44 protein-coding genes and 1 pseudogene (2 of these 45 running past the window's edge) are annotated in these 57,671 nt (G+C 69.3%); 35 read left to right on the forward strand and 10 right to left on the reverse strand.

Annotation, left to right across the window (positions count from 1 at the left end):
- The 3 genes from C1877_RS06065 to C1877_RS06075 form a co-directional block, all read left to right on the forward strand.
- Positions 1–246 carry the 3' end of a purine-cytosine permease family protein gene (locus C1877_RS06065; protein WP_114568675.1) on the forward strand. Its footprint begins 384 nt before the window's first position, so the window shows 246 of its 630 coding nt (coding positions 385–630); the start codon falls outside the window, past its left edge; the stop codon is at positions 244–246.
- Positions 156–1,088, forward strand: a complete 933-nt coding sequence (locus tag C1877_RS06070) for a purine-cytosine permease family protein (protein WP_147274517.1) — start codon at positions 156–158, stop codon at positions 1,086–1,088. The genes C1877_RS06065 and C1877_RS06070 overlap by 91 nt, the downstream gene beginning before the upstream one ends.
- A 63-nt stretch (positions 1,089–1,151) precedes the next feature.
- On the forward strand, positions 1,152–1,361 hold the full coding sequence (locus C1877_RS06075) for a hypothetical protein (protein WP_147274518.1): 210 nt from the start codon (positions 1,152–1,154) through the stop codon (positions 1,359–1,361).
- Between the two features lie 102 nt (positions 1,362–1,463).
- On the opposite strand, the gene C1877_RS06080 is transcribed toward C1877_RS06075, so the two are convergent.
- Positions 1,464–2,366, reverse strand: a complete 903-nt coding sequence (locus C1877_RS06080) for a cysteine peptidase family C39 domain-containing protein (RefSeq protein WP_114568678.1) — start codon at positions 2,364–2,366, stop codon at positions 1,464–1,466.
- A gap of 368 nt (positions 2,367–2,734) precedes the next feature.
- Here C1877_RS06080 and serC point away from each other — a divergent pair, with 368 nt between their 5' ends.
- From serC to C1877_RS06130, 10 genes are all read left to right on the forward strand, one after another.
- Positions 2,735–3,817, forward strand: coding sequence for a 3-phosphoserine/phosphohydroxythreonine transaminase (gene serC / locus C1877_RS06085; RefSeq protein WP_041238723.1), 1,083 nt, complete (start codon positions 2,735–2,737; stop codon positions 3,815–3,817).
- 899 nt (positions 3,818–4,716) lie between these two features.
- Positions 4,717–6,399 (forward strand): dihydroxy-acid dehydratase, encoded by a 1,683-nt coding sequence (gene ilvD / locus C1877_RS06090; RefSeq protein ID WP_114568679.1) that lies wholly within the window; start codon positions 4,717–4,719, stop codon positions 6,397–6,399.
- Positions 6,396–8,309 (forward strand): biosynthetic-type acetolactate synthase large subunit, encoded by a 1,914-nt coding sequence (ilvB, locus tag C1877_RS06095; protein WP_114568680.1) that lies wholly within the window; start codon positions 6,396–6,398, stop codon positions 8,307–8,309. Before ilvD ends, ilvB begins: the two co-directional genes overlap by 4 nt.
- Positions 8,306–8,791 carry an acetolactate synthase small subunit gene (ilvN, locus tag C1877_RS06100; protein ID WP_015538691.1) on the forward strand — a complete coding sequence of 162 codons (486 nt, stop codon included), beginning with the start codon at positions 8,306–8,308 and terminating at the stop codon, positions 8,789–8,791. The genes ilvB and ilvN overlap by 4 nt, the downstream gene beginning before the upstream one ends.
- Before the next feature lie 29 nt (positions 8,792–8,820).
- Complete coding sequence (gene ilvC / locus C1877_RS06105; protein WP_114568681.1) at positions 8,821–9,816, forward strand: ketol-acid reductoisomerase; 996 nt, start codon at positions 8,821–8,823, stop codon at positions 9,814–9,816.
- Positions 9,817–10,032: 216 nt separating this feature from the next.
- Positions 10,033–11,613, forward strand: a complete 1,581-nt coding sequence (gene serA / locus C1877_RS06110) for a phosphoglycerate dehydrogenase (RefSeq protein ID WP_114568682.1) — start codon at positions 10,033–10,035, stop codon at positions 11,611–11,613.
- 652 nt (positions 11,614–12,265) lie between these two features.
- On the forward strand, positions 12,266–13,798 hold the full coding sequence (locus tag C1877_RS06115) for a 2-isopropylmalate synthase (RefSeq protein ID WP_114568683.1): 1,533 nt from the start codon (positions 12,266–12,268) through the stop codon (positions 13,796–13,798).
- 306 nt (positions 13,799–14,104) lie between these two features.
- A complete protein-coding gene (locus C1877_RS06120) occupies positions 14,105–15,208 on the forward strand; it encodes a class II glutamine amidotransferase (RefSeq protein ID WP_015538689.1) in 1,104 nt (367 codons plus the stop codon).
- Between the two features lie 3 nt (positions 15,209–15,211).
- The gene (locus C1877_RS06125) at positions 15,212–16,717 is read left to right on the forward strand and encodes a glutamate synthase-related protein (protein ID WP_114568684.1); all 1,506 of its coding nucleotides are present in this window, start codon (positions 15,212–15,214) and stop codon (positions 16,715–16,717) included.
- A gap of 11 nt (positions 16,718–16,728) precedes the next feature.
- Positions 16,729–17,457, forward strand: coding sequence for a GltB/FmdC/FwdC-like GXGXG domain-containing protein (locus tag C1877_RS06130; RefSeq protein WP_173014825.1), 729 nt, complete (start codon positions 16,729–16,731; stop codon positions 17,455–17,457).
- A 461-nt stretch (positions 17,458–17,918) separates the two neighbouring features.
- On the opposite strand, the gene C1877_RS06135 is transcribed toward C1877_RS06130, so the two are convergent.
- Positions 17,919–19,520, reverse strand: coding sequence for a CTP synthase (locus tag C1877_RS06135; protein ID WP_015538687.1), 1,602 nt, complete (start codon positions 19,518–19,520; stop codon positions 17,919–17,921).
- Positions 19,521–19,780: 260 nt separating this feature from the next.
- Here C1877_RS06135 and C1877_RS06140 point away from each other — a divergent pair, with 260 nt between their 5' ends.
- Entirely contained in the window at positions 19,781–21,871 is a 2,091-nt protein-coding gene (locus tag C1877_RS06140; RefSeq protein ID WP_015538686.1) for a glutamine synthetase III family protein, read from the forward strand.
- Between the two features lie 249 nt (positions 21,872–22,120).
- Here C1877_RS06140 and C1877_RS06145 read toward each other — a convergent pair whose 3' ends face one another.
- Entirely contained in the window at positions 22,121–23,281 is a 1,161-nt protein-coding gene (locus tag C1877_RS06145) for an LL-diaminopimelate aminotransferase (protein ID WP_015538685.1), read from the reverse strand.
- Positions 23,282–23,303: 22 nt separating this feature from the next.
- Complete coding sequence (gene dapF / locus C1877_RS06150) at positions 23,304–24,188, reverse strand: diaminopimelate epimerase (RefSeq protein WP_114568685.1); 885 nt, start codon at positions 24,186–24,188, stop codon at positions 23,304–23,306.
- Positions 24,189–24,522: 334 nt separating this feature from the next.
- Here dapF and C1877_RS06155 point away from each other — a divergent pair, with 334 nt between their 5' ends.
- From C1877_RS06155 to C1877_RS06180, 6 genes are all read left to right on the forward strand, one after another.
- Positions 24,523–26,007, forward strand: a complete 1,485-nt coding sequence (locus tag C1877_RS06155; protein WP_015538684.1) for an aldehyde dehydrogenase family protein — start codon at positions 24,523–24,525, stop codon at positions 26,005–26,007.
- A 387-nt stretch (positions 26,008–26,394) separates the two neighbouring features.
- Positions 26,395–28,101 carry a SpaH/EbpB family LPXTG-anchored major pilin gene (locus C1877_RS06160; protein ID WP_114568686.1) on the forward strand — a complete coding sequence of 569 codons (1,707 nt, stop codon included), beginning with the start codon at positions 26,395–26,397 and terminating at the stop codon, positions 28,099–28,101.
- A 19-nt stretch (positions 28,102–28,120) separates the two neighbouring features.
- Positions 28,121–28,984: a hypothetical protein gene (locus C1877_RS06165; protein ID WP_147274519.1), complete on the forward strand. Its 864-nt coding sequence runs from the start codon at positions 28,121–28,123 to the stop codon at positions 28,982–28,984.
- Positions 28,963–31,524: a SpaA isopeptide-forming pilin-related protein gene (locus C1877_RS06170; protein WP_114568688.1), complete on the forward strand. Its 2,562-nt coding sequence runs from the start codon at positions 28,963–28,965 to the stop codon at positions 31,522–31,524. The genes C1877_RS06165 and C1877_RS06170 overlap by 22 nt, the downstream gene beginning before the upstream one ends.
- Positions 31,521–32,435: a class C sortase gene (locus C1877_RS06175; protein ID WP_147274520.1), complete on the forward strand. Its 915-nt coding sequence runs from the start codon at positions 31,521–31,523 to the stop codon at positions 32,433–32,435. Before C1877_RS06170 ends, C1877_RS06175 begins: the two co-directional genes overlap by 4 nt.
- A 154-nt stretch (positions 32,436–32,589) precedes the next feature.
- Positions 32,590–33,078: a DUF1269 domain-containing protein gene (locus C1877_RS06180; RefSeq protein WP_015538683.1), complete on the forward strand. Its 489-nt coding sequence runs from the start codon at positions 32,590–32,592 to the stop codon at positions 33,076–33,078.
- Between the two features lie 165 nt (positions 33,079–33,243).
- Here the strand turns inward: C1877_RS06180 and C1877_RS06190 are convergent, their stop codons facing one another.
- The gene (locus C1877_RS06190) at positions 33,244–34,452 is read right to left on the reverse strand and encodes an MFS transporter (RefSeq protein WP_114568690.1); all 1,209 of its coding nucleotides are present in this window, start codon (positions 34,450–34,452) and stop codon (positions 33,244–33,246) included.
- Positions 34,453–34,846: 394 nt separating this feature from the next.
- On the opposite strand from C1877_RS06190, the gene C1877_RS06195 reads away from it, so the two are divergent.
- Positions 34,847–35,419, forward strand: a complete 573-nt coding sequence (locus C1877_RS06195; RefSeq protein WP_114568691.1) for a helix-turn-helix domain-containing protein — start codon at positions 34,847–34,849, stop codon at positions 35,417–35,419.
- 10 nt (positions 35,420–35,429) lie between these two features.
- Entirely contained in the window at positions 35,430–37,127 is a 1,698-nt protein-coding gene (locus C1877_RS06200) for an AMP-binding protein (protein WP_015538681.1), read from the forward strand.
- A gap of 61 nt (positions 37,128–37,188) precedes the next feature.
- Here the strand turns inward: C1877_RS06200 and C1877_RS06205 are convergent, their stop codons facing one another.
- Positions 37,189–37,596, reverse strand: coding sequence for a pyridoxamine 5'-phosphate oxidase family protein (locus C1877_RS06205; protein WP_041238711.1), 408 nt, complete (start codon positions 37,594–37,596; stop codon positions 37,189–37,191).
- A gap of 73 nt (positions 37,597–37,669) precedes the next feature.
- Positions 37,670–38,110: an OsmC family protein gene (locus C1877_RS06210; RefSeq protein ID WP_114568692.1), complete on the reverse strand. Its 441-nt coding sequence runs from the start codon at positions 38,108–38,110 to the stop codon at positions 37,670–37,672.
- A 224-nt stretch (positions 38,111–38,334) separates the two neighbouring features.
- On the opposite strand from C1877_RS06210, the gene C1877_RS06215 reads away from it, so the two are divergent.
- A complete protein-coding gene (locus C1877_RS06215) occupies positions 38,335–38,718 on the forward strand; it encodes a winged helix-turn-helix transcriptional regulator (RefSeq protein WP_015538679.1) in 384 nt (127 codons plus the stop codon).
- A gap of 40 nt (positions 38,719–38,758) precedes the next feature.
- Here C1877_RS06215 and C1877_RS15900 read toward each other — a convergent pair whose 3' ends face one another.
- Positions 38,759–39,838, reverse strand: coding sequence for a PucR family transcriptional regulator (locus C1877_RS15900; protein WP_206671483.1), 1,080 nt, complete (start codon positions 39,836–39,838; stop codon positions 38,759–38,761).
- 622 nt (positions 39,839–40,460) lie between these two features.
- Between C1877_RS15900 and C1877_RS16010 the strand changes: the two are divergent.
- From C1877_RS16010 to C1877_RS15305, 3 genes and pseudogenes are all read left to right on the forward strand, one after another.
- Positions 40,461–41,021: pseudogene (locus C1877_RS16010) on the forward strand (fibronectin type III domain-containing protein); the annotation flags it as partial.
- A gap of 531 nt (positions 41,022–41,552) precedes the next feature.
- Positions 41,553–44,540 carry a M60 family metallopeptidase gene (locus tag C1877_RS16015; RefSeq protein WP_390624762.1) on the forward strand — a complete coding sequence of 996 codons (2,988 nt, stop codon included), beginning with the start codon at positions 41,553–41,555 and terminating at the stop codon, positions 44,538–44,540.
- A 26-nt stretch (positions 44,541–44,566) separates the two neighbouring features.
- On the forward strand, positions 44,567–45,379 hold the full coding sequence (locus C1877_RS15305) for a hypothetical protein (RefSeq protein WP_181813804.1): 813 nt from the start codon (positions 44,567–44,569) through the stop codon (positions 45,377–45,379).
- Here the strand turns inward: C1877_RS15305 and C1877_RS06235 are convergent.
- Positions 45,376–46,254 (reverse strand): ICP22 family protein, encoded by an 879-nt coding sequence (locus tag C1877_RS06235; protein ID WP_114568696.1) that lies wholly within the window; start codon positions 46,252–46,254, stop codon positions 45,376–45,378. The genes C1877_RS15305 and C1877_RS06235 overlap by 4 nt on opposite strands.
- 257 nt (positions 46,255–46,511) lie before the next feature.
- On the opposite strand from C1877_RS06235, the gene C1877_RS06240 reads away from it, so the two are divergent.
- The 9 genes from C1877_RS06240 (at position 46,512) to ribF (ending at position 57,091) form a co-directional block, all read left to right on the forward strand.
- On the forward strand, positions 46,512–48,524 hold the full coding sequence (locus tag C1877_RS06240; RefSeq protein WP_114568697.1) for a GHKL domain-containing protein: 2,013 nt from the start codon (positions 46,512–46,514) through the stop codon (positions 48,522–48,524).
- 256 nt (positions 48,525–48,780) lie between these two features.
- On the forward strand, positions 48,781–49,251 hold the full coding sequence (locus tag C1877_RS06245; RefSeq protein WP_041238707.1) for a ribosome maturation factor RimP: 471 nt from the start codon (positions 48,781–48,783) through the stop codon (positions 49,249–49,251).
- Between the two features lie 15 nt (positions 49,252–49,266).
- Positions 49,267–50,484, forward strand: a complete 1,218-nt coding sequence (gene nusA / locus C1877_RS06250) for a transcription termination factor NusA (protein WP_041238706.1) — start codon at positions 49,267–49,269, stop codon at positions 50,482–50,484.
- Positions 50,485–50,512: 28 nt separating this feature from the next.
- Positions 50,513–50,791: an RNase P modulator RnpM gene (gene rnpM, locus C1877_RS06255; protein ID WP_015538677.1), complete on the forward strand. Its 279-nt coding sequence runs from the start codon at positions 50,513–50,515 to the stop codon at positions 50,789–50,791.
- A gap of 18 nt (positions 50,792–50,809) precedes the next feature.
- Positions 50,810–53,590 carry a translation initiation factor IF-2 gene (gene infB / locus C1877_RS06260; RefSeq protein WP_114568698.1) on the forward strand — a complete coding sequence of 927 codons (2,781 nt, stop codon included), beginning with the start codon at positions 50,810–50,812 and terminating at the stop codon, positions 53,588–53,590.
- A 109-nt stretch (positions 53,591–53,699) separates the two neighbouring features.
- Positions 53,700–54,152, forward strand: a complete 453-nt coding sequence (gene rbfA / locus C1877_RS06265; RefSeq protein WP_114568699.1) for a 30S ribosome-binding factor RbfA — start codon at positions 53,700–53,702, stop codon at positions 54,150–54,152.
- Positions 54,149–55,174 carry a DHH family phosphoesterase gene (locus tag C1877_RS06270; protein WP_114568700.1) on the forward strand — a complete coding sequence of 342 codons (1,026 nt, stop codon included), beginning with the start codon at positions 54,149–54,151 and terminating at the stop codon, positions 55,172–55,174. The genes rbfA and C1877_RS06270 overlap by 4 nt, the downstream gene beginning before the upstream one ends.
- On the forward strand, positions 55,171–56,184 hold the full coding sequence (gene truB / locus C1877_RS06275; RefSeq protein ID WP_114568701.1) for a tRNA pseudouridine(55) synthase TruB: 1,014 nt from the start codon (positions 55,171–55,173) through the stop codon (positions 56,182–56,184). Before C1877_RS06270 ends, truB begins: the two co-directional genes overlap by 4 nt.
- Complete coding sequence (gene ribF / locus C1877_RS06280) at positions 56,168–57,091, forward strand: riboflavin biosynthesis protein RibF (RefSeq protein WP_114568702.1); 924 nt, start codon at positions 56,168–56,170, stop codon at positions 57,089–57,091. The genes truB and ribF overlap by 17 nt, the downstream gene beginning before the upstream one ends.
- Before the next feature lie 13 nt (positions 57,092–57,104).
- Here ribF and C1877_RS06285 read toward each other — a convergent pair whose 3' ends face one another.
- Positions 57,105–57,671 carry the final stretch of an erythromycin esterase family protein gene (locus C1877_RS06285; RefSeq protein ID WP_114568703.1) on the reverse strand. Its footprint extends 630 nt past the window's final position, so 567 of the gene's 1,197 nt are visible here — the last part of the coding sequence; its start codon lies beyond the right edge, outside the window; its stop codon occupies positions 57,105–57,107.

The following is a 57,671-nucleotide window of genomic DNA, read 5'->3' on the forward strand; positions in this document are numbered from 1 at the left end:
TTCGGCTGGAGCGAGGAGTGGATGCGCTGGGCGCTGTTCGCGGGCATATCGTGCGTGTGGGTGCTCATGGCGCTCTTCGGCACGAAGGCCATCGCGCGCATGAACGCCGTGTTCGTGGTGGCGCTGTTTGCCGTCATGGGCTACGTGGTGTCCTCGTGGCCGCGAACGGCCAGATGGGCGATGCGCTCACGCACGGGGTGCTCATCCCCGGCGTGGAGGTGGGCGAGGGGTTCGCCTACGGGGTGAACTACGCCATCATGACCTCGGGCTTGCTGGCGCTCTTCGCGGCCGACTTCACGCGCTTCGCGCGCCGCGAGCGCGACCTCGTGCCCATCTCGCTGGTGGGCAGCCTCTTCGCCGTGGTCACGTACCTGTTCGGCGCGCTCATCACGTACTTCGGCTTCGAGCAGTCGGTCGCGTACTTCTCCACGATGGGCTACGACGCCGCGGGCGCGGCGCACGCGGCCATCACGAACCCGGGCGTGTCGCTCGTGCTGGCGGCCGGCGGGGTGGGGCTCGCCATCATCTGCCTGTCGCAGATGAAGGTGGAGACGTCGAACTCCATCGGCGGCGCGAACGCGGTGTCGAACCTGTTCGACTCGCTGTTCGGCGTGAAGCTCTCGTGGCCCGCGGCCGTCGTCGTGGCCAACGCCATAGGGCTCCTGTTCATCCTGGGCGGCATCTTGGACCAGGTGAACGCGTTCATGAGCTTCGGCAGCATCCTCACCATCAGCTGGTGCGTGCTGCTCGTCACCGACTACTACCTCGTGCGCGGGCCGCTGCGCATCGGCTCGCGCGGCCTGCTGCTCGACGAGGCGGAGAGCGTGAACTGGCGCGGCGTGGCCACCATCGCCGCGGTGAGCGCGGTGAACGGCGTGCTGTACGCCACCGGCGCGGTGGCGGTGCCGTTCGTGACCACGGCACCCATGACCGCGGCCCTGTACGTGGGCTTGAGCTGGCTCGCGCGCGACCGCGTGCGCGCCCGCGAGGCCGCGCGCCGCGCGGCGGCGGGGGCACGGGACGCGGAAGCGCCGGCTGCGGTCGACGCGGCGCCGTGCGACGAGGATGCCGCCGCGGCACCCGAATGACGTTCCCGGCCGCCATGGCCGTGAGCAAGTGGAGAAACCGACGAGAAAGAAGGAGACAGAACCATGTGCTTCAGACCAGCAGTGAGCGGGATGGGCCCCGTCAAGTGCCCGAAATGCGGCGCGGAGGTCGATCCGAAGCTCGACGAGTGCCCGAGCTGCGGCGCGAAGGCCGCCCCGGCGCCCGGCGTCCCCGCCGCGCCGGCGGCCCCCGGCGCGCCCACGCCGCCTGCGGCCCCGAAGCCGCCGAGCGCCCCGCCGGCCCCGGGGGCGTAGGCGACGCGGCCGCCCCTCGAACGCAGGGCGCCCCCGATGCGGGGGCGCCCTGGCACTTGCGACCCGCCCCCGCATTCCGGGGGCGGGTCGCGCTACGCCTGGCTAGCCTGCCACGCTGTAGGCCCAGAGGCCGGTGCTCGACGGCAGGATCTCGTCGAAGCCCCAGTGCCTGTCCGTGCGGTCGACGCTCGCGGGGTCGTTCACGACGAGCCGTCCGTGCTCGTCGATGTCCGTCAGCACGATGTAGGCGGTGCCGTTGCCGAACGCGCTGGACTGCACGGCGCAGACCACCGGGAAGCCCGAGTTGATCTGCCGCCTGACGGCCGGCTCGCTGGCCTCGACGGGGCGCGCCGTCAGGCCGAGCCCGGCCGCGCCGTCGGTGAGCAGCGCCGTGGCGTCGGCCTGGTCGGCGTAGCCGTCGCGCTGCGCGGCCGAGGCCACCTCCACGGGCCCCACGGAGGCGTCGCCCGTGAGGTCGATGCGCACCATGGCCAGGGCGAGCGGTGCGGCGCCGGACGTGCCGATGGTGCCGGAGCTGTAGGGGCGGTCGGCCCACTGGGGGTCCACCTGGTACAGCTGCGGCACGGTTCCCTGCTGCCACGTCGATGGCGCCGCGCTGAGCGTGGCCTTCGTCGTTGCGGCGGGCTCGTCGGTCAGGATGGCGTTGTCGACGATGCCGGTGAAGCCGTTCGCAACGCCAATCCCCACGAAGGCCGCACCCACGGCGATGACCGCCATGAGCATGACCGCCGCTAGGATGCGCATGGGCTCGATGTCGGTGATCAGGGGTTTTGCATCGACCCGCGCACCATGGGCCTGCGGAGGGCACACGGTCTCGCAGGCGCGGTAGGACACGACGCGCCGCTCGTTCTCGCGTGGCGCCGACGAGTAGCGCACGCCCTGCGCGCAGTCCGGCAGGGTGTGCCGCTCGGATGCGTACGGGTCGACGCGGCCGCCGGTGCTCGCCTGCTCGGCGACGAAGTAGGGCAGTCCACGGTACGGCATGCCGCGCCTCCTTTCAAAGGGTTCTCGGGCTTGCGGGGCCGGCGCGGCTCTCCCGCGCCCGGCACCCGGGGGTTTCTATGGGTGCGAAGAGGGAGTTTAGGCCGTACGTGCGCCTTGCCGTCTATGATCGGGGCATTCGTTTCCCGCGCATGGCCGATCAGTCAGCGAACCGACACGTGGGCGGCGCCTGCGCGCGGCTTTCCCCGCCGCCCGCGCCGTCCGCTGATCTTTTCCCCGCCGCCTGCGCAAACACGTCGCGTGCATAGTACAATGCACCCATGACCAACCACCCGGCCCGCGTGCGCCGCGGCGCGCCCGCCGCCCGCAACGTGCTCGGCCGGGGAACCGAGGAGAGAGAAGGAGCGCGCATGGCCAGGGTGTACAACTTTTCAGCAGGTCCCGCCGTCTTGCCGGAGGAGGTGCTGGCCGAGGCAGCGTCCGAGATGCTCGACTACCGCGGCTCGGGCATGTCCGTCATGGAGATGAGCCATCGCTCCAAGCCGTTCGGCGAGATCATCGAGAACGCCGAGGCCGACCTGCGCGAGCTCGTGGGCATTCCCGACAACTACCGTGTGCTGTTCCTGCAGGGCGGCGCGTCGCAGCAGTTCGCCGCCGTGCCAATGAACCTCATGAAGAACCGCGTGGCCGACTATATCGTCACCGGCGCCTGGGCGAAGAAGGCCTTCAAGGAAGCCAAGATCTTCGGCGACGCCCGCGCCATCGCCAGCAGCGAGGACGAGACGTTCTCCTACATCCCCGACTGCTCCGACCTGGACGTGTCGCCCGATGCCGACTATGTGTACATCTGCGAGAACAACACCATCTACGGCACGAAGTTCCACACGCTGCCGAACACCAAGGGCAAGGACCTCGTGGCCGACGTGTCGTCGTGCTTCCTGTCCGAGCCGGTGGACATCACCCGCTACGGCGTCATGTACGGCGGCGCGCAGAAGAACATCGGCCCGGCCGGCGTGGTCATCTCCATCATCCGCGAGGACCTTATCACGGACGACGTGCTGGAGGGCACGCCCACCATGCTGAAGTGGAAGACGCAGGCCGACGCGAACTCGCTCTACAACACGCCGCCCGCCTACGGCATCTACATCTGCGGCAAGGTGTTCAAGTGGCTGAAAGACCAGGGCGGCCTCGAGGCCATGCAGCAGCGCAACCAGGAGAAGGCCGCGCTGCTCTACGACTTCCTCGATGCGAGCAAGCTCTTCCGCGGCACCGTGCGCAAGGAGGACCGCTCGCTCATGAACGTCCCGTTCGTCGCCGGCGACGCCGACCTCGACGCGGCGTTCGTGGCCGAGGCCAAGGCCGCCGGCCTGGAGAACCTGAAAGGCCACCGCAGCGTCGGCGGCATGCGCGCCAGCATCTACAACGCCATGCCCCGCGCCGGCGTCGAGGCCCTCGTGGCCTTCATGGACAAGTTCGAGCAGGCGCATAAGTAGCACCGCCGACGGGGTGGAGCGCATGCGGATTGATTCCGTGCTCCACCCTCGTTTGCCGGGCCCAGCACGCTGCCGCCTGCCCGCACGCAGCCAGTCTGTAGCACGCCGCCAGCTTGCACGCCGCTTGCTCTCGCGGGCTTGTTTCGTGCACGGGAAAGCGCGTTTTGCGGCAGATTTTGCAAGCTATTCGTCGTTGCGGAGGCGGTCCTGCGCGCTTGCGGGAAGTGTCGAGCGTTTGAACAGGGAAGATGCGTAAAACTGACTCGGATCCGATACGCTGTCGGCAGACGGTCGGGCTTCTGCGACGAATAACTTGCAAAACCTGCCGCAAACGATGGGTTCTGCCGCGCACGAGTCCCCGTGCGCCACGATGCTTGCCGCCTCGGCGACTTCGGCATCGAAAGCGGTGGGTGGGGCCGGTATCGGCAGGCTTCCGATTCCCGACCCCTTTCGTGTGAATTTCCTGCGGGGATCCTTCGAGCGTCAAAGTTTTTCTTGCGCGGCGGGGATCGAGGGGTATACTAACGCCCAACAACCTCATAGATCGAAATGCGATGACGAGGACCAGTAGGGACGAATCCATCTTCAGAGAGCCGGCGGTACGCTGCGAGCCGGCGGTGGACGGTCCGAACGCCCCCTCCGAGCAGTTCGGCATGAACGTTTCGCGCGCGGACGGACGACCTCCGGTTCGGCGCGCGGGGCAAGTAGGGCTGGACCGGCGACAACCGTTACTTGTCTAAGCGTGCAGCGCGGCATCGGGCCGCGGCGCATTCTTTCTCCTAACCGTGGTCCTGGTGCAGCGTCTTGCCTGCAGCGGGATTTTTTTATGGGCAGAGGGCCGCATCCGCGCGCGCCGCAGGCGCGAGGCGGGGACGGCGCGCATGGGAGGAAGGACTGGCATGCAACGAAGAAGCTCGGCCGTCACCGAGGGCGTGGCGCGTGCGCCGCACCGCAGCCTGCTCAAGGCCGACGGCATCACCGACGAGGAGCTTGAGCGGCCGCTCGTCGCCGTCTTCAACTCGCGCAACGACATCATCCCCGGCCACAACAACCTCGACAAGATCGCCGAGGCCGTGAAGGCCGGCATCTACCTGGCCGGCGGCGTGCCGTTCGAGATCGGCACCATCGGCGTGTGCGACGGCATCGCCATGAACCACGACGGCATGCACTACTCGCTCGTGTCGCGCGAGGTCATCGCCGACTCGCTGGAATGCGCGGTGCAGGGCCACGCCTTCGACGCGCTCGTGTGCATCCCGAACTGCGACAAGATCGTGCCGGGCATGCTGCTGGGCGCGCTGCGCGTGAACATCCCCACGGTGTTCGTGTCGGGCGGCCCGATGCTCGCCGGCAAGCAGCCGGGAGGGTGCGGCCCCACCACCGACCTCAACACGCTGTTCGACGGCGCGGCCCAGGTCATGAACGGCACGATGACCGAGGACGAGCTCAAGTACTACGAGGATACGGCGTGCCCCACCTGCGGCAGCTGCTCGGGGATGTTCACGGCGAACTCTATGAACTGCCTGTGCGAGGCGCTCGGCATCGCGCTTCCCGGCAACGGCACGATTCCCGCGGTGTACTCCGAGCGCATCCGCCTGGCGAAGCACGCCGGCATGAAGGTGATGGAGCTTCTGGAGCAGGGCGTCTGCGCGCGCGATATCGTGAGCGCGGCCGCCGTCCATAACGCCATGGAATGCGACATGGCCTTCGGCGGCTCCACGAACACGGTGCTGCACCTCACGGCCATCGCGCGCGAGGCGGGCTGCCCCATCACGATGGACGACTGGGACGCGGCGAGCGCGCGCACGCCGCACCTCGTGAAGCTCGCGCCCTCCGGCCCGCGCCCGCTCTCCGACCTCTACGAGGTGGGCGGCGTGCCCGTGGTCATGGCGGAGCTCGACCGCTTGGGCCTCATCGACCGCGACGCCGTCACCTGCATGGGCCCGATGGGAGAGTACCTCGACTATATGCACGCGGCCTGCACCGGCGCGGACGGCGAGGTGGTGCGCCCGCACGACGACCCGTTCTCGGCGCAGGGCGCGCTCAGGGTGCTGCACGGCAACATCGCGCCCGACGGTGCCATCGTGAAGAAGTCGGCCGTCGACCCGTCCATGCTGACGCACACCGGCCCCGCGCGCGTGTTCGACTCCGAGGAGGCGGCCTGCGCCGCCATCAACGCCGGCGAGATCAGGCCCGGCGACGTGGTGGTCATCCGCTACGAGGGGCCCAAGGGCGGCCCGGGCATGCGCGAGATGCTGACGCCCACGTCCTCCATCGTGGGGATGGGCCTGTCCACCAGCGTCGCGCTCATCACCGACGGGCGCTTCTCGGGCGCGACGAAGGGCCCGGCCGTGGGGCATGTGAGCCCCGAAGCCGCGGCGGGCGGCCCCATCGCGCTCATCGAGGAGGGCGATCCGGTGACGGTGGACATCGAAGGCGGCGCGCTCACGCTGGGCGTGGACGACGCCGAGTTGGAACGCCGTCGCGCCGCCTGGCAGCCGCCGGCGCCGAAACACGACCACGGCGTGCTCGCGAAGTACGCGAAGCTCGTCTCTTCCGCAGACAAGGGGGCGTATGTGTCATGACGAACGCACGCAGGAAACCAGGCTGCGCCGAGGCTGCGGCGCCCGAGGGCCGCGAGCAGCAAGCGCCGCGTCCCGGCGCGACGGCCGCCGCTAAGGGCGCGCCGCGCGGCCTCGGCAGCCGCACGGAGAAGCAGGGCAGCACCATGACGGGCGCGCAGGCGGTTGTCGCCTCGCTCGAGGCCGAGGGCGTGGGCCTCGTGTTCGGCTACCCGGGCGGCCAGGCCATCAAGATTTACGACGCGCTCTTCGACTCCACGCAGATCAAGCACGTGCTCTCGCGCCACGAGCAGGGCGCGGTGCACGAGGCCGACGGCTACGCGCGCGCCACGGGCAACGTGGGCGTGGCCATCGTCACGAGCGGCCCGGGCGCCACGAACACCGTCACCGGCATCGCGACGGCCTACATGGACAGCGTGCCGCTCGTGGTCATCACCGGCCAGGTGCCGCGCGGCGTCATCGGCACCGACTCGTTCCAGGAGTCCGACATCGTGGGCATCACCATGCCGGTGGTGAAACATAGCTACCTGCTGCAATCCACCGACGAGCTTACGGCTACGTTCCGCGAGGCGTTCCACATCGCCAAGACCGGCCGCCCCGGCCCCGTGCTCATCGACGTGCCGAGCGACCTGGCCAGCGAGGAGCTGGTGTTCGAGTACCCCGACGAGGTGAACCTGCCCTCCTACAAGCCCACCTACCGCGGCAACGCCAAGCAGGTGAAGCAGGCGGTGGCCCGCATCCGCCGCGCCGAGCGCCCCGTGCTCTACGTGGGCGGCGGCGTGGTGTCCTCCGGCGCGTCCGACGAGCTGCGCGCGCTGGCCGAGCTCATGCAGATACCGGTGGTCACCACGCTCATGGGCAAGGGCGCTTTCCCCGCGTCGCACGAGCTCAACCTGGGGCCCGTGGGGATGCACGGCTCGAAGTACGCGAACCTCGCCATGACCGAGAGCGACCTCATCATCGCGGCGGGCGCGCGCTTCTCCGACCGCGTCACGGGCCGGCTCGACGAGTTCGCGCCGAAGGCCGAGGTCATCCACATCGACATCGACCCCGCCGAGATCGGCAAGGTGCGCGAGGCGCAGATCCCCATCGTGGGCGACTTGAAGGGCGTGCTCGGAGGTATCGTGGCCCAGCTCTCCAAGGAGGGCGCGAGCCCCGAGACGGCGGCGTGGGTGGCCCAGATCGCCGAGTGGCGCCGCCGCCACCCGTTCTACCACCCGAACGTGGGCGACGCGCCCGGCGAGATCGTGCCCGAGGTGGTCATGGAGAAGCTCTCCGACGCGCTCGACCCCGAGCACAGCATCGTCGTGACCGAGGTGGGGCAGCACCAGATGTGGGCCGCCCAGCACATCGCGCGCGAATGCCCGCGCTCGTTCATCTCGTCGGGCGGCCTCGGCACCATGGGCTTCGGCTTCCCGGCGTCCATCGGGGCGGCCATCGGGTGCCCGGACAAGACGGTGGTGTGCGTGGCCGGCGACGGGTCGTTCCAGATGAACAGCCAGGAGATGGCTACGGCGGGCATCCACCGCGTGCCGGTGAAGGTGCTCGTGATGGACAACCGGTGCCTCGGCATGGTGCACCAGTGGCAGCACCTGTTCTACGGCGAACGGTACTCCTCGACGCTCCTCGACGCCAACCCCGATTTCGTGAAGCTGGCCGACGCGTACGGCTGGCAGGCCGCGCGCGTGGAGAGCCCCGACGCGCTGGACGCCGCGCTGGCCGCCATGCTGGCCGCCGAGGGGCCCTACCTGCTGGACGTGGCCATCTCGCGCGACCAGAACGTGTTCCCCATGGTGGCTCCGGGCCGCGCGCTCGACGACGTGATAGGCGCCATCGACGTGGCCGTGGGGGCCGTGCGCACGGACGTGCCCGAGGCGGAGGCCGCCCCGGGCGGGAAGGGGGGCATCCGATGAGGCACATCCTGTCCGTCCTCGTGGAGAACAAGCCGGGCGTCCTGTCGCGCGTGACGGGGCTCATCTCGCGGCGCGGCTTCAACATCGAGTCGCTGTCGGTGGGCCCCACCGAGGACCCCACCATGTCGCGCGTCACGGCCATCGTGAAGGCCGACGAGGTGGCCTACGAGCAGATCACCAAGCAGCTGCACAAGCTGATCAGCGTGCACAAGATCAACGACCTCACCGACGAGGGCGCCATCGAGCGTGAGCTCGTGCTGTTCAAGGTGAACGCCACGCCCGAGCGCCGAAGCGAGATCATCGAGATTGCGAACGTCTTCCGCGCGAAGATCGTCGACGTGGGGAAGAGCTCGCTCACCATCGAGGCCACCGGCGACGAGAGCAAGCTCAAGGGCATGGAGGACCTCTTCCGCGCCTACGGCATCAAGGAGATCACCCGCACCGGCAAGATAGCGATGTCACGCAACAGCAAAGACGTTTAAAACCAGCCAACAGAAAGGAAACCAACACCATGGCTGTCACGATCTACCACGAGAACGACGCGAACCCCGAGCTCATCCAGGGCAAGAAGGTAGCCATCATCGGCTACGGGAGCCAGGGCCACGCCCATGCGCTCAACCTCAAGGACTCGGGCGCCGACGTGCGCGTGGGCCTGCGCGAGGGCTCGAAGTCGCGCGAGGCCGCCGAGGAGGCCGGCCTCAAGGTCATGGGCGTGGCCGAGGCCGCCGAGGAAGCCGACCTCATCATGATCCTCACGCCCGACGAGACCCAGGCCGCCACCTACGAGGCCGAGATCGCGCCGCATCTCGCGCCCGGCGACACCCTCGCGTTCGCGCACGGCTTCAACATCCACTACGGCTACATCACCCCGCCCGCCGACGTGGACGTGGTCATGATCGCGCCGAAGGGTCCCGGCCACATGGTGCGCCGCGTGTTCACCGAAGGGGCGGGCGTGCCCTGCCTCATCTGCGTGCACCAGGATGCGTCGGGCCAGGCCAAGGACGTGGCGCTGTCCTACGCTTGGGGCATCGGCGGCGCGCGCGCCGGCGTCATCGAGACCACGTTCAAGAACGAGACGGAGACGGACCTCTTCGGCGAGCAGGCCGTGCTCTGCGGCGGCGTGACCGCGCTCATCAACGCCGGCTTCGAGACGCTCGTCGAGGCGGGCTACCCGCCCGAGATGGCCTACTTCGAGTGCTTCCACGAGATGAAGCTCATCGTTGACCTCATGTACGAGGGCGGCATGGCCAAGATGCGCAACTCCATCTCCAACACCGCCGAGTACGGCGACTACTACGCCGGCCCCCAGGTGATCACCGACGAGGCCCGGGCCGCGATGCGCCAGGTGCTCGCGCGCATCCAGGACGGCAGCTTCGCCCGCGAGTTCATGGAGGATTCGGCGAACGGCCAGAAGTGGCTGCTCGAGCAGCGCGCCGAGCACGCCGAGGCCCCCATCGAGCAGGTGGGCGAGGGCATCCGCTCCATGTTCAGCTTCGCTCGCCGCTAGGAAGGCCGCACGGCGCCGCGCAGCTGCCGGGCCGCGCGGCGCCGGCACCCGTGCGCTCCGGACGGCTTTTCGCATTTCGTCGAGAATTTTCCGCCCGAACCGGCGCGGCGGGCGGTTTCGCCTTATCATGGGGCAGCCGCCCGGACGCGTCCCAACAAATTCCCGCGCGGCGCAAGCGAAACATACCAGGAAGACTCTTGCAGAGGTGGTAGTTCTATGACGAAGAAAGTGCTGGTTGCCGAAAGGCTGGCCGACGCCGGCCTCGCGGTGCTCCGCGACAAGGGCTACGAGGTGGATGTCAAGCTGAAGATGCCCCCCGAGGAGCTGATCGCGACCATCCCGGCTTACGATGCCCTCATCGTGCGGTCGGCCACGAAGGTGACGCGCGAGGTCATCGAGGCGGGGAAGAACCTGCGCATCATCGGCCGGGCCGGCGTTGGCGTGGACAACGTGGACGTGGAGGCCGCCACCGAGCGCGGCGTCATCGTGTGCAACGCTCCCACGTCGAACATCGTGAGCGCCGCCGAGCACACCATGGCCCTCATGCTGGCCTGCGCCCGCAACGTCGCCCAGGCCAACGCCTCCATGCACGAGGGCCTGTGGGAGCGGACGAAGTTCACCGGCGTGGAGCTCTACGAGAAGACGCTCGCCATCTTCGGCCTGGGCCGCATCGGCGGCCTCGTGGCCGAGCGCGCCCGCGCCTTCGGCATGAGGCTCGTGGGCTACGACCCGTACTGCAGCCCCGAGCGCGCCGAACAGCTGGGCGTGACGCTCTACGACGACGTGGACGCCATCGTGCCGCTCGCGGACTTCATCACCGTGCACCTGCCGAAGACCAAGCAGACCATCGGCATGTTCGGGCCCGACCAGTACGCGCGCATGAAGGACGGCGTGATCCTGGTGAACGCCGCGCGCGGCGGCATCTACAACGTGGACTCGCTTGCCGACTTCCTGGCTGCCGGCAAGATAGGCGCCGTGGGGCTTGACGTGTGGGAGAACGAGCCGTGCACGGAAAGCCCGCTGCACGAGTTCCCCAACGCCATCCTCACCCCTCACCTGGGCGCGTCCACGAAGGAGGCCCAGCTGCGCGCCGGCGTGCAGACGGCCGAGTACGTGGCCGCGGGTCTGGCGGGCTCCATCGTGCCCACCGCCGTGAACATGGCGCCGGTGCCGCCCGAGGTCATGGACGCGGTGGGGCCGTACGTGCCCGCCTGCCAGATGATGGGCAGCATGCTTGCCCAGATACACGGCGAGGTGCCGCAGTACCTGAAGCTCACGGCGGCCGGCGCGCTCGCCGATGCCGACCCGTCCATCCTCGTGGCCGGCACGGTGAAGGGGCTCCTGTCCTACCAGGGCCGCGCCACGGTCACGCCCGTGAACGCAGATGCGGTGGCCCAGCGCCACGGCATCAAGGTGGAGACGCAGGCGCGCCCGGACGCCGACGGCTACGCCTCCACGGTGGCCGTCATGGCCGACGGCACCGAGGTGGCCTGCACCCGCGGCGACGCCGCGCAGACCGCGCGCCTCGTGTCGCTTCTGGGCTACAAGATAGACATCGCGCCGGGACGCCAGTCGCTCATCTTCGAGTATGTGGACGCCCCGGGCCGCATGGGCACCATCGGCACCATCCTGGGCGAGGCGGGCATCAACATCACCACCATGCAGATCGGCGCGAAGCCGGCCGACCGCTGCGCGCTCGTCTACATGAACGTGGAGGGCGAGGTGGAGGACGCCGTGCTGTCCCGCCTGCGCGCCGAGATCCCCGAGCTGAAGAACCTCTGGTACGTGAAGCTGTAGCGATCCCTCGCCACGGTAGGGGCGAGTGCGGCCCGGCGCTCATGGAGACGGCCCGGCAAGCGACAGTGCTTGCCGGGCCGTCTCGCGTGCAGAGGGCGCAGGGCCGATGATCGTCGCTGCGCATTCCGGCAGCTCGGCGCCGTGCATTCCGGCGATCGCGCGACGACGCCCGCCCGCATCGCCCTGTTTCTTCGGATACGGTAATGGAATCGAAGAAAATTTTCGATATATTACCGTAGCGAACGATGGGGGTTCCGAAATCCCCTTCCAAGGTGAGATAATCGCCCAAATCAGCGCGAAAAGCCGGAAATCGGGCGTCAGACGGGAGGTTTCGGACGCGAAATCCCGAGGTTCGGTAATATATCGGGAAAAATTTCCGAATCCATTACCGTAGCTCGATCTCTTACCCCATCTTGCGGGGCCGTATGCCTGCCAGCAAGGCATTGCCCGAACCTGGACCCGTCGGCAATCGCGCAACGGGAGCTCCCAGGGCCGGCCAACCAGCGCCAGGATGCGCATGTTTTTCGTTGGCGGCGAATCCGGGCGTCCCTTGCCGACGGTTTTGCTATGATTGTCAAATCATTTTTAATTCGCAAGCCGCATCCGCCAACCGGGAGCTGCGGCGCGCATGAGACGGAAAGGACGCACGCACATGACGCGCAAGATCGACATCTTCGACACCACGCTGCGCGACGGCGAGCAATCGCCGGGCGCTTCCATGAACACCGAGGAGAAACTGGTGGTCGCGCGTCAGCTCCTTCGCCTGAACGTGGACGTCATCGAGGCGGGCTTCCCCATCTCGAGCCCCGGCGACTTCGAGAGCGTGCGCCGCATCGCCGAGCTGGCGGGCGACCAGGCGGTCGTCTGCGGCCTCACGCGCGCGGTGGAGAAGGACATCGACGCGGCGGCCGACGCGCTCAAGTACGCCAAGCGCCCCCGCATCCACACGGGCCTCGGCGTGAGCCCGAGCCACCTGCGCGACAAGCTGCGCATCACCGAGGACGAGTGCGTCGAGCGCGCCGTGAAGTGCGTGAAGTACGCCAAGAAGTACGTCGAGGACGTGCAGTTCTACGCCGAGGACGCCGGCAGAAGCGACTACGACTTCCTCGTGCGCGTGATCCAGGCCGCCGTGGATGCGGGCGCCACCGTGGTGAACATCCCCGACACCACGGGCTACTCGCTGCCCGAGGAGTTCGGCCGCCGCATCAAGTACCTGGTGGAGGGCGTGCGCGGCATCGAGAACGTGAAGATCGCCGTGCACTGCCACAACGACCTCGGCATGGCCACGGCGCTTGCCATGGCCGGCGTGAAGAACGGTGCGCGCCAGGTGGAGTGCACCATCAACGGCCTGGGCGAGCGCGCGGGCAACACGGCCATGGAGGAAGTGGTCATGGCCATCCGCATGCACGAGGACGAGCTGGACGCGCACACCGACATCAACACGCGCGAGTTCTGCAAGGCGAGCCGCCTCGTTTCGTCCATCACGGGCATGAACGTGCAGGCCAACAAGGCCATCGTGGGCGCGAACGCCTTCGCGCACTCCTCCGGCATCCACCAGGACGGCGTGCTGAAGAAGCGCGACACCTACGAGATCATCGACCCGGCCGACGTGGGCGCGGGCGCAAGCCAGATCGTGCTCACGGCGCGCAGCGGCCACGCGGCGCTCAAGCACCGCCTGGAGGAGCTCGGCTACGAGCTTGAGGGCGAGGCGCTCGACCAGGTGTACGAGGCCTTCCTCAACCTGGCCGACAAGAAGAAGGAAGTCTACGACGAGGACCTCGAGAGCCTGATCAATGAGCGCGACCGCAACGAGAACGCCCTCTACACGCTGGAGGCGGTGCAGGTGTCCACGGGCTTCCCGCTCACGCCCACGGCCACCCTCACGCTCAAGGACGTCGAGGGCGTCGAGCGCACGGTGTGCGAGTACGGCACGGGCCCGATCGACGCGGTGTACAAGGCCGTGAACAAGATCATCGAGGTGGACAACGACCTCGCTGAGTTCTCGGTGCAGTCCGTCACCCGCGGCATCGACGCGCTCGGCGAGGTCACGGTGCGCGTGACGGCGGAGGACGGCGGCATCTACACCGGCCGCGGCGCCGACGGCGACATCATCGTCTCGTCCACGAAGGCGTACCTGAACGCGCTCAACCGCCTGTTGAGCGACAAGCGGGCAGGGCGCGCGTAGGCGGCCGGGAGGTCGTCGGAAGGGCCGGGCGAACCGGCCGGCGCGTCGGAAAAGCGGCGCATGCAGGGAAGGACGGCAGCGATGCCGTCCTTTCTTATGTCGAAACCCGATCGAAACAGGGGCTCTACACGGCGGAAACATTGGGCGCGTACCCTAGAGGCAGCGCAGAGACGAAGGGCCGGCACTCCCGGGGAAAGGCGCGGCGCTTTCGGCGGACCTCCATTGCCCGCGCCTTTCTCCGGGGATGCAGCCCTCGTCTCGCGTGAAAACCGATAGGACGATCATACGAGAGACGAGGGCCCTTCGATGAGGCAAAAGGCGGCACTGCGCGAGGGCGACGTGCGCATTCCCTCCGGATGCGCCATCGCCGGCATCATGGATAGGAGCGGCGCGCGCCATGACGGAAGCGACATCCTTAAGTCCATCGCGCTCATGCACGACCGCAGCAACGGCCTGGGCGGCGGGTTCGCGGCCTACGGCATCTACCCCGAGTTTGCCGAGCTGTACGCATTCCACATCATGTACGAGGGCAAGGACGCGCGCGACCGCACGGAGGCGTACCTTGACGAGCATTTCGCAAGCGAGAAGCAGGAGCGCATCCCCGTCGAGCCGACGCGGGGCATCCAGGATCCGCCGGACATCTGGCGTTACTTCCTCGCGCCGCATCCGGTGAGGCTCGCCATGAGCGGCCTCGACGAGGCCGAGTACACCATGCAGCACGTCTTCCGCATCAACGCGGACATCCCCGGCGCGTTCGTGGCGTCGTCCGGCAAGAACATGGGTGCGTTCAAGGGCGTCGGCTATCCCGAGGACATCGGCGCGTTCTACCGCATCGAGGACTACCGGGCGTGGCTGTGGACGGCGCACGGGCGCTTTCCTACGAACACGCCCGGATGGTGGGGCGGCGCGCATCCGTTCACGCTGCTGAACTGGTCCATCGTGCACAACGGCGAGATATCCAGCTACGACGCGAACCGCCGCTACGTCGAGCAGTTCGGCTACGAGTGCGCGCTCAAGACCGACACCGAGGTCATCACCTACCTGTTCGACCTGCTGGCGCGCCGCCACGGCCTCTCGCAGCGGATGGCCGCGCACATCATGTGCGCGAGCGCGTGGGACGAGATCGACAAGATGGACCCGGACGAGGCCGCGTTCGAGACGGCGCTGCGCTGCGTGTACGCGAGCGCGCTGGTGAACGGCCCCATGTCGGTGATCCTCGGATCGGACGAGGGGCTGCTCGCGCTCAACGACCGCCTGAAGCTGCGCGCCCTCATGGCCGGCGAGAAGGGCAGCATGGTGTACCTGGCCTCGGAGCAGGCGGCCATCGAGGTGGTGTGCCCCGACGTGGAGAACGTCCGCTCCCTCGAGGGCGGCGAGCCCTTCGTCGTCCGGCTTGAGAAGGAGGCCTGAGGCATGCTCGATTACCTGCTACCCCGCTACAAGGTGCTGCGCGACGCCGAACTGTGCGTCCAGTGCGGCGCGTGCGAGCGCTCGTGCGCCAACGAGGTGCACAAGGTCGACGAGGAGCTCGGCCGCGTCACCGCCGACCACCGCGCGTGCGTGAACTGCCAGCGCTGCGTGATCATGTGCCCTGTCGGCGCGCTGGCCATCGCGCAGTGGCCGCAGGTTGGCAACGGCTCGAACAACTGGACGCTCGCCGCCATGCAGGACGTCGCCAAGCAGGCGCAGACCGGCGCGGTGCTGCTGTCCTCGATGGGCAACCCGCAGCCCTACCCGATCTACTGGGACCGCTTGCTGCTGAACGCGAGCCAGGTGACGAACCCCTCCATCGACCCCTTGCGCGAGCCCATGGAGACGCGCGTGCTGCTGGGCAGCCGGCCCGATGTTCTCGAGGTGGACGAGCGGGCCCGCACGGTGACGACGAAGATGCCGCCGCAGATAAAGCTGGACGTGCCCCTCATGTTCTCGGCCATGAGCTTCGGCTCCATCTCGCTCAACGCTCAGAAGGCGCTCGCCATGGCGGCCGAGGAGCTGGGCACGTGCTTCAACACCGGCGAGGGCGGCCTGCACAAGGACCTCGAGCGCTACGGGGGGCACGCCGTGGTGCAGGTGGCCAGCGGCCGCTTCGGCGTGGACGCGCATTACCTGAACGCCGGCGCCATGATCGAGATCAAGATAGGCCAGGGCGCCAAGCCCGGCATCGGCGGGCACCTGCCTGGCGAGAAGATCGGCGAGGAGGTGTCGCGGACCCGCATGATCCCGCGCGGCACCGACGCCATCTCGCCCGCGCCTCACCACGACATCTACTCCATCGAGGACCTGCGCCAGCTCGTGTTCTCCCTCAAGGAGGCCACGCGCTACGCCAAGCCCGTGGCCGTGAAGATCGCCGCCGTGCACAACGTCGCGGCCATCGCCAGCGGCGCGGCGCGCGCCGGAGCGGACGTCGTCGTGGTCGACGGCTTCCGCGGCGGCACGGGGGCGGCCCCCGCGCGCATCCGCGACAACGTGGGCATTCCCCTCGAGCTCGCGCTGGCCTCCGTGGACAAGCGCCTGCACGACGAGGGCATCCGCTCGAGGGTGAGCCTCGTGGCGGGCGGGTCCGTCCGCAACTCGGCGGACGTGGTGCGCGCGGTGGCGCTGGGGGCCGACGCCGTGTACTGCGCGAGCGCCGCGCTCATCGCGATGGGGTGCCACCAGTGCCAGGACTGCGCGAGCGGACGGTGCAACTGGGGCATCGCCACGCAGCGCCCGGAGCTGACCAAGCGCCTCAACCCCGAGGTGGCGGCCGAGCGCGTGGTCAACCTCGTGCGCGCATGGAACCATGAGATCCAGGAGATGATGGGCGGCATGGGCATCAACGCCATCGACAGCCTGCGGGGCAACCGCCTCATGCTGCGCGGGATCGGGCTCACCGAGAAAGAGCTCGAGATCCTCGGCGTGAAGCACGCGGGAGAGTGAGGGGGACGATGATGGGGAAGAGGGTTTCCGTGACGCTCGGCACCGAGCATTTCACCGAGGCGAACGAGACGGTGCGCGACGCTTTGCTGCGCGCCGACACGGTGGTGGTGCGCGAGGCGTTCGCCCAGCGCTACCTGGGCTGCGCGATGCCGACGGGCAAGACGCTCGAGATCCACGGCGTGCCCGGCAACGACCTGGCGTGCTATTTGGACGGCGGCCGCATCGAGGTGTTCGGCAACGCTCAGGACCAGGTGGGCAACACCATGGACGGCGGCTGCATCGTGGTGCATGGGCGCTGCGGCGACGCGGCGGGCTACGGTATGCGCGGCGGGCAGATCTTCGTGCGCGACGGTTGCGGCTGGCGCGTGGGCATCCATATGAAGCAGTTCGAGGACAAGCGCCCCGCCATCGTCATCGGCGGCGACGCAGGCAGCTTCCTCGGCGAGTACCTGGCGGGCGGCGTCATCGTGCTCTTGGGCAAGCCGGGGCGCCACCTGGCCACCGGCATGCACGGCGGCGTGATCTACCTCAAGCACCGCATCGCCGATGACGAGGTGTCGGAGGGCCTGGTGCAGGAACCGGTGGACGAAGCCGACCGCGCCCTCATCCGCAGCCTGCTCGAACGCTACAACGGCTTCTTCGCCGCCGACCTCGGCGCGCCCGTCGACGCCACCGGCGAGGGCTTCTTCCGCCTGCGCCCCGCCACCGCCCGCCCCTACGCCAGCATGTACGCCAACTGATAAGACCCCTTCGTCATCCCGTGGGAAGCGGCGAAGGGCGAAGCCGAAGAATCCCGTGAGGCGCCAGCCGCGAGGTTTCCAGCCGCTGCACGGGATTCTTTGTGCTAAGGGGGAGGGACGGCGTCAGGCGGTTGCCTGCGTCGAGGGCTCTTCGCTTTCGGATCGTTCCAAGTCACAGTTTTGGCCGCTGTGAAGCCTTGCTGCGACACCCGACGGCGAACCGCTCTGCGTCACCTGGCCGAACGACTTGTCCCGGTCGCTGCTCAGGCGCTCAGACGGCCCGCAGAGCGCAAAAAGGCTTCACAGCGGCCAAAACTGTGACTTCGAGCCCGGCCTTTTGCGAAACTGCCCTCCGTTGGAAAGGGAATCGGCAAGGGGACTGCCAAGAGAACCGTCTTTGACGCGTCCTGCTGAGAGAACGTCCCTTCATCATCCTGCTCCGTCTATGTGATGGCATTTCCTCATCCTCGTCGGGAGACGGCAGCGCTGACGAATCCCAAGAACAGCGGGTGGGGGCGGGTGGGGCGGCTCTTGAACTCGGGGTGGCCCTGGCTGGCCACGAACCAGGGATGATCCGCCAGCTCCACCATCTCGACGAGCCGGCCGTCGGGAGACACGCCCGACACCGTGAGCCCCGCCTCCTGCAGCGCGTCGCGGAACGCGTTGTTCACCTCGTAGCGGTGGCGATGCCGCTCGTAGACCACCTCTTCGCCGTAGGCCTCGAAGGCCCGCGTCCCCGGCAGCACGCGGCAGGGGTACGCGCCCAGGCGCATGGTGCCGCCCTTGTCCTCCACGTCCTCCTGCTCGGGCATGAGGTCGATCACGGGATAGGCGGCTTCGGCGCCGAACTCGGCGGACGTCGCGTCCGGCATGCCGGCCACGTGGCGCGCGAACTCGCACACGGCGGCCTGGAGCCCCAGGCAGATGCCCAGAAACGGCACGCCGTTCTCGCGCGCGTAGCGAACGGCGGCAATCTTGCCCTCGAAGGCGCGCTCCCCGAAGCCGCCGGGCACGAGGATGCCGTCCGTGTCGGCCAGCGCCTCGGCCACGTTCCCCTCGTCGATCTCCTCGCCGTCCACCAAGCGCATGTCCACGTGGCGGCCGTGCGCCACGCCCGCATGGCCGAGCGCCTCCATCACGGACAGGTACGCGTCGGGCAGGCTCACGTACTTGCCCACCACGGCGATGCGCACCTCGCCCTCGCAAGCGTTCGCGGCCGCGACGAACGAGCGCAGCGGCCCGAGGTCGGCCTCGCGCGGCTCGAGCCCCAACCGGGCGAGCACCAGCTCGTCGAAGCGCTGGTCGTGCAGCACGAGCGGCACCTCGTAGATGGACGGCGCGTCCACGCAGGCCAGCACTTCCTCCGGTCGCACGTCGCAGAACAGCGCGATCTTCTCGCGCACGGGGTCGGTCACCTCGTGGTCGCTGCGGCACACGATGAAGTCGGGCTGCACGCCCAGCGACCGCAGCTCCTTCACCGAGTGCTGCGTGGGCTTCGTCTTCGCCTCGTGGGCGGCGGTGATGTAGGGCACTAGCGTCACGTGCGCGAACAGCACGTCGCCGGCGGGGTGCTCCTTCTTGAACTGGCGCGCGGCCTCGATGAAGGGCAGCGACTCGATGTCGCCGATGGTGCCGCCTATCTCGGAGATGACGATGTCGGCGCCCGACTGCTCGGCGATGCGGCGCAGGCGCTCCTTGATGGCCTCGGTGACGTGCGGGATCACCTGCACCGTGCCGCCCAGGAAGTCGCCGCGCCGCTCACGCGCGATGAGCGAGCGGTAGATGGAGCCCTGCGTGAAGTTGGACTCGCGCGAGAGGTTCTCGTCGATGAAGCGCTCGTAATGCCCGAGGTCCAGGTCGCCCTCGTGGCCGTCCTCGGTCACGAACACCTCGCCGTGCTGGAAGGGGCTCATGGTGCCGGGGTCCACGTTGAGGTAGGGGTCCATCTTCTGCATGGTCACGCGGTAGCCGCGCGCCTTCAGCAGGTGTCCGAGCGATGCCGCGGTGATGCCCTTGCCGAGCGACGAAACGACGCCGCCGGTCACGAAAATGTGCTTTGCCATAGCTCTCCTCACGTTCAAAGGCGTCCTCCAAACGTCTTTCGATTGTAGGCGACGCCGCCGCCCGCCGCCTGCCGCGCCCCATGATTTCACCTGCTTGAAACACAGGCGCCCTTTGCGCCCGTCGGCGCGCGGCTCGATGTAACACGAGTTTACCGAGTGGAAAACTGCTCGAAACACGAGGCCGGTAGCGTGAGGGGGGAAGTGAGAACAGGATGGGCCGGCGAACGGCGACCGGCGCCGACGAGTAAGGAGCGCGCGACATGGCGAAGGTTTCGGAGATCTACGGCTCGATGGTGTTCAACGAGCACACGATGCAGGAGCGGCTTCCGTCCGCCACCTACAAGAGCCTGCGCAAGACCATCGAGGAAGGCCAGCCGCTCGACAGAGAGGTGGCGAACGTCGTGGCGCACGCCATGAAGGAGTGGGCCATCGAGAAGGGGGCGACCCACTTCACGCACTGGTTCCAGCCGCTCTCGGGCATCACGTCGGAGAAGCACGACAGCTTCATCGACCCCTGCCCCGACGGCCGCGCCATCATGAGCTTCTCGGGCAAGGAGCTGATCCAGGGCGAGCCCGACGCGTCGTCGTTCCCCTCGGGCGGCCTGCGCGCCACCTTCGAGGCCCGCGGCTACACGGCGTGGGACCCCACCAGCTTCGCCTTCATCAAGGACGAGGTGCTGTGCATCCCCACCGCGTTCTGCAGCTACACCGGCGAGGCGCTCGACAAGAAGACGCCGCTTTTGCGCTCCATGAGCGCCATCGACGAGCAGGCCAAGCGCGTGCTGGCGCTGTTCGGTGAGGCCCCGGCCCGGGTGACCACCACCGTGGGGTCGGAGCAGGAGTACTTCCTCATCTCCGAGAAGGACTACGCCAAGCGCCAAGACCTCATCATGTGCGGCCGCACCCTGTTCGGCTACCCGCCGTGCAAGGGCCAGGAGCTGGAGGAGCACTACTTCGGCGCCATCCGCCCGTCGGTGAACGAGTTCATGAAGGAGCTCGACGACGAGCTGTGGAAGATCGGCGTGTCCGCCAAGACCAAGCACAACGAGGTGGCCCCCGCCCAGCACGAGCTGGCGCCCATCTTCACCAACAGCAACCGCGCCATCGACGAGAACCTGCTCACGATGGAGAAGATGCGCCTGCTGGCATCGCATCACGGCCTGGTGTGCCTGCAGCACGAGAAGCCCTTCGAGGGCATCAACGGCTCGGGCAAGCACAACAACTGGTCCATCTCGGCCGGCAAGACCAACCTGCTCGACCCGGGCGAGACGCCCATGGACAACCTGCGCTTCCTCGTGTTCCTCACGGGCGTCATCCAGGCGGTCGACGACTACCAGGAGCTGCTGCGCATGTCGGTGGCCTCGGCCGGCAACGACCACCGCTTGGGCGCGAACGAGGCCCCGCCGGCCATCATCTCCATCTTCCTGGGAGACGAGCTGGGGGCCATCGTGGACGCGCTCATCGACGGCCACGCCTACACCTCGGCCGACAAGGTTGCCATGGACCTGGGCGTGGCCGTGCTGCCGAACTTCCTGAAGGACAACACCGACCGCAACCGCACCTCACCGTTCGCGTTCACGGGCAACAAGTTCGAGTTCCGCATGCCGGGCTCCGCCGTGAACCTGTCCGACTGCAACATGATCCTCAACACCGCGATGGCGAAGAGCCTCAAGGGCTTCGCCGACGCGATGGAGGGGAAGGCAGGGGAGGAGTTCGAGGCGGCCGCCATCGCGTACGTCAAGGAAACCCTGGTCGAGCACCAGCGCATCATCTTCAACGGCAACGGCTACTCCGACGAGTGGCCGGCCGAGGCGGAGCGCCGGGGCCTGGCCAACCACCGCACCACCGCCGACGCGCTGCCGTGCCTCGTGGCGCCCGAGAGCGTCGCGCTGTTCGAGGAGTTCGGCGTGCTCTCCGAGCCCGAGGTGCGCAGCCGCTACGAGGTGAAGCTGGAGAAGTACAACAAGCTCGTCAACATCGAGGCGCGCACGATGAAGCGCATGGTGCGCCGCGCCTACCTGCCCGCCATCAACGCCTACGCCGCCAAGGTGGCCGGCCATATCACTGCGGTGAAGGCCGCGAGCGCCGGAGCCGACACGGGCCAGCAGGAGAGGCTGCTGGAGAAGCTGCTGGCCGGCGTGCGCGAGATCGACGCGCAGCTGCAGGTGCTCGACGCCGCCCACCACGCCAACATCGAGATGGCCGATCAGCAACGGCGCGCGAACGACAACGCGCACCATATCCTGCCCATCATGGACAAGCTGCGCGTCGCCGTGGACGCCGTCGAGGTGGTCGTCGACCGCGACCACTGGCCGGTGCCCACCTACAACGATATGCTCTTCTACGTATAACGTTCCGGCGGCTTGCCAGCCGCCGGAACTGCTCGACGCTGCGAAAGGCCCTGGAACCCGATCTTGCCCCTCTTTCGCTTGCCTTCGCGTACCGAAGTACGCTCAGCCGCGAAATGGGGCAATCTCGGGCACCAGGGCCTTTCTCGCTGACTTACTACGCCAACCTGGGCGAATGAAGTAAAAAGAAACCGGATGCCCCACGTGGCACCCGGTTTCTTCTTTGATCCGACAGCTTGCGGCGGTGCCCCCTTACGCCATGGCCTCCTTGATGCGGCGCGCGGCTTCCAGCAGGCGGTCGTCGGGAGTGGTGAGCGAGATGCGGATGTAGCCCTCGCCGTCCGGGCCGTAGCCGCTGCCCGGCGTCACGATGACGTGCGCCTGCTCCAAAAGCTTCGTGGCGAACGACGCGCTCGTCTCGCCGGCCGGCACCTTCGCCCACACGTAGATGGTGGCCTTCGGAGTGTTGCATTCCAGGCCGATGGCGCGCAGGGCCTCCACCACCACGTCGCGCCGGTGTTGGTAGAGCGCGCAGAGGTCGGCCACGCACTGCTGGTCGCCGGAGAGCGCCGCGATGGCCGCGTCCTGGACGGCCGTGAACTGGCCGGAGTCCAGGTTGTTCTTCACCGTGCCGAGCGCCCCCACCGCCTCAGGGTTGCCGCAGGCGAAGGCGATGCGCCAGCCGGTCATGTTGTAGGACTTCGACAGGCTGAAGAACTCGATGCAGCACTCCTTGGCATGCGGCCGCTCCAGGATGGAGGGCGCGCGGTAGCCGTCGAAGCAGATGTCGCAGTAGGCGTTGTCGTGCGCGAGCAGCAGGTCGTGCTCGAGGCAGAACGCGATGGCGGCGTCGAAGTACGCTTCGGCGGCGCAGGCGCCGGTGGGGTTGTTGGGGTAGCCCAGGAACATGATCTTCGCCGCGTCCAGCACGTCGGCGGGCACCTGCGAGAAGTCGGCCAGGAAGCCGTCCTCCTCGCGCATGGGCATGAAGTAGGTGTTCGCGTTCTGCATCAGGGCCCCGCCGGAGTACACCGGGTAGCCGATGGACGGCGCGAGCACCCAGTCGCCCGGGTCCAGATAAGCCGTGTGCAGGTGCGCGATGCCCTCCTTGCTGCCGATGAGCGCGAGCACCTCGGTGGCGGGGTCCACCTCCACGCCGAAGCGGCTGCGCATCCAGTCGGCGCACGCCGTGCGGTACGCGCGCGAGCCGGCGTAGTCGGGGTAGCGGTGGTTCGCGGGGTTGCGGATGGCCTCGGCCATGGCGTCGACGATGTGCGGCGGCGTGGGCGTGTCCGGGTCGCCGATGCCGAGCGAGATGACGTCGACGCCCTGCGCCTCGAGCGCGTCGCGCTTGGCGTCTATCTGGGCGAACAGGTACGGGGGCATGCGGTTCAGGAATGCGGCGGTTCTCATGGGCCCTTCTTCCTCTCTGTTGTCACACGTTCACGGTGCCCGCGAAGCTTTCGGCGGCGGGCCCCGTCATCATCACATGGCCGTCGTCGGCCCAGGCAACGTGCAGCGTCCCGCCGCGCAGCAGCACGTCGGTCTCGCGGCCCGCGCGGCCGGTGAGGCAGGCGGCCACGGCCGTCGCGCACGCGCCCGTCCCGCAGGCCAGCGTCTCGCCGCAGCCGCGCTCGAACACGCGCATCGCGATGCCATGCGGGCCCACGACGGCGAACTCCACGTTGGTCTTCTCGGGGAAGGCGGGATGCGACTCGAAGAACGCCCCGACCGCGTCCACGTCAAACTCGTCGAGGCCGGTCCCGTCCAGGAAGCACACCGCGTGCGGGTTGCCCATGGACACGCAGCAGAACGCGAACGCGCCCCACGGCGAATCCAGCTCGAGCGCGCCTGCGTACGGATCGCCGAAGGGGGCGGTCGCGTCGGGCTCGGCGCTCACCGGCACCTGCGCCGGGTCGAGCACGGGGCGTCCCATGTCCACGGTCGCGCGCGTCATCTTCCCCGTGCCGTCCACCGTAAACGTGATGGGCCGGGGCCCGGCCAGCGTGTCGGCTGTCAGCCTTCGGTCCTCTGCGGGCACATACCCCCGATCGACCAGGAACTTCGCGAAGCAGCGCACCCCGTTGCCGCACATCTGCGCGAGCGTGCCGTCGGCGTTGACGTAGTGCATGTAGGCCGCGCATTCGGGACGCGCGGACGGCCGCACCACGATCACGCCGTCGGCGCCGATGCCGAAATGGCGGTCGCAGAGGCGTTCCACCTCCCCGGACGCGAGCTCGACGTCCCGCGCGAGCCCGTCGATCATGACGAAGTCGTTCCCCAGGCCGTGCATCTTGACGAACTCGAGCCCCTGCCGCATGCGCGCTCCTTCCGATCCCGGGCCGTTCCCGCCATGGTAGCCCCGGATCGCCGCGTACGCGCCTGGATTTAACGCGATGTTTACGCTGCCCCGCATATCGGCGATTCTGCATGCTCCGCCTGCCAGCCATCCGGTTCCGCCTGCCCGCCCCTGTTTCCCGGCTTTTCGCCCAGATATGCTACCTGATCGGCAGCGTTTCCCGACCGTTGACGGCTTTCCACAAAACGCCGACTGACACGCGTGCGGGCAGCACGCTATGCTGGGCTCGGCGATCCTTCGAGATCGCCCGGTTGGGAAGGGCGGCGCGACGCCGCCGGACGAAAGGATGCGCGCAATGGAGAACCCCGCACAGAAATCCTACCAGCTCTACATCGACGGCCAGTGGGTCGACGCGTCGGACGGGGGCACGCTCGACGTGTTCTGCCCGGCCAACGGCGAGCAGCTGTCCACCATCGCCGACGCCACCAAAGAAGACGTCGACCGCGCGGTCGATGCGGCGTGGAAGGCGTTCGAGACCTGGGGCAAGACCGACAAGGCCGAACGCGCCATCATCCTGAACAAGGTTGCCGACATCATCGAGGCCAACGCCGAGAAGCTGGCGCTGCTCGAGTCGCTCGACAACGGCAAGCCCATCCGCGAGACGCGCGCCATCGACGTGGCGTACTCCGTCGACCACTTCCGCTACTTCGCCGGCGTGCTTCTGGCCGACACGGGCGAGGCCGATATGCTGCCCGGCAACATGATGTCGCTCGTGCTGCACGAGCCCATCGGCGTGGTGGGGCAGATCGTGCCGTGGAACTTCCCGTTCCTCATGGCCGCCTGGAAGCTGGCCCCGGTGCTGGCCGCCGGCGACTGCACCGTGTTCAAGCCCTCGTCCACCACCTCGCTCACAGTGCTGGAGCTGGCCAAGCTCACCCAGGACGTCATCCCGGCCGGCGTGTTCAACGTGGTCACGGGCCGCGGCAGCAAGTCGGGCCAGTACATCCTCGACAACCCCAAGATCAGCAAGCTCGCGTTCACCGGATCGACCGAGGTGGGCCGCGACGTGGCCCGCGCGGCGGCCGAGCGCCTCATCCCGGCTACGCTGGAGCTGGGCGGCAAGTCCGCGAACATCATCTTCCCCGACTGCAAGTGGGACATGATGCTGGACGGCATCCAGCTGGGCATATTGTTCAACCAGGGCCAGGTGTGCTGCGCCGGCAGCCGCATCTTCGTGCACGAGGACATCTACGACAAGTTCGTCGAGGACGCCTGCCGCGCGTTCGGCAACGTGAAGATCGGCATGCCGTGGGAGGACGACACCCAGATGGGCAGCCAGATCGACCAAGGCCAGATGAACAAGATCCTCGAGTACGTGGAGATCGCCAAGCAGGAGGGCGGCCGCGTCCTCTGCGGCGGCGAGCGCGCCACCGAGGGCGACCTGGCCCGCGGCGCGTTCCTCAAGCCGACGCTCATCGAGGTGCCGAGCAACTCGTGCCGCGTGGCGCAGGAGGAGATCTTCGGGCCCGTGGCCGTGGTCATCAAGTTCAAGGACGAGCAGGAGGTCATCGATATGGCCAACGACTCGGTCTACGGCCTGGGCGGCGCCGTGTGGACCCGCGACATCAACCGCGCGTTCCGCGTGGCGCAAGGCGTGCGCACCGGCCGCATGTGGGTGAACACCTACAACCAGATCCCCTCGGGCGCGCCGTTCGGCGGCTACAAGGAGTCCGGCATCGGCCGCGAGACGCACAAGATCATGCTCGAGCACTACACCCAGACGAAGAACATCATGATCAACCTCGGCGAGGAGCCGAGCGGCTTCTATCCCGAGAAGTAGCGGCGGACTGACAACTCGGATTGGCGAAGCGGGCGGCAGCGATGCCGCTCGCTTTTTCTTTTCTCCCCTTCCACTCCGCGCGGCGACGCGAGCCCCCCCTCGCAGGTCCTCTTGCCAGCGCGGCCTCCAGATCCGACGAGGCGCTTTCGAGCCGGGATTCGCGTTGGGCAATCGCCCGGTGTCGGAACCTCAAACGTTCGGCAACGGAGTGCGCGGCGCTCGGCGTTTCCGCAGTATGGTTGCTGCATCGCAACCGGCGAAACGCCGGTCGAGCCCTGCGCCACCTCGTGCAGCGGCGGATATCCCCGGCCTGGACCATGCGCGCCAAGCAAGCCCGCACACACTCATCCGGCGGGGCTACGACGGAATAGAGAGAAAGGTACGTACATGGCATCCATGCTCAAAAGGCTGTCGGGCGCGCTCGCGGCCCTCGTCGCCCTCGCGCTGATGGCTCCTATGGGAGCGGTTTCGGCGCTCGCCCTCGACGCGGGCGGCTTGGCCGACGACGGCAGCGCCTCGATCACGGTTCACAAATACAAGACCCAGTCGGCATCCAGCACGCCGGGCACGGGCGAGAACGGCCAGGGGCTTCCCGTGGGCGCCCAGCCGCTCGAGGGCGTGAGCTTCACCCTCTACCGGCTGGACAACGCCAAGGTGGAAGGCGCCGTGGCTGGGACGGCCGCCCCGGCCGGCGCTCCGACGGCCGACGACGTCGCGGCGTTCTTGGCGACCTACCGCGATAACGGGTTCGCCCCCAACGTGCAGACGACGGACCCCGACGGCACGGCCACTTGGGCCAGCCTGGCGTTCGGCTACTACCTGCTCGTGGAGACGGACGCGGGCGGGGCGAACGTGGACCCGGCCGTTCCCTCCATCGTGACGGTGCCGTACGCGCGCCAGGCGATGGGCGGATCCACGTCCTACGCCAAGGACGTGCACGTCTATCCGAAGAACGTGAGCCGCGAGGAAGTCGAGAAGACCGCCATCGGCGCACCCGACGTCACCGCCCCCGGTGAGAAGCTCGAGTACCAGATAGCGTTCATGGTACCCGAGGCGGGCAAGGTGCATGCGAGCGACGCGGCCGCCATGAAGGCCACGGTGGTCGACCGCCTGCCGCTCAATGCGGCGGGGCAGCCCGTCCTCACCGTCAACCCCTCTTTCACCGTGACCGCGCTCTCCAAGGGAGGCGACACGACCGCGCTCAATGCGGGCGATATCGTCTTCAGCGACACCTCGGCCTCCGATGGGCTGGTCACGTGGACGTTCGGACCGGAAATCGCGAAGGCTATCGAGGGTATCAACAGCACGAACGCCTCCAATGTGGACGGGCAGGTCGTGAAAGTGCTCCTGGGGATCACGGCGACGGTGAACGACAACGCCTACAACGGCGGCATCGACGCCACAGGGCAACCTTCCATCGCGAACACCGCCGTCGCCACCGTCAGCGACTCGGACGGCACGGTGATGATCGACGGCAAGGAGAGCGTCACCCCGGCCGTCACCACCATGGGCTTCAAACTGACGAAGGTGGACGCCGACGGCAATCCCGTCACGTCCGACTCGGCCACGTTCAAGCTGGCCGCCTCCTACGCCGACGCTGTCGCGGGCACGTTCATCAAGAACGGGTCGACGTCGGCGGACCTTACGGCGACGTCGAGCCTGGCCGACGGCACGGCGGTGTTCTCCGGTTTGAGCGCCCGGGCCCTCACCTCGGGCGGTGCCGCCTACACGGGCATCGGCGACGCGGTGGCGGCGGCGCGCGCGAACCTCGGCGCGCCCCAGACGGTCGAGCTGTGGCTCGTCGAGACGGACGCGCCCGACGGCTACCGCATCCTCCAGGCGCCCCAGAAGGTGACGCTGAGGATAGCGAAGGCCACGGCCGACGCCACGGTTTCCTCGACGGTCGTGGACGGCCCGCTGTCCGTGGTCAACACCATGAACGGCCAGGAGGGCGGCGGCAACTTCGCGCTGCCGAACACCGGCGGGATGGGTGCGGTCGCCTTCCTCGTGGCCGGCGCCGCCTTAGTCGCCTTCGCCGTGGCCAGCTTCGCGCGGTCGCGCAAGGGCGGCAAGCACGGCCCGTCCGGCCGGTAGGCAACGGGGCTGCACCCGCATGGGCATCGGAAAACTCGAAAGAACGCGCCGCGCGCCGCATGGCCGGGCGGCAGTGCGGCCGGCGCTGCTCGCCGCCCCCCGGCTGTTGCTCGCCGCCCTCGTGGTGCTGGCGTGCTGCCTTCCCGCAGGGTGGGCTCCCCGCGCCGCCGCGGGCGAGGAGTCCGCGCCTGCGGCGGCTGCCGCGGACGAGGGCGCCTCGGGCGCGGAGGGCGACGAGCCCGGCACAGCGCCCGGCTCCCCGGATGGCGGCGTCCCGCAGGAGGATGCCGGCGGGCTGGACGAAGACGCCCTCTCCTCCGGCGCCGACGGGGCCGCACCCGAGCCGCCGTCGGACAACGCGGCCGCTCCCGAGCCGGCCGTCGGCTCCGAGCAGCATGGAGAGGAGGACCGCGTGGCCGGCGCCGCGCTGTACGTCTCGTCTGCCGGCAGCGACGCCGACGGCGACGGAACGCGCGAGAAGCCCCTCGCGACGCTCGCCCAGGCGGTGCAACGAGCCGACGCAGGCTCGCAGGCCCAGATAGTCGTCATGGACGACCTCCAGGCCGCAGCCACCGCCGTCGTCGGCGGGAAGGACGTCGTCGTGCGCGGGGAGCCCGACGCCTCGGGCGCGGCGCCGACGGTCGTCGCCGGGGCCGCCGACGTGTTCTCGGTCGCCACAGGATCGCTCAAGTTGGAGGGCATCGTGATCGACGGCGCCTCCGTCCCGGCGGACCACCGGGTGGCGACCGTGACGGGGGAGGGCGGCTCGCTCACGCTGGGCCTCGGCGCCACCGTCCGCAACTGGAGCGCCGTCGGCACGGCCGGGGCGGTGCGGGTGCGCGCCAACGCGGGTCGTTCACCATGCTCGACGGCAGCGCGATAAGGGATTGCCGGCTCAAGGCATCGGCGGCGGGTGCCGGCGGGGCGGCGGCGAGCGTGTCGGCCGCCCGCAGCAGCGGCGCCAGCACCGTGCCCTCCGCATCGTACCGGGCCTCGTTCGCCATGGAGGAGGGCGCGTCCATCGTAGGCTGCACCACCACCATGACGGCCAACGCGACGTTCTCCGGCGGCGGCGCGGTTCGCGCGACGGATGCGGACGTGTCCGTGGGGAAAGGCGCCAGCATAAGCGGGTGCAGCCTGGAGTACCGAGCCGCGTCGGGCGCCCTCATCGATGCCGTGGGCACGGTTCAGGGCGGCGGGGCCCTCTTCGCGAACAACTGCAAGGTGGACCTCGCCGGCTCGGTGGACGACTGCCACATGGTCAGCGCCGAGAACACGGGGACCGGCGACTTCTTCTCGGGCGGCGGCGCGCTGTTCGTCTACGACTACGGCTGCACCACGGCCGTCGGGGTCGATTGCCGGACCAGCGTGAGCGGCACCGTCACGGGGTGCACGGCGCTCGCGGGCGGCGGCGCGTTCTACTGGAGCCAAGCCGACGGTTACGACCAGGGCGACAACCTGTGGGTGGGCCCGAGCGGCCCCTTGACGTCCGCCGACCAGGTGGTCGCGCGGGTACTCGACGCGTTCACGGTGAGCGGGACGTTCTCCGAATGCTCGACCTACGACGTCAACAACAGGCGCACGGCCTCGCTTACGAGCTACGCTGACTACGAGCGCTACGGCATCGGCGGCGGGGCCGTCTGCGGGGCCTACACCGGCCTGGTCGTGCTCGACGGCGGCGCGCTCCTGCAGAGCTGCTCCACGGGCAGCGAGGGCGGCGGCGTGTCGAGCTGGGGCACGTCGGTGTTCTGCCTTGACCGGACGGCCGACGGCCGCGGCGTGCCGGCAGTGCTGGGCTGCTCGTCCGGCGGCATCGCCGGCGGCGTGAGCGCGGGCGCCTCCGCGCACATCGAGAACGTCACGGTCAAAGACTGCAAGGCCGGCACGCTCGGCGGGGGCCTGTACATCTACAGCGGCTCGACGACGCTCTACGACTGCGACGTGTCCGGCTGCACCGCCGGCACGTACGGCGGCGGCATCATGCAGCACGTCGTGCACGACCTGTTCATGTACGGCGGCAGCGTGACCGGCAACCATGCGGGCACGGGAGGCGGCGGGATCGCGCTGGTGGGGCATTGGGGAGGGACGCCCTCGGCGCCGCGCGGCCTCAGCTTCAACTACCCTGCGAGCCTCAACGGCGGCTACACGAACCCGGTCTACTACAAGACGGCCATCCTGCAGGACAAGATCGTGGCGCCGTCGGTGGTGGCGGGCAACACGCAGGCCTCATCGAAAGCCTCCGATATCTGGACGCCCCCGTCGAGCCCCGTCACGCGCATCGCGGCGTCGGGCGGCTTCCTGCCCGGGTCGAAGGTCGGCGTGACGGTTTCAGACGGCTCGAGCGCCTACAACAAGGCGCGGACGCAGTTCGGCTCGGCCTCCCAGCCTAACCTCGACCTGTCGCCCTTCGCGAGCGATGTCGACGCGACGCTCGTCGCCTCCTACAGCGGCAGCACCCTGCGCTGGGTGGAGGGCTTCACCGTTTCCTACGACGCCAACGTTCCGGCGGGCGCTACCTTGGAGGGAAAGCCGCCCTTCGACGGCGTGGCGGGCATCCCGAGCGCCTACGCCCGCAGCGGCGGGACGGCCACGGTGCAGGGCGCGGGCACGCTGGCGGCGAGGGGCTACCGGTTCGTCGGGTGGAGCCCCGTCGCCTCGTCCGAGGAGGCGCCCTATACGCCCGGCGACCTGCTTGCCTACAGCGCGGCCCTCGATGCCGACGGCGACGGCCGCATCGTGCTCTATGCGGTGTGGGAGAAGGCCCCTGTGCGGGCGGACGTGTCGTTCGTGAAGGTGGGGGCAGACCAAGAGGCGGGAACCCGCATGCCCCTGGCGGGGGCGAGGTTCAACGTGTACCGCTACGTGGGCGACGTCGAGCTGGGGCCGGACACCGTGAACGGCGGCTCCATAGACCTCGCCTCGCCGGGCTCTGCCCAGTGGGCCGCCGTGATGGGGCCTTCCGGCGAGGAGGGGCAGCCGGGCGGCCTCGACGAGCCCTACGCCTTCGTTTCCTCCGACGGGTCGGAACCGGGCGCGCCGGCCGGGACGGTGACGCTCGCGGGGCTTTCGCCGGATGCTTGGTACATGCTCGTGGAGGCGTCCGCCCCCGCGGGCTACCAGCTGCCGACGGGACAGTGGGCGTTCAGGGTGGTCGAGTCGCCCGAGGGATCGGGCTCCTACGCCATCGACGCGTCCACGCTGCTCGCCCGCCAGGGCTCGGACGGGTCGCTGCCGCCCGCCTTCGCTTCCTCCATCCAAACGGCCGAGGGTGCGCGCGAGGGGCTCTTCCTGCCGAACGTGCCGGTGTTCGAGCTGCCCCGGACGGGGACCGCGCCGTGGCGCCTCCTGCTCGCCGCCGCCGGCGCGCTCATGGCAGCGGTGGGCATTGCGCTGGGATCGAGGGCCAGGAGGAGCCGCGCGTGAGGTCCGCCTGCCCGCACCCCCCCGCACCCCGACCGCCTGCTGCCGCCCGCCCGCACCGCCGCCGTCCCGACCGCGCGCCGGCCCCTTCCCGCGCGCGGCAGGCCGTCGCCGCAGCGTGCCTGGCGGCAGGCCTCGCCCTCATGCTCTACCCGGTGGTGGGAACGCTGCTCAACGAGCGGTCGTTCACCGACGCGGTGGGCCGCTACGAGGAGCAGGCGGCCGCGCTGCCCGAAAAGGAGCGCCAGGAGATGCTGGCTGCGGCCCATGCCTACAACGACAGCCTGCGGGGCGATCCCGTCCACGACCCCTTCATCCCGAACAGCGGCTGGGCGCAGCCCGAGGGGTACGACGACGTGCTGGACGTGGACGGCGCCGGCCTCATGGGCGTGGTGGAGGTGCCCGCCATCGGCGTGCGCCTACCCATCCGCCACGGCACGTCGGACGAGGTGCTGGCCCATGGGGCGGGCCACATCCCCCAGACGTCGCTGCCGGTAGGCGGGCCGGGCACGCACGCCGTGATCACGGGCCACACGGGGCTGCCCACGGCGCGGCTGTTCGACGACCTCTCGCGGCTGGAGGTGGGGGACGTGTTCGTCGTCGAGGTGTTGGGCGAGAGGCACGCCTACACCGTGGACGACGTGCGCGTGGTGGAGCCCGACGAGGTGGACGCCATCCGCATCGACGGGAACCGCGACTTCGTCACGCTCATGACCTGCACGCCCTACGGCGTGAACTCGCATCGCCTGCTCGTGCGCGGCGAGGCCTGCGAGCTGCCCGCAGAAGGCGCCCCCGCCCCTTTCCGACCGGACGTCTTGCCGTGGATCGCGGGCGGTGCCGTCGCGGTCGTCGCAGTTGCCGTGGGCACCGCCGTCGCGTTCCGGGCGGCCCGGCGGCGAAGGGGCCGTCGCTGAAAAGGGCGGGCGCCATGCGGGCGGCGTTGTCGCGCACGGCCCGTCTACGCGGCGGTTGCGGCTCGGTGCCGAAACGCGCCTCTGCCCTTGCCCGTGCCCCGCCCGCTTTAGAGTGGTTTCCCATGTAAACCCCCTAATTGATAGGAGCCTGCCCATGAGCACCCTCATCGTGCTCGGTTATCCGAGCGAAGAAGAGGCGAAGTCCGCCTACCAGAAGGTCCTCGACCTCGACAAGAACCTCATCGTCAGCCTGCAGTCCATCGCCGTGGTGGCGCGCCATGCCGACGGCAAGTACGACGTGGTCACGCCCGGTTCCAAGGTGGGCACCTCCACGGTGTGGGGCCTGTTCTGGGGCGTCCTGTTCGGCCTGTTGTTCTTCGTGCCCGTGTTCGGCGCGGCCATCGGTGCCGGCATCGGCGCGCTGACGGGCGCCATCGTGAAGCACGGCGTGGACAAGGACTTCCAGGACCGCGTGCGCAACCTGCTGTCCTCCGACGACAGCGCCGCCGTGTTCATGGTGGTGGACGAGATGACCACCGACAAGTTCATCGACGCCATCCGCCCGTTCGGCGGCGACGTGCTGCAGACCTCGCTGTCCGTCAAGGACGAGGACGAGCTCAAGCACGCCCTCTTCAAGAACTAGGCACGGCGCCGCATCCCCCTGCGTGCCCGATTCCGCGCTCCCCAACGACGAAGCCGCCCCAGCCGGGCGGCTTCGTCGTCTCCGCGTTCCCTGCCGGCCGGGCTCCGGCGCTCCCTCGCGCATCCGGCTTTCGCAGCCCGCCCCGAGGCAGCCCGGCGCCGCCCCCTACGCTCGCGCCTTCTTGCGCAGCCCCCAGGCGTACAGCACCGCCATGATCACGGCGGCCCCTCCCGTGAGCACCACGATGCCCACGACGAAGTTCGTCCACGGCAGCGTGGCCAGCACGGTGGCCACCGACGTGAGGATGCTGTACGAGAAGTTCGAGAACGACGACGCCGCGCCCACGCGGTCGTCGGGCTGGTCCAGCAGCACGACGAAGGCCATCGGCCGCACGATGCCCTCGGCCAGCGCGTAGGGCACGAAGGCCACGAGGAACAGCACCGGGCTCGCCGTGCCGAACGCCGCCATGAGCGCGAACGAGAGCGCGGTCAGCCCCACGCACAGCTTCAGGATGCCGCGAACCTTCATGGACTTGGACAGCCATACGTACACGTAGGGCGCCGCGATGGTGACCACGCACGCCGCGGCGTAGATGCAGCTGTACGTGAAGTAGGACACGGCGAAGAAGTCCATGAGCACGTAGGACACCACGGCGATGAACGCGAAGTACGGCATGCCGGCCACGCCCATGAGCAGCGCGAGCGCCATGAACGAGCGGTCGCCGCCAAGCGCGCGCACGCCGCGCAGCATGTCGCGCAGCGAGTCCGCCACGCCGGGGGTGGGCGCATCGCCGCGCAGGTGCGTCTCGGAGATGAGCAGCGACAGCAGGAACCCTATGACGCCGCACACGGCCAGGAACTCGAAGATGCCGCGCCAGCCGGCCAGGCTCAGCACGAACGTGCCGAGGAACGGCGCGAGCGCCGGCCCGATGATGATGAGCGACTGTAGGCACGTCATGGCGAGCTTCAGGTCGGGCCCCGCGTAGGCGTCCTTGATCATGGCCGTCTCGATGGTGGACACCGCGCCGTAGCCGAGCGCCTGCCCGATGCGGAAGGCCACGAGGAACTCCACGTTCGGCGCGAGGGCGCACAGGATGGACGATGCGGCGAACAGGCCGCAGCCGGCCACGAGCACGGGCCGCCGCCCGAAGCGGTCGCTCACCGGCCCCGCGAGCACCACGCCCACGGCGCAGAACGCGAAGAACACGAACACCGTCAGGTTCAGGTAGGCCGCCGACACGTCGAAGGCGCGCTGCATGCTGGGCAGCGCCGGCACGTACATGTCGATGGACAGGATGAGAAGCAGGTTGATGGAGAGCGCGCAGACGAAGAACGAGCGCGGCCCCAAATGCTTCTGGGGAACGGAAAGCTGCATGGAAGGTCTCCTTGGACGGTTCTCGCGGCCGCGCAGGTGCGCGGGCTGTTCGCCAGTATAGCACCGCCTCCTGCCGTTTGGCGCGTTGACCAGCACTTAGTCTCAAATCGAGAACCCTGCGCGCACGAGGTGCAAAGTGCGAGAAGGAGGGGCATCTTGAGACGGCCCGCGGACGCACCCGTGCGGTGCCGGCCGCTGCGTCCGACGCGATGCCGGCCGCCGCACCCGATGCCGCCGACGGCCGGAAGCTCCCGCGCCGGCGCGCCCCGAGCTGCGCCCCCGCGCCTTCCGCGCCCCGCGCGGGCTCGAACGCCGTTTCAGGGGTGCGCCCCGTCCCGTTTCGGGGGATAATGGCCGGTATACGATATCGCGACGAGCAAGAGGGGATTGCCGTATGGACGAGAACAAGCTGGGGAAGAAGATAACCACGCTGCGCGAGGCGCACCACCTCACGGCGCAGGACCTGGCCGACCGCTGCCAGTGCGACCTGCCGGTCATCGAGGGCCTCGAGGCGGGGGAGGTGCCGGCCTCGCTCGCGCCGCTCATCAAGGTCACGCGCGCGCTGGGCGTGCGCCTGGGCACGCTCATGGACGACGACGAGAACCTGGGCCCCGCCTACATCGACGTCGAGCAGATGCGCGAGGTCGAGCGCACGAAGAGCCTCGAGACCACCTCCGGCGGCGACCTCAGCTACTTCAGCCTGGCCGCCGGCCGCCCGTCGCGCCATATGGACCCGTTCGTCATCACGGTGGACCCGCGCGGCGAGGCCGACCACGAGCTGGTGGGCCACGAGGGCGAGGAGTGGCTCTACGGCATGGAAGGCGAGATCGAGATCGAGTACGGCAAGGAGATCTACGTGCTCCATCCTGGTGAGAGCATCTACTACGACTCCATCGTGCCGCACCAGGTGCGCGCTCACAACGGCCAGAAGGCGAAGTTCCTCGCCGTCGTCTACACCCCGATCTAAGGGAGGCGACATGACGACCGAGGAAACCTCCGCGCACGCCCCCGTCCCGGGCGATCCCGACTACCCGCTGCACTCCGAGAAGACCATCGGCCGCTACTTCCGCGACCAGGTGGCCATCGACCCCGACCACGAGTTCGTCGTGTACCCCGACCGCATGCTGCGCTGGACGTACAAGGACTTCGACGAGCGCACCGACAACCTGGCCCGGGGCCTTCTGGCCATCGGCCTGCGCCCGGGCGACCACCTGGGCGTGTGGGCGCGCAACATCCCCGACTGGCTCACGTTCATGTACGCCACCGCCAAGATCGGCGTGGTCATGGTCACGGTGAACCCCATCTACAAGTCCCACGAGCTGGACTACGTGCTCAAGCAGTCCGACATGAAGGCGCTCTGCGTCATCGACGCCTACCGCGACGTGGACTACCTCCAGATCATCCGCGAGCTCGTGCCCGAGACGCTCACCCAGCAGCGCGGCTACCTGGAGTCGGAGGCCTACCCCTGCCTCAAGCACATCATCTACATGGGCCCCGAGAAGCACCGCGGCTGCTACAGCGTGCCCGAGCTCATCCTGCTGGGGCAGCACGTGCCGGCCGACGCGCTCGAGGAGGCCGAGACCCACTTCGACAACAACAGCGTGGTCATGATGCAGTACACCTCCGGCACCACGGGCTTCCCGAAGGGCGTCATGCTCACGCACCGCAACATCCTCAACAACGGCTTCTACATCGGAGAAGGCCAGAAGCTCACGGCCGACGACCGCGTGACGCTGCCCGTGCCGTTCTTCCACTGCTTCGGCTGCGTGCTGGGCGTCATGGCCAACCTCACGCACCGCTCCACCATGATCATCGTGGAGGATTTCGACGCAGGGCTCGTGCTGCAGGCCATCCACAAGGAGCGCGCCACGGCCGTCTACGGCGTGCCCACCATGTTCATCGCCGAGCTCAACCACCCCGACTTCGACACGTTCGACCTGTCCAGCCTGCGCACGGGCATCATGGCCGGCAGCCCCTGCCCGCCGGAAACGATGCGCGAGGTCATGGACAAGATGTACATGAAGGAGATCACCATCTGCTACGGCCTCACCGAGACGAGCCCCGTGTTCACGCAGACGAGCGCCGACGACGACATCGAGCACAAGTGCGAGACGGTGGGCCGGGCGCACCCGCCGGTGGACGTGCGCGTCATCGACCCGGCCGACGGCCATATCTGCGCGCCGGGCGAGCCGGGGGAGCTCTGCTGCAAGGGCTACAACGTCATGAAGGGCTACTACAAGATGCCCGAGGCCACGGCCGAGGCCATCGACGCCGACGGCTACCTGCACTCCGGCGATCTGGGCACCGTGGACGAGGATGGCTACTACCGCGTGACCGGCCGCATCAAGGACATGATCATCCGCGGCGGCGAGAACATCTACCCGCTCGAGGTGGAGAACTTCCTGCTCACCATGCCCGGCGTGCTGGATGCGCAGGTGGTGGGCATCCCCGACGAGCGCCTCGGCGAGATCGTGGGAGCGTTCATCCGCGTGCGCCCCGGCTACGAGGCCATGACCGAGGACGACGTGCGCGCGTTCTCCATCCCGCGCATCGCGCGCTACAAGGTGCCCAAGCGCGTGTTCTTCGTGGACGACTTCCCCATGACGCCCTCCATGAAGGTGCAGAAGTTCAAGCTCCGCGAGATGGCCGAGGAGCTGGTGCGCGCGGGGAAGTAGCCCTCGAATCGCCGCCGTCGGGAGGGCGACGGCGGCGATTTCGACTCCTGCGCGGAGCGGCCTAAGACAGGCGCTTGCCGGCCGTCTCGCCGGGGGTGACGGAGTAGACCTCCTCCACGTGGATGAAGCACACGCCCTTGCTCGTGTAGTCGTAGCCCATCGAGCTCAAGATAGCCTGCACCTGCGCGGCCACCTGCTCGTAGCGCGGGCCCTCGTCCTCGTAGGTCACCGTGCCCTTCACTTGGAAGCCCCCCTCCTCGTCCCATACGGAGAGCGCCACATGCGGGTTCACGCGCAGGTTGGCGAGTGACTTGCATAGGTACTGGTCGGACACCATGACCGTCTCGTCGTCCCATGCCTGCTTCATGCTCACCGGCACCACGTTGGGCACGTCGCCCGTGCAGGTGGCGAATGCCGCCGCGTAGGCGTTGTTCACAAGCTCCTGGCACTCCTTCGGCATCTTCGCCATGAGAAAACCCCTTTCCCCGAAAGACGTGTTCCGCGCCGCCGCGTCGCGCGCGGGCGGCAGCGCACCCTTCACGCTATTCTACGACAACCTCGGCGCATACCACCGGCACGGGCGCCTTCAGGCAGTCGCTCACCGGGCAGCGCTCCTCCACGAGCGCCGCCAGCGCGCGGGCCGCAGCCTCGTCACTGCTTTTCAAGTGCATGCTGAAGCGTACCTCCTGCAGGCCGTTGCGCACGTCCGGCGCCTTGCCCGTGAAGCCGTCGGGATCGAGGTCGCCCTCCACCTCCACCCGCACGCCGTCGAGCGGCACGTCCTGCATGCGCGCGAACAGCAGCGTGGCGATGGCCTGGCAGGCGCCGAACGCGCACAGCAGCCCCTCCACCGGGTTCACCGACGTATCGGTGCCGCCCGACTCCTTCGGCTCGTCGAACGTGAGCTCGAATCCACGGCACGAGTCCTTGACCTGCAGCCCCGTTCCCGTCGATGCGATTTCCGCCTTCATCGTCTCGAGCATGGCGCACCTTCCTTTCCTCGATGGCGCTGCTACCGCAACGCGCCCTTCGGAGCCAGTTTAAGCGGCTCGTCCGGACGTGTTAAGTGGTCGGCGAAATATTGAGTCGCTCAAGTTTTTTTGAGTGACTTCCGTCAAGCAGTGCCGCGCGGTATGGTTGGTAGCGCGCCGTCGAGGGCGCGGTGGGCGAGGGGATGCGTCGTCTGTTCGGTGGAGAGGAAGTGCCTATGGCGTACAAACGCAAGCTCGAGAAGGATATCCGGTGCCCGCTGGAATACGGTTTGGACGTGTTCGGCGGCAAGTGGAAGTCGCGCATCCTGTGCGTGCTCTCCGACGGGCCGCTGCGCTATAGCGTGCTGCGCGACGAGATGGCCGACGTGAGCGATGCCGCGCTTGCGTCGGCTCTCAAGGAGCTCGCGACCGACGGCTTGGTCGTGCGGCGCCAGTTCGAGGAGATACCTCCGCGCGTCGAGTACGCCCTTGCACCGAAAGGGGAGTCGGTCATCCCCGTGCTCCAGCACATCTGCCAATGGGCCGGCCTCTTCCACCGGGACGTGGCCGATGCCGCGCTCGCTCGCTGCCGCCGTTGCGACTACGTCCGTCCAGTGTAGGGGCGGCAACCGTTTTCCAGCTTTTGCGCCTTGCCGGCCCCTACCGCCGCCCCTGAGCGAGCAGGCGGCAGCTCAGGTGGACGCGCAAGAGGTCGGTGCCCGCGGCGGCGGGGTTCTCCAGGTCGATGCCGGAGAGGGCCTTGATGCGCTTCAGGCGGTAGGCCAGCGTGTTGCGGTGGATGAACAGGGCCTCGGCCGTGCGCGAGGCGTTGCAGCCGTTGCCCAGGTAGGCGAGCGCGGTCTCCACGTACGCGGCGCCGTCCTCGGCGTCGGCGCGCGCAAGGGCCACGGCCGCGTGGTCGAGCAGCCAGGCTGCATCCGCGTCCAGGTCCAGGCGCAGGCGCACGTCCTCGAACCAGCAGTCGTCGTAGAAGCACGAGAGCGTTGAGCCGAACGCGCCGCCCGCCTCCGCATCGTCCACGAGGCCGTAGGCGAGCGCCGCCTGGTCAGCCGCCGTGCGGACGAGCGAGAAGTCCGCGAACAGCGACGAGAAGCCCGCGCGGAACCGCGGCTCGGCGCCTTTCTCAACGTCGTGGGCCGCATGGCGCGCGCGGAGCGCGGCCAGCGGGTAGTCGGCGTCGCGCGCCACCATGAGGGCCGCGTCCCCATCGTCGAAGAAGCGGGCGCGCGGGTAGACCTCGGCGACGAGCCTCACCGTCTGGCCGCGCGCGCCGGCGTCCTCGGCCGGCTCCGCAGCGCCGAAGCGCGCGACGAAGTAGGGATCGTCGGGCCGCCAGCCGGCCTTGGACAGCGCGTACCCCAGCACCTGCGGCCGCACCGGCCGCCCGTCCAGCAGGTCGCGCAGCGGCCCGAGCGGCTCCTCGGTGGGCTGCGGCCGGCCCTGGTGCGGCATCACGAGCGACAGCAGGTTGCCGAAGTAGTCCACGAGCGCGAAGTCGGCCGGCTGGAAGGGCGCGTTCACGTCCACGAGCTCGAAGCAGCCGTAGTACGCCCCGCCGCACACGAGGTTGCGCACGAGGTAGCTGCGCCCGTCGCCGGTGGCGTTCTCCATGAGGAACGCCCGATCCTGCGCGCCGGGGTCCGACGAGCCTGCCGCCCAGGCCTCCATGCACAGCTCGATGGGGCACGTGGTGGACGATGACGACGCCACGGCCATCATCGACGCGCTTGAGCGCCACGAAGCCCCTGCCGCCTGCGATGTCGACGGCAACGGCGCCGTAACGCTCGCCGACCTCCAGTTAGCCGCCGCGAACAGCGGCAAGACGCAGGTGGATGCCACCGTGGCCCGCGCGCTTCCGGCCGCGGCCGCCAAGGCGGCGCCCGTCGGGGGCACGGTGGCCGACCCAGACGCCCTGGCCTCCGTCGTGAACGGCGGCGCGTCGGTGGAGCTCAGCCCGGTCCAAGGCGCCCTTTCGGAGGATAATCCCGTCGCGGTGGCCTTCGAGCTTGCGCCCGAAGGCGAGGAGGCTCCCCTGATCGGCGGCATGACCGTCGAGGCGCCCAGCGATAACGCCATCGAGGGCGGTTATGTCGAGTATGACTACGTTGGGGCCGGTGGGGAAGAGCTGACGGGAAGGGCGAACCTTGTCTCGGCGCCGGCGCCGGCGCCCTTCCTCCGCTCCCGCGCCGCATCGGCTGCCACGGCCACGGTGGATGCGGGCGGCGCCATCGTCATCGACTTCGGCGGCCAGATCGCCGTGAAGAAGGTCACGCTCACCATCACGAAGACCTCCGGCAGCAACAACCTCGCCGAGATCTCCAAGGTGGAGTTCCTGAACAACATGGAGGACCGCATCCCCGAGCCGGACCTGAGCGTTCCGGGGAGCCTGGCGGCCGTCGCCGGCAGCAAGAAGTTCACCGTCTCGTGGGGCGCCTGCACCAACGTGACGGGCTACGAGCTCTCCCTCACCGCCCCCGGCAAGGACGGCGCCGCCGTCACGGAGGTCAAGCGCACCACCGCCACCTCCCTTACCCTCGCCTCCTTCAACGGCGGCAAGATCAAGAACGGCACCGTGTTCCACGTGAAGGTGCGCTCCGCCAACGGCGAATGGCGCAGCCCCTGGTCGGAAGAGGTCGAGGTGACGCCCAAGGCCGAGAAGGCGCCCGATGCCCCCGAGAACCTCGCGCTCACGGGCACCTATCGCGGCATCAGCGCCAGCTGGAAGAACATGGAGGACACCGATTCCTACCACCTGTTCTACCGCGAGAAGGCCGACGGTGCCGGATCTTACACGGAGATCGAGGGCATCGCGTCGTCATCGTATCAGCTGACGGGCCTGAAGGACGACACAGAATACGAGGTGTACGTGGTGGGCGTCAACGAGATAGGGAAGAGCGGTCCCTCGCTTGTGGCGGTGGCCCGCACAGCGAACGTCAACCCTGCCCAGCTTCCGGCGTATCGCCAGATCAACACGAAGGACACCGACGGGCGCTACCTGAGCCATATCGTTTCGGCAACGTACGGTCGCGGCACCATGGTGGACAGCCCGCTCGATGCCGCCTCGGGCACCGCGAAGAGCGCGCTCGGGCTCTTCGACGACAGCTACACGTCGTACTTGCAGGTGAACGACTGGGACGAGGGCGGTTACTACCCTGGCCCCAACAAGGGCGTCACCGTGACGTTCGACGAACCGCAGGAGCTCGGCATGGTCTCGTTCGCCGAGGTGCAGGACGGCGTGCCGTTCGGCAAGGTCAACATCAGCTACGTCGACGAGGGCGGCGCGTGGAAGACCGCCGACGCGTCCATGCAGATGCGCACGGGCGCAAACGGCCGCAAGTACGCCTTGGCGAAGCTGGCCGCGCCCGTCACCGCCACGAAGGTGAAGGTCGGCGCCGGGCGCGCCTGGTCGGCCCCGAACGTCGTCATCGCCGAGATGCGCTTCCATGCCTACGACAGCCTCGAGGCCGGCATCATGGCGCTTTACGCCGATGACCTGCACCTCGAGCTCAAAGACGACGTGACGGCCGCCTCCATCGACGTGCTGCAGCAGCGCCTAGACACGCCAGATGCGGCGAGCGGCGAGTTCCACCCGTACCGCACGGCGCTCCAGGCCGAGCTCGATGCCGCGCGCAAGCTGCTGGCCACCGAGGGCCTCGAGGGCACGGTGCACGTGCACAACGGCATCTCCGCGAAGCGCGACAGCTCGCGCAACCTGGGAATCGGCGGCCTCAACGCCTGGCAGCCGCTCGGTGCGGCAGCGGCGGCCGGCGACGAGATCGTCGTCTACGCCGGCGCCGCCGGCAAGGCTACGGGAAGCAGCGCCCCGCTGCGCCTCGTGCTGTCGCAGCAGCATGCCGAAGGCGGCGCCACGAAGGTGCTGGCCACGCTCAAGGCCGGCCGCAACGAGATCACCGTCCCGCAGCTCTCCTCGCTCGACTTCGAGAAGGGCGGCCAGCTCTACGTCGAGTACACCGGCGCGTCGGACGCCGAGCACTGGGGCGTGCGCGTGAGCGGCGCGACCGCCGTGCCCGCGCTCGACCTCTACCAGGTGGCCGACCCCGCCGAGCGCCTTGCGCGCACGACGGCCTACCTGGAGAAGCTGGAGGCCCACGTGGGCGGGCTCGCGCAGTTCCACGAAGAGCACCACGCCAAGGGCGGCAACGCCAGCGTGCACTACGCCTACGACGAGAAGAACTGCATCGCCAACGCCACCGACATCATGCTCGACCAGATGATGTGCTCGGTGCCGGCCCAGCAGATCCTTGCCGACGCGGGCGGGGGCTCCACGGAGGCGCGCGCCGAGCGGCTGCTGGCCTCCTTCGATGCCATGGACCAGATGATGGAGCTGTTCTACCAGCACAAGGGCCTCACGAACTCGTTCGAGAAGAACACCCCCGCCGCGGTGGTCAAGGCGAACTCGCTTCCCTCGCAGCATCTCAACATCCGCTATGCGCGCATGTTCGCAGGCGCGTTCATGTACGCGGCCGGCAACCACATCGGCATCGAGTGGGGCTCGGTGCCGGGCCTGGCGCAAGGCGCGCCCTACGTGCTCGACGGGGACGGTGCGAGGGTGTCCGGCAGCCTGTTCGGCTGGGGCATCGGGCATGAGATCGGGCACAACATCAACCAGAGCCAGTACGCCGTGGCCGAGGTCACGAACAACTACTTCGCGCAGCTCGCCAGCACCAAAGAGACCAACGCCTCGGCGCGCTTCAAGTACGCCGACGTGTACGACCGCGTGACCTCGGGAGACGAGGGGCGCACGGGCAGCGTGTTCACGCAGCTGGCCATGTACTGGCAGCTGCGCCTGGCCTACGATGCGGGCGGCGCGTACGAGACGTACGAAACCTACCAGGACCTGCTCGCGAACCGCTTCTTCGCCCGCGTGGACAGCTACGCCCGCGCGCCCCTGACGGCGCCCGCGCCCGGCGGCGTGGAGCTTTCCCTGGGCGGCGGCGAGGCCCAGAACATCATGAAGCTGGCGAGCGCGGCGGCCGAGCGCGACCTCACGGAGTTCTTCGCGCGCTGGGGCCTTTCGCCCAACGAGGACACGGCGGCCTATATGGCCCAGTTCGAGCCCGAGACGCGCGCCGTCTGCTACGCGAGCGACGATGCACGTGCCTGGGCCCGCGCGAACAAGGACGCGGCCGACGTTGCCGGCAAAGACGTGGTCGAGGCCTCGGCCTCCGCGAACGGCAGCAAGGTGACGCTCGCGCTCGGCACGGACGCGACCGTCGGCGAGAGCGTGCTCGGCTACGAGATCGCGCGCATCACGCTGGCCGACGGCAAGGCCCAGCGCGAGGTGGTGGGCTTCTCAACCGAGGGCTCCTACACCGACGACGCCTCGGCGCTCGGCAACCGCACCGTGTCCTACGAGGTGACGGCCGTGGACAAGTTCCTGAACCGCTCCGCGGCGAAGGCGCTCGAGCCCCTCAAGCTCTCGGGCGACGGCCAGCACGCGAAGGACGGCTGGACGGTGGCCACGAACATGGCCTCCGACCAAGACGTCGTGCCGCCCGCGACCGATGACGACCCCGACGCGCCGGCGCCCGTGCCCGCCTCGGGCCGCATGGTGGACGACGATCCCGCCACCGTGTTCACCGGAACGTCCGCGGACGCCGATCCGGTCATGACCATCGACCTGGGCAAGCCCACGCCCGTGACCGCGCTGCGCTACACGCTGCAGGGCGCGGCGGAGGGTGCGCCGCTCGGCGCGTACCGCATCGAGGCGAGCCTGGACGGCGAGGAGTTCGCCACCCTCAAGGAGGGCAGGCTTGCGCTCGGCGCCGACGGCACGGCCACGCTCTACTTCGACAACGGCGAGGACCCGTGGGTCTGCACCTACGACGCGCGCTACCTGCGCATCACGGCGGTAGGCCAGGCAAACCACCCGCTCTCGGTGGGCGAGGTCGACGTGTTCGGCCCCTCCGGCGACAACGTGGAGCTGACGGAGGCCGACGGCATTCCCGCCATCGGCGTGCTCAAGAGCGACTTCGAGTACCAACCGGCCATGGACGGCCAGGCGGCGCGGTCCATCCCGAAGGGATCCGTCGTGTTCACCGGCTCGTACAAGGGCAACCCCGCCTACAACGTGGTGATGCTCTACGACGAGGCCGGCAACGTGGTGGGCGGCACGGACGCCGACGGCAACCTGGTTGCCAGCCAGATCATCCTGGCCCCCGATCCGGGCGATGCGCTTCTGGGCGAGACGTCCGAGGGCCGCTGGGTGTACTGGATCGAGCCCGGCCAGCTGGCGGGCGCGAAGCTGCCCGCCCAGGTGCGTGCCGAGCTCTACCGCGTGGACGACGCGCTTACGAACGTCGGGCAGCGCCTGACGAGCGACTCGCTGTTCGCGGGCGTGCCCGAGAAGCTGCCCGAGATCGAGCTGCGCAGCGGCGCCTCCGCCGCGGCGAACGACTAGCCCGCACCGAGAGAAACGGTTGAGAAATGGCTGAAACGATGAAGAAGATGGCAGCGGCCGCCCTTGCGGCGTGCGCGCTCTGCCTTGCGCTGGTGCCGGGCATCGCCTGGGCGGCGGTCGATCCCGAGGCGGTTGTCGAGGGGGCGGGGGACGGCGCGGCCGTTTCCCTCAAGCTGCCCGACGGCCCTCGCGACGATGTGCGCACCCTGCGGCTCGGTTTGACGGTGACGGCTGCCGACCTCGAAGGGGTGCAGGTGGACTTCGCGTTCGACGGCTCGCTGGACGGCGTGGCGGTCAAGGAGGCGCGCTATCGGCACGAGGGCGGTGTCGGCCATCTGAACCTGTATCTGGCCGGCAACAAGAACCTGTACGAGAACGACGTCCTGAAGCTCGGCACCGTGAAGTTGACGGGGGCCGACGGCACGACGGTTGGGATCGGCGCGGGCGAGCTGGGCGTGGTGAGCGCCGCGCACGACGCATCCGAGCCCACCCTGTTCTCGACGGGGCCGGTCACGGTCGAGATCGGCGCTGCCACCCCGAACCCGCCCGATCCCCCTGCGGGCGGCGGGGAGGAAGAAGGCGGCGACGCGGGCGGCGATGAAGGGGGCTCTGGTTCCGGTTCCGGCTCCGGCTCCGGTACGGGCGGGGGCGCGGGCGACGGCTCCGGGAGCGGTGGCGCGGATGCCGATGCGAACAGGAGCCCGGGGGCTCCCTCCGGCACCGAGCAGCCGCTCATGGCCACGGGCGACGGTCTTGCCGTTCCGCTTGCCGTATGCGGCGCCGTTGCGCTTGCCGCAGTTGCGGCGGCAGCTTGCAGCCTCGCCAGGAGGCCGCGCTAGGCAGAGGGCCTCTGCCGGTGGGCGCCGGCACCCTTGCGCGTCCGGTTCTTGGCGTGCAAGACGGCGCCCGCGCCGCCGGCGACGACGACAGCGGCCGCTGTGGCGCCGACGGCCCAGACGAAGCCGGGGACCTGCTCCTCGGCGTATGCCGGCGCCCCGTCGTCTCGGGCGTCCTCGTCCAAGGCGGCGTGCGTGTCGTCCGCCTTGGACGCATCGTCTTCGGCGCTGTCCCCGCCCTCGTCGGCCGGTGCGTCCTCCTCTGCGTCCTCCCCGCCGCCCGGGGCGGCCTCGGCGCGCTCCACGCCGGGCAGCAGGATCTTCGGCGCGCTCCCGGGGTTCACGCGCTCGCTCTCGCCCTGCGCCGCCCCGCCCCGGTTGCCGCCGCTGTCGCCAGCATCGGCCTCCGGCGGGTTCACCACGACGGGCGGCTCCTCATCGGGATCGTCGGGATCGGGGCGCCATGCGCCTTCGTAGGCGATGAGCGCGGGTGCGAACTCGGTGGTCGTCAGCACGCCGTCCTCGAGCGTCACCGCGGTCGCGCGAAGGTAGAAGTCGCGGTAGTCGACGGTGTCCGACGAGTAGCTCACCGTGCAGTACCTCATCACCGTATGCTGGTCGTCGGCGAAAACGGGGGTTATGCTGTTCGTGCCCGATGCGTATTCCCGCCAGCTCTCCTCCCACTCGAAGGTGCCCCAGCGCTCCCATGAGTCCGGCTCGTCCGCGTACGCGCGGTCGACGTAGAGCACCTGCAGGGCGGGGTGCCCGGTTTCCTCGTCGCAGAGGTTGGGATCGACCGGTAGGACTGGAAGGTACAGCAGCGCGCTCATGCCGACAGCGGGGATGATGCGGATGATCTGGCCGAACGGCTCGTCCACGTGGTCGATGCCGCTTCCGGGGCCGCCTCGCCGCCCCCGCAGCCGGGAGCGAGGCCCCCGTCGCCCCCTATCATGCCGCCCCCCGGCAAGCCCCCGAGCGCGCCTCCCGCTGCGCCATCCGCCCATGCCGCCGTCCCGCCGCCGAAGGCCAGTGCGGCCGCCAGGCCCAAGGACGCTGTGGCGCGGGCGGCGGGGAGGGGGTGTTTTCTGGTAAGATGCCGCACGGAGTATCCTTGTCGTTGGGAAGAGGGGTTGTCATGTCGGTTCGCTCGGCCGTGCGCGCGGCCGCTCCCGCGGCAGCGATCTTCCTGCTGGCGGGATGCCTGCTCGCGCTGGCGTACTACCATGATAACAAATACCTGTCCCCGCCGCCCTACGGCGCGGACGGCGTCCTCGAGTTGACGGATGCCGACCTCGGGCGCCCCGTGCCCCTCGTGGACGGCTGGCTGCTCTCCGTGGACGGGGCCCCGGCGGCCGAGGCGTTCATCGGCCAGTACTCCAACTTCTCCTTCGCGCCGGGCGGCACGTCGGCCTTCGGGTCCGCCGTCTACGAGCTCGAGCTGCGCTACGACGGCGATGCTCCCGAGCGCGCGCTCGTGCTGCTGGTGCCCGAGGTGTACGGCGACTTCACCCTGTACGTGGACGGCGCCGTGGCGGCGGCGGGCGGCGACGGTGCGCAGGTGGGCATCGTGGTGCGCGACGGCACGCGCCTCGAGCTGGAGGTGGAGAACCGGGAGCATTACTACAGCGGGCTGTACTACCCGCCCGTGCTCGGCACGGCGCAGGCCATGGGGCAGCTGGACTTCGCGAACGCGCTCGGCACCTGCGTGCTGGTGCTCGGCCCCCTTGCGGCGGCGCTGCTCTCCTTCGCGGTGCGCCGCCGGGGCGACGGCGATGCGCTCGTGGGCGACTTCGGCGTGCTGTGCCTGGCGTTCGCGGTGGCCGGCGCGCACGGGTTGGCGTGGCGCGCGGGCATTGCGGGCGCCTGGTGGTACGCCCTGGAGGACGCGGCGTGGGCGTGCGTGCTCGTGGCGGCCGTGGCGCTGGCCGCCCGCGCCGCGGGCCTGCCGTGGACGCAGGCGGGGCACCCGGCCGCGCGGTGGGGGGCCCGGGCGCTGTGGCTGCTGCCGGCCGCCACGTTCGCCTGGGCGGCGGCCCTGCCCGCGCTTCCCGCCTCCATCGGGGCGTACGCCGCGTTCCAGAGCGCGGTGCGCATCGCGTGCTGGGGGCTGTTCGCGGGCTGCGCCGTGGCGGGGGCGCGCAACCGCAGCGCCGAGGCGCGGTTCGTGCTGTACGGCTGCGCGGTGCTGGGCGCCGCCCTTGCGGCGAACCTTCTGGACGACAACGCCTACGAGCCGCTGTACGGCCTGTGGCAGCACGAGTACGCGGGGCTCATGCTGGTGGGCGTGTTCGCCTGGATGCTCGCCGCGCGCCTGCGCCGCCTGCGGGCCGCGCAGGAGCAGGTGCGAGATCTGGAGGTGCAGGTGCGCGCCGCCGAGGCGGGCCTCGTGCACCTAAGGCACGGCGAGCGGGAGGCGCGCACGGCGCGCCACGACCTGCGCCACCACGTGGCCGCCCTGCGGAGGATGGCCGAAGAGGGGGCGTGGGAGGACTGCCGCGCCTACCTGGACGAGCTCGCGGAGCAGCAGGACGCCGCGCCGCCCCTGCGCTACACGGGCAACGTTGTGGCGAACGCGGTGCTGGCCGCCTACCTCGCGCCGGCGCAGGCCGCGGGCGTGCGCGTGGAGTGCGACGTGCGCGTGCCCGAGCGCCTGGGCCTGGGCGCCACCGAGCTGTCCGTGCTGTTGTCGAACCTGCTGTCCAACGCCGTGGAGGCATGCGAGTGCGCCCGCGCGGCGGGCGAGGACGAGCCGTACCTCGCGCTCTCCATGCGCACGAGCGGCAACGTGCTGGCCCTGCGCTGCGAGAACTCGGCCGCGCCCGACGCGTCGTTTCTGGCCACGAGCAAGGAGAACCCGCGCGAGCACGGCCTGGGGCTGCCTGCCATGCGCGAGATAGCCCGGCGCCACCGCGGCGAGCTCTTCGCCGAGGCCGCCGACGGCCGCGCCGTCGTGCGCATCGGCCTCGCGCTCGACGGCGGGGACGGGACGTCTGCCGGGCAGGACGCCCCCTCCGCCTGCGACGGGGGCGGCGCCGGCAGCGGGGACATGCCCGCCGCGCCAGGAGGCGGTGCCTCCGGGCGCGGCTCCGCCGACGGCGGGTCCGCTCCCGCCGCGCCGGGCCCCTCCGCCGGCGGCGAAATGTGGTGAGATTGCGAGAGCCCTGATCGCGTCACTAGGCAACGGTCGCAGAATATGGTATAACCTACCAAGCAAACGCGCACGAGGCGGGTGAGAGGTACGTGCGCACCATACTTTCGAAGCATGAGAAAGTGGGCCTGTTCCCGCTTTCTTTGTTTGTAGAGGGCCGGTTCGCCCCACGCCGCGAGGCGTAGGGATATCCGGCCCGGCAAGACGGCACGGCGGCGCGCAGGAGAAGGCGCGCCGGGCGAGAGAGGAGGCGGACGTGCTCGGCAAGAAGGAACAGCAGCTGCTCGACGCGCTGGCCCCCCGCGCGGCCGAGGAGGGCGTGGAGATTGTCACCGTGGAGGTGGCAGGTGCGAAGAAAGCACCTACCATCAGGGTGTACATAGATGTGGAAGGCGGCGTGAGCTTCGACGAGCTCTCGGCTGCCCAGGCATGGATCAACGACCTCATGGACGAGCTCGACCCGTTCCCCGGCGCCTACACGCTGGAGGTCTCGTCGCCCGGCATCGACCGCCCGCTGCGCACGCCGGAGCACTTCGCCCGGTTCGCCGGCGAGACGGCCGTGGTGAAGACGGCGGCCCCGCTCGACGGGCGCAGCGCCTTCACCGGCACCATCGCGGGCGTCGCGGACGGCGTGGTGGAGCTCGACGTGGACGGCACCGCCTTCCGCATCCCCGTATCCGACATCAAGCGCGCCCACCTCAAGGGCGCTATCGATTTCAGCTCATAGGAAAGGACTTCAGACGTGGCAACTTCAGAACTGATCGAGGCCTTGCAGGCCCTGGCCCACGAACGCAAGATCGACGAGTTCTACCTCATCGAGCGCCTGGAGGTGTCGCTTGCCAAGAGCTACGAGCGCATCCTGGACCTCGAGTGGGACGCGCGCGTGACCATCGACCGCCAGACGGGGCACATCTACGTCTACGAGCTGGTGCCGGTGGGCGAGCCCGACGAGGAGACCGGCGAGTACAGCGAGTTCGAGGAGCGCGACGTGACGCCGGCCGACGTGAGCCGCATCGCGGCGCAGAACGCGAAGGGCGTCATCGCGTCCATCGTGCGCGAGGCGGGCCGCCAGTCCATCTTCGAGGAGTTCTCGGGACGCGTGGGCGACCTGGTCACGGGCACGGTGCTGCAGGGCACCCCGGACTTCACCATCATCAAGATCCGCGACGGCGTGGAGGCGGAGCTGCCGCACTACGACCAGAAGCGCAACCCGGGCGAGCGCAACGAGCGTCCGTCGAACGAGCACTACCGCCACAACCAGCGCCTGAAGGTGCTCATCATCGACGTGCGCGACCCGAACTCCGACGCGCCGAAGATGCGCGGCGAGCAGGCCCGCCCGGCCATCGTCGTGTCCCGCACGCACCCGGACCTCATCCGCCGCCTCTTCGAGATCGAGGTGCCGGAGATCTACGACGGCATGGTGGAGATCAAGTCCATCGCCCGCGAGCCGGGCGCGCGCTCCAAGATCGCGGTGGCCTCGCGCGAGGCGAACCTCGACCCGGTGGGCGCCTGCGTCGGCCCGAAGGGCAGCCGCGTGCGCATGGTGGTGGAGGAGCTGCGCAACGAGCGCGTGGACGTCATCCAGTGGCACGAGGACCCCGCGTCCTACGTGGCCAACGCGCTCTCGCCCGCGAAGGTGGCGAACGTCATCATCGACGAGGACAACCACTACGCCACCGTCGTGGTGCCCGACGACCAGCTGTCGCTGGCCATCGGCAAGGAGGGCCAGAACGCCCGCCTCGCCGCGCGCCTCACGGGCTGGCATATCGACATCAAGAGCGCGTCGTTCGCCGGCGAGCCGCTGGCCGCGGGCGACAACATGCTCATCGACGAGGACGTGGAGGCCGACGACGAGGCCGGCCTGTGCGCCTACGTGAGCGAGGACGGGGCGCGCTGCCGCAACCATGCCCGGCCGGGCAGCCACTACTGCGGCGTGCACGCGGACCTCGACGGGGAATAGCGGCCAAGGGAAACGAGCGAGGCGACGGATGGCAACGGAGACGAGGAAACGGCAGCGCAGCTGCATCGCATGCGGAAAGCAGGCCGGCAAGGCCGAGCTCTACCGCGTGGTGCGCACGCCGGCGGGCTCCGTGGCGTTCGACGGCACCGGCCGCGCGCCGGGGCGGGGGGCGTACGTATGCTCCGAGGCGTGCTTCGCCGCCGCATGCAAGACCAGAAAGCTTGAACGGGCGCTGAAGACGAAGCTCGATCACGATGAGTTGGAACGAATCGCAGCCGAGGTGTCTTCGGCGCTGCGCGGAGCGTAAGGGAAGAGGAGTTGGTATATGGCCAGCATGCGCGTACATGAGTTGGCGAAGGAATTCGACATGACGAGCAAGGAGCTGCTCGACAAGCTGAACGAGATGAAGATACCCGCGAAGAGCCACGCGAGCATGCTCGCCGACGCCTACGTGGCCAAGATCAGGAAGAACCTCGAGCCCGAGATCAAGCAGCGCGCGGGCCAGCTGGAGGCCGAGGAGGCCGCCGAGCTCGCCCGCGAGCGCGCCGAGGCCGAGGCCCGCAAGGCCGAGGAGGAGCGTGCCCGCCGCGAGGCCGTGGAGCAGGAGCGCGCCGCCCGCGAGGCCGAGCGCGCCCGCCGCGAGGCCGCCGAGGCCGAGGGCTCCGCGTCGGGCGGGGAGGGCTCCCCGGACGGGCGCAAGCCGGCCAAGGCGCCGGCGTCCTCGCCGTTCGAGAGCCTGGCGAGCCAGATCGAGAGCGAGAAGGAGCGCGTGGCCCGCGAGGCCGCCGAGGCCCGTGCCCGCGCCCGCCAGGCCAAGGCCATGGCCGAGGTGGCGAAGAAGCAGGCCGTGGAGGAGGCGCTGCGCCAGCGCAACAGCAAGAAGCAGAAGGGCTCCGCGTCCTCCGCGCCGAAGCCCGCTCCCGTGATCGGCGCGAAGAAGGCCTCCGGGTTCGATTCGCTGCTCTCGCAGATCGAGGCCGAGAAGCAGCGCATCGAGGCCCAGAAGAAGCAGGCCGCGTCGGCCGGCGCCGGCGCCAAGGATGCCGCGCGCAAGGGCGGCAAGCCCGAGCGCGGACCGAAGAAGGGCAAGCGCGGCGGCTCGTTCGAGCAGATCGTGCCCGAGCTCGAGGTCCAGCAGCAGCCTGCGGGCGAGGACCGCTACGCCCAGATGGCCGTGCAGGCCGAGAAGCTCCAGCGCGACAAGGTGCTGGCCGAGGCCCGCGCCGCCGTGGCCGCCGCCTCCACGCACGAGGGGGAGGGCCGCCGCAAGAAGCGCAAGGAGAAGCGCGAGGCCGAGAACCGCGAGCGTTTGGAGCTGGAGGCCATCGAGAAGGGCCTCGATCCCACGCTCGTGCTGGACGATTCCGTGGTGGAGATCCCGCAGGGCACGACCGTGGCCAAGTTCGCCGAGCTCATCGGCGTGCCGCCCAACGACGTCATCAAGCGCCTGTTCATGCTGGGCCAGGTGCTCACGCTCACGCAGTCCATGGGCGACGACCTGGTGGAGCTCATCGCCGACGACATGGGGCGCAAGGTGCGCGTCGTGTCGCCCGAGGAGGAGTACGCCGTCGTGTACCACGACAAGGACGAGGACCTCAAGCCCCGCCCGCCCGTCGTCACCGTCATGGGCCACGTCGACCACGGCAAGACGTCGCTTCTGGACGCCATCCGCGACACGGGCGTGGCCGCGGGCGAGGCCGGCGGCATCACCCAGCACATCGGCGCGTCGGTCGTGGAGATCGACGGCAAGCAGATCACGTTCATCGACACGCCGGGCCACGAGGCGTTCACGGCCATGCGCGCCCGCGGCGCCCAGGTCACCGACGTCATCGTGCTCGTGGTGGCCGCCGACGACGGCGTCATGCCGCAGACCGTCGAGGCCATCAACCACGCGAAGGCGGCCGAGGTGCCCATCGTGGTGGCCGTCAACAAGATCGACAAGCCGGGCGCGAACCCCGACCGCGTGCGCCAGGAGCTCGTGGAGTACGGCGTCATCCCCGAGGAATGGGGCGGCACGAACATGTTCGTGGAGGTGTCGGCCAAGCAGCGCCTGCACATCGACGACGTGCTGGAGACCATCATCCTGCAGGCCGACGTCCTGGAGCTCAAGGCCAACCCCGACGCCGAGGCCTCCGGCTTCGTCATCGAGGCGAACCTGGACAAGGGCCGCGGCCCCGTGGCAACCGTGCTCGTGCAGCGCGGCACGCTGCACCCCGGCGACATCGTGGTGGCCGGCACGTCCTACGGCCGCGTGCGCGCGCTGGTAAACCCGCTCGGCAAGCACGTGGACGAGGCCTACCCCGCCGACCCGGTGGAGATCCTGGGCCTGAACAGCGTGCCGGTGGCCGGCGACGAGTTCCGCGTGTTCGACGACGAGCGCGACGCCCGCAAGCTCGCCGAGGAGCGCGCGCTGCGCGCCCGCCTGGCCGAGCAGGAGACGAAGTCCCATGTGAGCCTGGACGACCTGTTCAGCCGCATCGAGGAGGGCAAGCAGACCGACCTGAACCTCATCGTGAAGGCCGACGTGCAGGGCTCCATCGAGGCGCTGCGCGACGCGTTCGAGAAGATGGACCAGTCTGAGGTGCGCATCAACATCGTGCACTCGGCCGTGGGCGGCATCACCGAGACCGACGTCACGCTGGCCTCCGCTTCCGACGCCATCATCATCGGCTTCAACGTGCGCCCCACGGGCAAGTCGAAGGTGCAGGCCGAGAAGGAGAAGGTGGACATCCGCCTGTACCGCGTCATCTACCAGGCCATCGAGGAGATCAACGCCGCGCGTGTGGGCCTGCTCTCGCCCGATATCGTAGAGGAGGACACCGGCGTCGCCGAGGTCCGCGAGACGTTCAAGGTGCCGAAGGTGGGCACCATCGCCGGCTGCTACATCACCGAGGGCGAGATCAACCGCGACGACAAGGTGCGCATCGTGCGCGACGGCACCGTGATCTTCGAGGGCGTCATGGAGTCGCTGCGCCGCTTCAAGGACGACGTGAAGAGCGTGCGCCAGGGCTACGAGTGCGGCATCGGCATCCATGGCTACCAGGACCTCAAGGTGGGCGATACCATCGAGGGCTACCAGGTGAAGGAAGTCGAGCGAACGGAGTAACCGTTCGTAACCGATACGAGCATCGAAGCGCCCGTCGGCCGTCCCGCGATACACTGGACGCGACGGGCGCGTTTTTCGCGCAACCCCCGACTGTTTAGGAGGCGGCACCATGAAGCAAGGATCTTCGAACCGCAAGGTCAACGAGCAGGCGCGCGAGGTCATCGCGAGCATTCTCTTGTTCGAGATATCCGACCCGCGCCTCGAGCTCGTGACCATCACGGGCTGCGAGGTGAGCTACGACCGCAGCGTGTGCAACGTGTTCTACACCACCGAGCCCGAGCGCTACGACGACGTGGCCGCCGCCTTCCAGAAGGCGGCGGGGCGCATCCGCTCGCTCATGGCGCGGAAGCTCTCGTGGCGCGTGGCGCCCGAGCTGCGCTTCCTCTTGGACACGAGCGTCGACCAGGCCGAGCGCATTGCGAGCGCGCTCGCGGCCGACGCGCACCGCAGCGCCGTGGCCGCGCCCACGGACAGCGACGTGCCGGCCGACGCCGACGCGTTCGCCGCCGAGCGTGCGCAGGAGCAGGCCGAGGAACGCTCCCAGGACGGGGAGGGCGCATGAGCGTCACGCCCCAGACGAACACGACGCTGCCCGAGCTGGCCGCCGCGCTCGCCGAGCGCGACGACTTCGTCATCTGCGGGCACGTGAGCCCCGACGGCGACTGCATCGGCTCGCAGCTCGCGCTCATGCACGCGCTGCGCTCGCTCGGGAAGCGGGCCGTGTGCCTGCTGGCCAAGGACGAGCCCATCGACGCACGCCTGGCGTTCCTGCCGGGCGCCGACGGGCTCGTTCCGGCGGCGCTCTACGACGGCCCTGCCGCCACGTTCGTGGCGGTGGACGTGCCCATGCGCGACCGCATGAACTCTGCGGCGGCGCACCTGCTGGACGCGTGCGCCTTCTCGGCCACCGTCGACCACCACGCCTACGACGAGCGCATGACCGACCTCGCCTACGTCGATCCCGCCTCCGCATCCACGACGATGCTCGTGTGGGAGCTCGCCGGCCTCATGGGCGCCGAGCGCGGGGCCGAGCTTGCCACGTGCTGCTACACGGGCCTCGTCACGGACACGGGGCGCTTCCAGTACCAGAACACCGACGCGGCCGCCCTTGCGGCGGCGTCGGCCATGGTCGCCGCAGGCGCCGATGCGGCGGGCGTGGCCCGCGAGATATTCCAGAGCCGCTCGCTCCCCTCCGTGGAGCTCGAGGCGCTGGCCGTCGAGCGCATGCGCTTCGGCGCCGACGGGGGGTGGGCGCTGAGCTGGGTCATGCGCGACGACTTCGACGCCGTGGGCGCCGTGAAGGCCGACGCCGAGCCCCTTATCGACGCGCTGCGCTCCCTGCGCGGCGTGCGCGTGGCGTGCATGCTGCGCGACCAGGGCGACTCGGTGCGCGGCAGCTTCCGCGCGAAGGACGGCACCGACGTGGCAGCGCTCGCGCGCACGCTGGGAGGCGGCGGGCACCGGGCCGCGGCCGGCTTCACCGTGTCGGGCCCCATGGAGGCCGCCGTGGAGCGCATCGGCGCGCTGCTGGACGAGGCGCTTGCCGGTACGCCGGCCGATGCAGAGGGGGAGCGCGGGGCGTGAAACGGGGGGATTCGGGGCTTTCCCTGGTCGTGGGGGTGAACAAGCCGGCGGGCATGAGCTCGCACGACGTGGTCAACCGGTGCCGCCGCATCTTCGGCGAGCGTCGCGTGGGGCATACGGGCACGCTCGACCCCATGGCGACGGGCGTGCTCCCCATCTGCGTGGGGCCGGCCACGCGCCTGGACGCCTACCTCGTGGGCCACGACAAGCACTACCGCGTGCGCATCGCGTTCGGCGCGGCCACCACCACCGACGACGCCGAGGGCGAAATCGTACGCACGGGCGACGTGCCCGCGCGCGTGCTGGACCCGGCGTTCGCCGCCTCGTTCGCGAAGGGCCTGGCAGGCGCCCGCAAGCAGCTGCCGCCTGCCTACTCGGCCATCAAGGTGAACGGGCGCAAGGCATGCGACGCCGCCCGCCAGGGCACCATCATCGACCTGGCGCCGCGCGACATCGTGGTGCACGACGCGCGCCTCGTGGCGGTGCACGAGGCGGGGGACGGCTGCGAGCTGCCGTCGTGGGATGTGGAGTTCCACGTGTCGAAGGGCACCTACATCCGCGCGCTCGCCCGCGACGCAGGCGCGGCGCTCGGCTGCCCTGCGCACGTGGCGGCGCTCGAGCGCACGCAGCTGGGCCTGCTGCGCCTGGAGGAGTGCGTCACGCTGGAGACGCTGGCGGAGCTCGGCGACCGCGCCGCGCTCGACCCGGTGCACCTGCTGGGCACGCGCTTCCTCTACGCCGACGGCCCGCTGGCCGCCGGCGTGCGCAACGGCAACGCGTTGCCAGGGTCGTCCGAGCTGTTCGAGCGCCGGCGGGGCGCGCTGGACGCGGAGTTCTGCGCCTGCACGGCGGGCGTGCGCGAGAGCTGCGAGGCGCCGCACGACGGCGAGGTGGTGGCCGTGATCGCCGAGAACAAGCTCGTGGCGCTGTACGCTTACGACGAGGGCCGCGCCGCCTATCGCGCGCGGTGCGTGTTCCAGACGGGGGTTTCTCGTGGCAGAGATCTATGAGGTGGGGGAGCGTTTCGACCATGCGTTCTTCGCGGGCACGTCCTGCGCGTTCGGCGTGTTCGACGGCGTGCACGCCGGGCACCGGTACCTGCTGGCGCAGGCGCGCGAGACGGCGGGAAGGTCGGGCGGCAAGAGCGTCGCGCTCACGTTCGACATTGACCCTGACGAGGTGTTTCACCCCGACCGCCTGAAGAAGCTCATGACGAACGGGGAGCGCCTGGCCATGCTTGCGGCCACGGGCGTGGACGCCGTGGCCGTGCTGCCGTTCACGCCGGCGTTCGCCTCGCTGTCGCCCGAGGCGTTCCTCGAGGCCACGTTCGACGGCACGGCACCTGCGTACCTGCACGTGGGTTGCGACTTCCGGTTCGGTGCGCGCGCGGCAGGCACCGTGGGCGAGCTCGCGGCGTGGGGCGCCGGCGCCGGCTGCGCCGTGGCGGCGCACGACCTCAAGAGTGCCGACGGCGCGCCCGTCACGGCCACGCGCATCCGCCTGCTGCTGGCCGAGGGCGACATCGCGGAGGCCAACCGCCTGCTCGAGCGTCCGTACTTCATGACGGGCACGGTGGAGCCGGGCCGCGGGGAAGGGGCCGATTTGGGCTTCCGCACCGCGAACCTCGCCGTGCCCGACCAGCTGCGCCCGCTCGGCGACGGCGTGTACGCCGCCTACGCCCAGGTGGACGGCACGCGCTACAAGGCCGCCGTGAACGTGGGCGTGGCCGCCACCTTCGCCGACCGCGCCACCGCCACCTGCGAGGTGCACCTCCTTGACTTCGCCGGCGACCTCTACGGCAAGCCGGTCAAGGTGGAGTTCCTGCACTGGCTGCGCCCCATGCGCAAGTTCGACGACGTGGAAGAGCTCATCGCCACGGTGAAGGACAACATCCAGTGGGTGAGGGAGAACCTGTAGGGTCAGACTGGGGTCAGCCGAGGGGCGTGCAGTCCGGCGAGTCCGACAGGAGCACTAGCTTCTGGAAGTAGTCCGTCGTGGAAAGGCCCGCGTCGGCACCCTGGTTGACGAGGTTCTGCCCTGCTGCGAAAGGGCTGCCTGTTTCGTCGAGGGAGAAGAGCGCATCTTGGCCGAACCATTGCTCGAACGGCCGGTAGTCGAGGTCCCCGTTGGAGGGCGAGTAGCTGCGGAGGAAGAGCGGGCCCTGCTCCGTATGGGCGAGCAGGATGGAGCACACCGCCCCTGCGACAGGTGATCCGGCCGCATCGAGCCGCATGGCGAACCGATTGTACGTGCTGGAGCCGAATTCTGTCTCGCAGGCGCTCTGGATGATATGCTCGCTGCCGAATTCGCCGAAGAAGGTCTCCTGCGGATAGCTTTCTGCAATGAACCGGAAGTTCGACATCATCGCCTCGTCGCGCAGATCGTTCGACTTCGAGGACTGCTCCGTTTCCGTTCCCTGGTAATAGCGTACGGTGCGGTCGAAGTTCTCGGCAAACTGCACCGCCCATCCGTACGAGGCACCGAACGCCGCCCGTGC

The sequence above is a fragment of the Gordonibacter pamelaeae genome, from assembly GCF_003340385.1.
In the GTDB taxonomy this organism is placed as follows: domain Bacteria; phylum Actinomycetota; class Coriobacteriia; order Coriobacteriales; family Eggerthellaceae; genus Gordonibacter; species Gordonibacter pamelaeae.

Excerpts from the sequence above, each read along its gene's own strand:
- C1877_RS06140 (WP_015538686.1), top strand. The coding sequence starts at position 19,781 with ATGGCGAAGGTTTCGGAGATCTACGGCTCGATGGTGTTCAACGAGCAC.
- C1877_RS06155 (WP_015538684.1), top strand. The coding sequence starts at position 24,523 with ATGGAGAACCCCGCACAGAAATCCTACCAGCTCTACATCGACGGCCAG.
- C1877_RS06145 (WP_015538685.1), bottom strand. The coding sequence starts at position 23,281 with ATGAGAACCGCCGCATTCCTGAACCGCATGCCCCCGTACCTGTTCGCC.
- ilvC (WP_114568681.1), top strand. The coding sequence starts at position 8,821 with ATGGCTGTCACGATCTACCACGAGAACGACGCGAACCCCGAGCTCATC.
- C1877_RS06165 (WP_147274519.1), top strand. The coding sequence starts at position 28,121 with ATGGGCATCGGAAAACTCGAAAGAACGCGCCGCGCGCCGCATGGCCGG.
- C1877_RS06170 (WP_114568688.1), top strand. The coding sequence starts at position 28,963 with ATGCTCGACGGCAGCGCGATAAGGGATTGCCGGCTCAAGGCATCGGCG.
- C1877_RS06125 (WP_114568684.1), top strand. The coding sequence starts at position 15,212 with ATGCTCGATTACCTGCTACCCCGCTACAAGGTGCTGCGCGACGCCGAA.
- C1877_RS06240 (WP_114568697.1), top strand. The coding sequence starts at position 46,512 with ATGTCGGTTCGCTCGGCCGTGCGCGCGGCCGCTCCCGCGGCAGCGATC.
- serC (WP_041238723.1), top strand. The coding sequence starts at position 2,735 with ATGGCCAGGGTGTACAACTTTTCAGCAGGTCCCGCCGTCTTGCCGGAG.
- C1877_RS06205 (WP_041238711.1), bottom strand. The coding sequence starts at position 37,596 with ATGGCGAAGATGCCGAAGGAGTGCCAGGAGCTTGTGAACAACGCCTAC.
- ilvN (WP_015538691.1), top strand. The coding sequence starts at position 8,306 with ATGAGGCACATCCTGTCCGTCCTCGTGGAGAACAAGCCGGGCGTCCTG.
- C1877_RS06180 (WP_015538683.1), top strand. The coding sequence starts at position 32,590 with ATGAGCACCCTCATCGTGCTCGGTTATCCGAGCGAAGAAGAGGCGAAG.
- rbfA (WP_114568699.1), top strand. The coding sequence starts at position 53,700 with ATGAAGCAAGGATCTTCGAACCGCAAGGTCAACGAGCAGGCGCGCGAG.
- C1877_RS06215 (WP_015538679.1), top strand. The coding sequence starts at position 38,335 with ATGGCGTACAAACGCAAGCTCGAGAAGGATATCCGGTGCCCGCTGGAA.
- C1877_RS06120 (WP_015538689.1), top strand. The coding sequence starts at position 14,105 with ATGAGGCAAAAGGCGGCACTGCGCGAGGGCGACGTGCGCATTCCCTCC.
- C1877_RS06075 (WP_147274518.1), top strand. The coding sequence starts at position 1,152 with ATGTGCTTCAGACCAGCAGTGAGCGGGATGGGCCCCGTCAAGTGCCCG.
- C1877_RS15305 (WP_181813804.1), top strand. The coding sequence starts at position 44,567 with ATGGCTGAAACGATGAAGAAGATGGCAGCGGCCGCCCTTGCGGCGTGC.
- C1877_RS06160 (WP_114568686.1), top strand. The coding sequence starts at position 26,395 with ATGGCATCCATGCTCAAAAGGCTGTCGGGCGCGCTCGCGGCCCTCGTC.
- rnpM (WP_015538677.1), top strand. The coding sequence starts at position 50,513 with ATGGCAACGGAGACGAGGAAACGGCAGCGCAGCTGCATCGCATGCGGA.
- C1877_RS06190 (WP_114568690.1), bottom strand. The coding sequence starts at position 34,452 with ATGCAGCTTTCCGTTCCCCAGAAGCATTTGGGGCCGCGCTCGTTCTTC.
- C1877_RS06270 (WP_114568700.1), top strand. The coding sequence starts at position 54,149 with ATGAGCGTCACGCCCCAGACGAACACGACGCTGCCCGAGCTGGCCGCC.
- C1877_RS06130 (WP_173014825.1), top strand. The coding sequence starts at position 16,729 with ATGGGGAAGAGGGTTTCCGTGACGCTCGGCACCGAGCATTTCACCGAG.
- C1877_RS06210 (WP_114568692.1), bottom strand. The coding sequence starts at position 38,110 with ATGCTCGAGACGATGAAGGCGGAAATCGCATCGACGGGAACGGGGCTG.
- serA (WP_114568682.1), top strand. The coding sequence starts at position 10,033 with ATGACGAAGAAAGTGCTGGTTGCCGAAAGGCTGGCCGACGCCGGCCTC.
- infB (WP_114568698.1), top strand. The coding sequence starts at position 50,810 with ATGGCCAGCATGCGCGTACATGAGTTGGCGAAGGAATTCGACATGACG.
- C1877_RS06080 (WP_114568678.1), bottom strand. The coding sequence starts at position 2,366 with ATGCCGTACCGTGGACTGCCCTACTTCGTCGCCGAGCAGGCGAGCACC.
- C1877_RS06195 (WP_114568691.1), top strand. The coding sequence starts at position 34,847 with ATGGACGAGAACAAGCTGGGGAAGAAGATAACCACGCTGCGCGAGGCG.
- dapF (WP_114568685.1), bottom strand. The coding sequence starts at position 24,188 with ATGCGGCAGGGGCTCGAGTTCGTCAAGATGCACGGCCTGGGGAACGAC.
- C1877_RS06200 (WP_015538681.1), top strand. The coding sequence starts at position 35,430 with ATGACGACCGAGGAAACCTCCGCGCACGCCCCCGTCCCGGGCGATCCC.
- C1877_RS16015 (WP_390624762.1), top strand. The coding sequence starts at position 41,553 with ATGCGCTTCCATGCCTACGACAGCCTCGAGGCCGGCATCATGGCGCTT.
- ilvB (WP_114568680.1), top strand. The coding sequence starts at position 6,396 with ATGACGAACGCACGCAGGAAACCAGGCTGCGCCGAGGCTGCGGCGCCC.
- C1877_RS06115 (WP_114568683.1), top strand. The coding sequence starts at position 12,266 with ATGACGCGCAAGATCGACATCTTCGACACCACGCTGCGCGACGGCGAG.
- ilvD (WP_114568679.1), top strand. The coding sequence starts at position 4,717 with ATGCAACGAAGAAGCTCGGCCGTCACCGAGGGCGTGGCGCGTGCGCCG.
- C1877_RS06135 (WP_015538687.1), bottom strand. The coding sequence starts at position 19,520 with ATGGCAAAGCACATTTTCGTGACCGGCGGCGTCGTTTCGTCGCTCGGC.
- C1877_RS15900 (WP_206671483.1), bottom strand. The coding sequence starts at position 39,838 with ATGATGGCCGTGGCGTCGTCATCGTCCACCACGTGCCCCATCGAGCTG.